This window comes from Arthrobacter sp. 35W (assembly GCF_000482545.1).
Taxonomy (GTDB): Bacteria; Actinomycetota; Actinomycetes; order Actinomycetales; family Micrococcaceae; genus Specibacter.
This window is the reverse complement of the sequence record NZ_KI519454.1, coordinates 2,223,063-2,280,733: the sequence shown is the minus strand read 5'-3', so window position 1 is coordinate 2,280,733 and position 57,671 is coordinate 2,223,063. Positions and strand designations below refer to the sequence as shown.

Here is a 57,671-nt window from a genome sequence, read left to right as displayed (position 1 = left end):
GAGAACAGCACGCTGAAACTCTTGGAGGAGGCCTTTGCCGGGACCGCGAGGTCCAGCTCGGACTTGTCGGCCAGCACGGCATCGATGTTGTGCTTGGTGCGCAGGATGTCCACGGCGCCCACCAGATCGCCCTGGTTGGCCAGCCACTGGGGCGACTCGGCCAGGTAGCGGCGGCGGACGATCAGGACCACAAGGGCGGGCACGGCGCCGAAGCCCACCACATAGCGCCACAGGTGGTCGTACTGCTCGGCGGGCAGCGAGAGGAAGAGGATCAGCACAATCACGTAGCCAACGCCCGTGGCGCCGTACCAGGCGGGGGACCAGGAGTTGACGCGCTGGGAGCGGTTGCCCTTGCCGCGCAGGCGGGAGAACTCGGCCAGGAATGCCATGGCCACCGGCAGGTCAAGGCCGACGCCGATGCCCATGACCACGCGGAAGAAGATCAGCCACCACTCGTTGGGTGACAGCGCGCAGCCCAGGGCCGCGACCACGAAGAAGACCATGTCGGCCATGAACAGGCGGTAGCGGCCAAACCTGTCCACGAGGTAGCCGCCGCCGAGGGCGCCAATGACGGCCCCGACAAAGATGGAGGCGTTGACAAGACCGGTGGTGAAACCGTCCAGCCCAAACTGGGTCTTGATCTGCGTGATGCCGAAGGCCAGCGAGGAGAAGTCGTAGGCATCCATGAAGATGCCGCCCAAGGCCAGCACGACGACGGCGAACGCGCCCTTCTGCGGTCCCTGCTGGTAGGCGAGGGCGTTGGCAACGTCCTTCGCCGAACGAATGACCACCGCGGCGGCAGTTTGGGGAGGTGTGGTGAGTGTTTTGTTTTGTGACAAGGGCATTCGGAGAACTTACCGTTCGGTTTGTCCTTGGCCCAAGTTGGCCGGTTCACACGGTGTCGCGGACGTGAGAAACCCCACAACGGCATCCGCGACGCACCTCCCCGCCAAGGACATGACTACTACTGCGTCCTGAACGGGGAACCGTGTCGGCGCCGGGGCGGTCAGCGGCGGTAGTGGGCCGCAAGGCGTTCCAGGCCCTGCTCGATGGAGACCTCGGGGCGCCAGTCGAGCACCTCGTGGGTGGTGCGCTGGTCGAACCAGTGCGCCGTCGAGAGCTGCTCGGCGAGGAAGCGCGTCATCGGCGGTTCATCGTGCACCCAGCCGCGGCGTCCTGCAGCAGTCCAGACGTTCTCGATCACGGCACCGCCGCCGCGGGCCAGCCAGCCGGGAACGGAGAACGACGGCGGAGCCACGCCGGCCGCGGTGCAGATGCCCGCCAGCAGCTCGCCCACCGGGCGGGGCTGGCCGTTGGTGACCACCAGGGCCAAGCCGTGGGCCTGGTCCATGCGTTCGAGGCCGCGCACGATGGCCGCCGCCGCATTGTCCACGTAGGTGGTGTCGATCAGTGCCGAGCCGCGGTTGAGCAGCGGAAGCCGCCCCGCCCGCGCCCGTTCGACCACGCGCTCCACCAGCTGGGTGTCGTCCGGCCCCCAGACCACGTGGGGGCGGATGGCCGCCACCCGGAACGTGGGGGAGTCGGCGGCCAGCGCCAGCAGTTCCGCCGCCGCCTTGGAACGGGCATAGTGCCCGTGCGCGCGCTCCGGGTCTGCCGCTCCGGCCCCTTCGCCCACGATCGATGTGCCAAAGTGTGCCACCGACGGGGAGGAGACGAAGACAAAGTCCGTGGCCCCGGCGTCGCGCGCGGCCGCCAGCAGGGTGGCCGTGCCGGTGATGTTGGTGGCCTCGAAATCGGCCCAGTCCCCGGTGGTGGAGACCTTGGCGGCCAGGTGGATGACGGCGTCCATGCCCTGCACAGCCCGTGCCACGGCGCCGGGATCGGCCACGGAGCCTTGGACCAGCTCAACGGCAGCGGCGCCGGCCCGCAGCGGTCCGCGCTGGAAGGCCCGGACCAGGTGGCCCTTGGCCACCAGCGCATCGGCCACGGCGGCCCCGAGCATGCCGCTGGCCCCTGTGACGAGGACCCGCCGGGGCACGGCAGCACTCACGGACGCCCTGCCTTGGCCCCCGACAGCAGCCGGGATGCCCAGGCGGCCAGCGCCGTGCGGTCGATCTTGGAATTGTGCCGGATGTCGGTGGGCAGCTGGGCGATGGCGACGACGGCGGCCAGCTCCATGCCCGTGTCCTGCAATACGGCACTGCGCACGGCCTCGGAGACCTCCAGCGGAGCCGGGCCGGCCTTGACAGCGGGCGGGGTGGTTTCGACGATGGCCACTGGGACCTGGGCGCCAGCCGGTCCGACGCCGACGACGGCGGCCCGCACCACGGCGCCGACGCTGGCTGCGGCGTGCTCGGCGGCCACGGGTGTGCGGATGCCCTCGGCGGTGGAGATGACATGGCCCAGACGGCCCTGCACCCACAAGCGTCCGGCGTCGTCCAGCTGCCCGACGTCGCCGGTGCGGTGCCAGCCGGGGATGGAGGCGCTGTGGGTCTGGGTGATCCAGAGCCTGTCGTAGCGGTCCTTGACATGCGGGGCGCGGACCAGGATCTCACCGGTGGCCCACGGGGTGGTCGAGGGCGCATCGGAGGGAACGCCGCCGCCGTCGAGCACGGCGATGGCCACCTGGGCCCCGGCCACGGCGGTGCCCACACAGACGCCATTGCCAGAGCCCGCGGCGCGGATGCCGGCCAGGTCGATGTCCGTCACCGGCAGCGCCTCCGTCATGCCATAGGGCGTGTGGACGGCCGCGGCGGGCACCAGCTCCTGCACCCGGGCCAGCAGCGGCTCGGGGATCGGGGCGCCGGCGGAGAGCATCAATTCGACGGCGTCCAGCGCGCGGCGCTGCTCTGGACGCAGTGCATCGGCCGTGGCCAGGACGTTGGCCAGCGCCGCGGGGGAGGCGAAGACGGTGGTGGCGGAGACGGCGGCCGCGGCATCTGCCAGGGCCGAGGCCGTCAGCGTGCGCGGAGCCGTCACGTCCATATCGGGGGTCACGGAGGTGGCACCCAGCGCCGGTCCCAGCAGCGCGAAGGGCGCAAAACCGGCCACCAGCGCCGTACCAGCCCTGAGGTTGTAGGTGGCGGCCAGGGTGTCCCGCATGGCGGCCAGCTGGCGGTGCGTATAGACCACTCCCTTGGCCGGTCCGGTGGAGCCTGAGGTGAACAGCACTGCCGCATCGGCGTCGGGTGCCGGCTCGGGGAACGGCGCGGCCTGCCCGGCCGCCCGCAGGGCCCGGCCCGAGGCCAGCAGCCCCGGCACGGAGGCTGCCGCGCCGAGCAGGCGCCGCTTCGCCGCCGCCGCGGCCGACGCACCAGCTCCGGAGGAGGCACCGCCGCCAGCGGCGATCCGGATTCCGGGCCATGAATAGAGGCGTGCACCCACGAGGGCCCTGTCGATGCCCACCAGGTAGTCCGGACCGGCGCCGCGGATGGCCCGGCTGAGCCCAGAGGTGCCCAGACCGGCGTCGGCCACGACAATCACGGCGCCCAGGCGCAGGCAGGCGTAGATCAACGTGGTCAGCTCGATGCCCGGCGGCACCAGCAGGTTCACGCGGTGTCCGGCGGAGACGCCCAGCTGGGCCAGTCCGGCCGCCAGATCGTCGACGCGTTCGGCCAGCTCGGCCCAGGACAACGACGACGGCGCGCCGGCCGGCGGGGCCATGTCCACGACGGCGGGGCTGCGGTCGCCACGGCGGGAGTCGAGCTCGGCCAGCATCGGACGGAACGTTGCGGGGTTCGACACGGGCACAGCGGGCGCCGTCGCGCGGGCGGGACCGCCGTCGCCGGCCATTCCCGACCCGGCGGTTCCCGATCCGGCGGGCAAGGTCCGCACCAGCCCCTTCCCGGCCAGCCAGGCAAAGGCAGGGGTGGCAATGTCCCGGTCCTCCTGGACCAGGTGGCTGGCACCTTCGAAGCGGTGGACATCGGCGTGCGGCAGGCGGCCCAGCAGATCGCGGAGGTACCTGTCGGAGAACACCGGATCCTTGGGCCCCCACAGCAGCAGGGCGGGCACGGACAGCGTGCGCAGGCCCTCGGCGATGGCATCCAGGGCCTGGCGGCTGGGGTGGTCCTCGGCTGCGGGAATGTCCGCCACGAAGTTGCCCACGCCCGCGCGCCGGGCGGTGGAGAGGTATGGCGCCATGAACGCCGCACGCACGGTGGGGGCGAGCACGGGCTGTGCGAGCGAGTGGGTCACGCGCAGGAAGGTGGCGCTCGTCGTCGTGCCCCAGCGGTGGACGGCCGGGTGCAGGGCCAGCGTCAGGGCGGGCGGCAGCGAGTAGCCGGCCGGGTGGACGGCCGTGTTGGTGAGGACGACGGCGGCCAGCTGGTCCTGGTGGGCCAGCGCCCATCCCAGCGAGATGAGGCCGCCCCAGTCGTGACCGACCGTGACGACGGGGCCCTGCAGGTCAAGCGCGGTGGTCAGATCGCCGAGGTCGCCCACGCGGTCCGCCAACCGGCGAAAGACGCCGGTGCGCGCGGAGAAACCCATGTCCAACTGGTCAACGGCCACCACGCGCCAGGGGCCGCCGGGTGCTTCGGCCGCGGCGGCCAGCAGCGACCGCCACAGATAGGACCACGTCGGATTGCCGTGGACGCACAGCAGCGTGCCCACGGGTTCAAGGCCGGCGGCCGCCAGATCCGCGGCGTTGTCCAGCACATGCCACTTGTGCACGGTGCCGGCCGGATCGACGGCGGCCGTTGACGGGACATGGAGATAGCGGGACCAGGACGCCTCGACGCCGGGCCAGGGCTGAGCTACCACGCAATTTCCAGCATGGCCGTGTTCAAACCAGAGCCCACGCCCATGCAAAGCACGCGGTCTCCCGGGTTGAGCGACTGGGCCTCCTGCGCCAGGGTCATGGGCAGCGACGCGGGGCCCACATTGCCCCATTTGGGGAAGGTGATGGGCACCCTGGCCTTGACCAGATTCACGGCCTTGATGATGGCATTGGTGTAGGAATTGGAGACCTGGTGGGTGACGTACCTGTCCATGGCCGTCCAGTTCCAGCCATCGCCGTGGGCCTCGTGCCAGGCGCTGACCACAAGGTCCAATCCGTTGTCCAGCAGACCCTTGGTGTCGGTGAACATGCCCTCGGGCCCGCCCACGCACAATTCGTGGTGCTCGGTGCCGGCGCGCGAGACGCCGCCGAGGATGCGGTGGCCCCCCGGGTGCAGATCGGCCGGGCCGATGACGGCGGCAGCGGCACCTGAGCCCAGGGTCAGGGTGGCGAATTCACGCAGATAGTCATCGCGGGTGGACGATTCGGCGTTCAACCGGCGGAACGTGGCCTCCTGGGTGGCCTGGGCATCCTCGCCCGCCACAATCAGCGCGTATTTGATCTGGCCGGAATCGATCATGTTCGCTGCCAGCGTGATGCCGTTGACGAAGCCCAGGCAGGCGTTGGCCAGATCGAAGTTCATGGCCGAGGACGGCAGCCCCAGTCCGTTGTGGATCTTTACGGCGACGGACGGCTCCAGGTTGCGGCGCGTCACGGAGGTGTTGATCAGCAGGCCGATCTGGCCAGGTTCGATGCCTGCCTCGGCGAGGGCCTTGGCCCCGGCGTCGATGGCGGCGTCGTCGAAGCTGGTTCCGGGCGCCCACCAGCGGCGCTCGCTCACCCCGGCCACGCGTTCCAGCATGCGTTTGGAGAGTCGAAGCCGCTTCAGGCTGGGGGCCAACTGCTCGTCAAAATCGGCGGAGCTCACCACCACGGGTGCCTCCACACTGGCGACAGCCAGCAGGGCGGTGTTGTGGTGCCTGAACGTTGCGTTGCCGGTCAATAGGGTGCCTGATTCCGTCTGTGGTGGGTGCCGGCACGCATGGCATGCCGGCGGCGAACACTGCGTCCGGTCCGAAATCTTAACTATGCACCCCCGGCCGGGGTTCCTGCACATGCGCCCAAAGGCATACTTTCGGCCACATCCGGGCCCATATCCACAGTTTGGGCCGACGGACACAGTAGATTTAACTGACCACCTTTCCAGCCAGGAGCCGATCCACCGTGCATTTGAAGAGTCTCACCGTCCGTGGATTCAAGTCATTTGCCTCCGCCACCACCTTTGATTTCGAACCCGGGGTGACGGCCGTGGTGGGTCCCAACGGCTCCGGCAAGTCCAATGTGGTGGACGCGCTCGCCTGGGTGATGGGGGAGCAGGGGGCCAAAACCCTCCGCGGCGGCAAGATGGAGGACGTCATCTTTGCCGGCACCGCCGGACGCCCGCCGCTGGGCCGCGCCCAGGTCTCGCTGACCATCGACAATGCCGACGGCGCCCTGCCCATCGACTACAGCGAGGTCACCATCTCGCGCACGCTCTTCCGCACGGGCGGCTCGGAATACGCCATCAACGGCAGCCCGGCCCGCCTGCTCGACATCCAGGAACTCCTCTCGGATTCCGGTCTGGGCAAGGAAATGCACGTGATTGTCGGCCAAGGGCAGCTGGACAAGGTGCTCCATGCGACGGCCGAGGACAGGCGCGGCTTCATTGAAGAGGCCGCCGGCATCCTCAAGCACCGCCGGCGCAAGGAAAAGACCCTGCGCAAGCTGGAGGCGATGCAGGGCAACCTGACCCGGCTGGGCGATCTGAGCAGCGAGATCCGCCGGCAGCTCACGCCCCTGGGCAAGCAGGCCGAGGTGGCCCGCCGGGCGCAAACCGTACAGTTCGACGTCCGCGACGCCCGCTCGCGCCTGATGGCCGATGACCTGGTGCAGCTCCGCGGCGCCCTGGCGCAGGACGATGCCCAGGAGGCCGCGGTGAAGGCGCGCCGCACGGAGGTTGAGGCCCTGCTGGCTGCAGCCCGCACCCAGCAGGTGGATCTCGAACAGGCCGCCGCCGAGGCGGCCCCGGTGCTGGCCGCCGCCCGGGATGCCTGGTACCAGCTTTCCGCCGCCAAGGAGCGGCTGGCATCCCTGGGAGTGCTGGCCGCAGAACGACGGCGCCTGCTCGGTGCCGCCGAGGCCGCACCGGACCCCAGCCGTGATCCGGACCGGATGGCGCAGCAGGCGGTGCGCATCCGCGGCGAACAGGCTGCCCTTGAGTCAGACATCGCCGCCCGCCGGTCGGCGCTGGCCCAGGCCGTTTCGGCCAAGACCGCAGCCGAAGAGGCCGTCCGTGCGGAGGAGCAGCGTGTAGCCGCCCTGGCCCGCGCCGCCGCCGACCATCGGGAGGGCCTGGCCCGGCTCAACGGTGTGGTGGGTGCGGCCCGCTCCCGCGTGGAGTCCAGCCAGGCGGAAATCGGCCGCCTGGAACAGGCACGGGCCGCCAGTGGGGAGCGGCGCCAGGGCGCTGCCGCACAATTCAGCGAGCTGGAAGCAAAGGCAGCCGGAGCCGGTGAGGGCCAGGAATCGCTGGACGAGGCCGCCGAGGCCGCCTTGGCGGCGCTCACAGCGGTGCTGGCGCACATCGCAGAGCTGTCGCAGGAGAAACAGGCCGTGGAACAGCAGCGTGCCGCACTGTCGGCCCGCCGCGACGCCCTGGCCGCGGGACTGCGGCGCAAGGATGGCTCGGCCCAGCTTTTGGAGTCCGGCCTTGCCGGTGTTCTGCGCCCGATTTCGGACCTGCTGGAGATTGCCGCCGGGCACGAGGGCGCCATTGCCGCGGCCCTGGGCAGTCTCTCGGACGGCGTCGCCGTGGCGGATGCCGCCGCCGCCGTCGAGGCCCTCGCCCTGATGAAGTCCTCCGACGGCGGACGGTTGTCCCTGCTGGTGGCCGGAACGCCGGCACCAGAGCTCGACGCCGGGGCGCTGGTGGAACTCCCTGCCGCCGAAGCCTTGCTGCGTGCGGTGGCCGGGTTCGCGGGGGAGTCCGCCGGCGTGGGTGTTTTGACCGCCGTCGTTCCAGCCGCCTCGGTGGTCCGCTGCCCACCCGCGCTCGCCGCCCCGCTGGCCGCACTGCTGTCCCATGTGGTGATCGTGGCGGATCTGGCACACGCCGCACGGCTGGTGGACAGCCATCCCGCACTGACGGCCGTCACCGCCGACGGCGATGTCCTGGACCGCTCCACCGCCCGTGGTGGTTCGGCGGGGGCGCCGTCGCTGCTGGAACTGGCAGCGAGCGTCGAGGAGGCCGTGGCATCCCTGGCAGCCGTGGAGACGGAGGCGGAGCGTATCGCTGCGGCCCTGGCCGGTGCCGCCATCCGGCGCGCCGAGGCACAGGCTGGCGCGGACGCCGCCGTCGAGCGGCAGCGCGAATCCCAGGCCCAGCACTCCGCCCGTGCCCAGCGGGCGGCGCAGCTGGAGGCCACGCTGCGCTCCGCCGTGGGGGAGGACGAGCGGGCTGCGGTGGCGCTGGCCACCGCGCAGCTGAATCTTCTGACCCACCAGGAGGCGTTCGCCGAGGCCGAGGCCCGCCGCAGCGCTGCCGAATCCGCCCCGGCGGAGGCCGAGCCGTCCACCGAGGCACGTGATGCCCTGGCGCTCGCCGCCGCCACGGCACGGGCCGCCGAAATGGACGCCCGCCTCGCGCTGCGCTCCGCCGAGGAACAGCACACGGCCATCTCCGGCCGGGCGGCGTCGCTGGAACGTGCCGTGGCAGCCGAACGCCTGGCCCGCGAGGCAGCAGCCGACCGCAGCCGCCGCAGGCTCTTCCAGGCCCGCAAGGCCGCCGCCGTTGGAGCGGCGGTGGAGCATCTGCGCCGATGCATGGATGTCTCGCTCGTGCTGGCCGGCCGGGAACGCAACGCCGGCGAGGAAGCCTGGACCTCACGTGAAGCGGCGCTGTCCCAGGTGCGCGGCGAATCGGACTCCCTTGCGGCAGAGCTGGCCGTGCTCACCGACTCGGTGCACCGCGACGAGCTGGCCCGGGCCGCCCAGCACCTGCGGATTGAAGCGCTGGAAGCAAAGGCCCTGGAGGAATTGGGACTCACGGCCGAGAACCTGGTGGCCGAGTACGGTCCCCAAGCGCTGGTGCCGCCCGCTGCGGCGCCGTCGGGCGACAAATGGGCAGCCCTGCACGCCGAAGTGGACGACGACGGCCGCGAGATTCAGCACGGCACCCCGTACGTCCGCGCCGAGCAGGAGGCCCGGCTCAAGCGCGCGCAGAAGGATCTGTCCGCCCTGGGCAAGGTCAATCCGCTGGCGCTGGAGGAATTTGCCGCCCTGGAGGAGCGCCACCAATTCCTCGTGTCCCAGCTGGAGGATCTGCGCTCCAGCCGCAGGGACCTGATGGACATCATCAAGGAGGTGGATGCCCGCGTGGAGCAGGTCTTCACCGCCGCCTACACCGACACGGCCCTGCAATTTGAACGCGTCTTCGCCACCCTCTTCCCGGGCGGCGAGGGCCGTCTGGTGCTCACCGACCCGGAGAATATGCTCACCACGGGCATTGAGATCGAGGCCCGGCCGGCGGGGAAGCGGATCAAGCGCTTGTCGCTGCTGTCCGGCGGAGAGCGCTCGCTGACGGCCGTGGCGCTGCTGGTGGCCATCTTCAAGGCCCGCCCGTCGCCGTTCTATGTCATGGACGAGGTGGAGGCCGCGCTGGATGACACCAACCTGGGCCGGTTGATCACCATCTTCGAGGAACTGCGTGAGTCCAGCCAGCTGATCATCATCACGCACCAGAAGCGCACCATGGAGGTGGCCGATGCCCTGTACGGCGTCACCATGCGCGGCGACGGCGTTTCCACGGTGATCAGCCAGCGCCTCGCCGCCCGCTGACTACACCTTCGTTAGAGGGGTTGGCGGGTGTCCTTGGTGCCGAGCCAGGTGAGGACGGCTACGGCGGAGACCGCCGCGGCGATCGCAAAGGCTGCCTCGTAGGAGAGCGCGTCCACCAGCACGCCGGCGGCGATGGGGCCGATGATGGACCCCAGATCGCCGGACATTTGGAATACCGCCAGCGGACGCCCGCCGGAGCGGCCATTGCCGATGACGTCGGCCATTGTCGCCTGCAGCGCCGGCCCCATGAGCCCCGAGCCGAATCCGGCAATGGCGGAGATGGCAAAGAAGATGAATTCGTTGCCACTCAACCCGAGCACGGCCATGGCGGCGGCATTGACCACCAGACCCAGCACCACCATCGGTTTGCGGCCCCAGGTGTCGGCCAACCGGCCGGAGAAGGCCAGCGCGGCGGCGGTGCCGATGGCGAAGACGGCCAGCGAGATGCCTGCAACCTCGGGTCCTGCACCGAGGGCGGCTGTAGCGAAGAGCGGCACGAGGGCCATGCGGATGCCCATCGCGGACCAGCCGTTGGCGAAGGCCGAGGCCAGGGCGGCACGGAACGCCGACTGCCCCAATGCCTCGCGCAGGGGCAGGGCCTCCTGCAGCGCTGCCATCGTCACGGTCCGCGCCCCGGCGGATGGTGCACCCGCGGCGCCGGACGTGCCGCCGGAACCCGAAACGGAAGCCGCGCCGACGGCGGTGGCCAGCGCTCCGCCGTCGTGCGCAGGCTCACGCAACTGCCAGGCCACCAGGGCCGCCACCAGCACCAGCGCGCCGGCGTAGACCAGGAACGGCAGGGCCAGCCCGAAGCCGGCCAGCAGCCCACCGACCACCGGGCCGGCGATGCTGCCCAGCAGGAAGGAGCCGGAGTAGACGCTGGAAACGCGTCCGCGCGCCTGCGGGGGAGCGAGCCGGATCAGCAGGCCCATGGCGGCCACGGTGAACATGGTCGAGCCGATGCCGCCCAGCCCGCGGTAGATCAGCAGCTGCCAATAGTCGTGGGCAAAGGCGCAGGCCGCCGAGGAGGCGCCGACAATCAGGATGCCGGCAATGTAGGTGCGGCGCTCGCCCATCCGCTCCACCAGCACACCGCTGAGCGGGGCGAAGAGCAGCCGGGTCAGGGCGAAGACGCTGACGACGACGGCGGCCGCGCTGACCGAGACGTCAAAGCTGCGGGCAAACTGCGGCAGCACGGGGGCGACGATTCCGAAACCTATCGCAATGAGAAAAGCACCCGCGACCAGGACTTTGATTTCCCGGGGCAGGTGCACGGCTGGGGTGGGGCTGTTGTTGGACATCCCTTGAGAGTTTGCCACACGCCGGCGGGCACCGCTGCCGACAGCGGGGCGGGGCCCGCCGCGTGAGAAGCTAGAACAATGGATCAGACCCTTGCCACCATTGTGTACATCGTCGTTGGGCTTGCCATCATTGGCGCCCTCATCCCCGTTTTCATCAAGGCACGCAAGAGCAGCCAGAACTATACCGGCCCGCGCGACGCCAATGACCCGGCCCCCGGTTCCACAGGCGGCACCGGAACCCTGCTCGAGGACCGCCCGGCCGCCGCCGAGGCACCCACCGCACCCGCTGCCCCCATTGAAGAGTCCGCCGTCAAGGAGATCGTCGAGGTGGTGCCCGAGGCGCCCGCCTTGGACATCCCCCAGCCGGTGGAGGGCCGCCTGGTCCGCCTGCGCGCCCGCCTGGCCAAGAGCAACAACGCCCTGGGCAAGGGTCTGCTGGCCCTGCTGTCCCGCGACACCATTGACGAATCCGTATGGGAAGAGGTCGAGGAGACCCTGCTGCTGGCGGACATCGGCACCGATTCCACCATGGAGCTGGTGGATTCCCTGCGTGAGCGCGTGCGCATCCTCGGCACCCGCGATCCCGAGCACGTCCAGGCCCTGCTGCGCGAAGAGCTCATCAAGCTGGTCGACCCGACCATGGACCGTTCCCTGAACATCTCCCGCCACGAGGACCGGCCGGCCATCCTGATGGTGGTCGGCGTGAACGGTGTGGGCAAGACCACCACCGTCGGCAAGCTGGCCCGCGTGCTGGTGGCTGAGGACAAGGACGTGCTGCTGGGCGCGGCCGACACCTTCCGCGCCGCTGCCGCCGAGCAGCTGGCCACCTGGGGTGCCCGCGTGGGCGTGCCCACGGTGAAGTCCGACGTCGACGGCGCGGACCCGGCGTCCGTCGCCTTCGAGGCCGTCAAGGCCGGCATCGAGCAGGAAGTCGATGTGGTCATGATCGACACCGCCGGCCGTCTGCAGAACAAGGTGGGCCTGATGGACGAACTCGGCAAGGTCAAGCGCGTCATCGAGAAGCAGGGCACCGTGGACGAGGTCCTGCTGGTCCTGGACGCGACCACCGGACAGAACGGCCTCACCCAGGCCAAGGTGTTCTCCGAGGTCGTCAACATCACCGGCATCGTGCTGACGAAGCTGGATGGCACGGCCAAGGGTGGCATTGTGGTGGCCATCCAGAAGACCCTCGGCGTGCCGGTCAAGCTGGTGGGTCTGGGCGAGGGCCCCGATGACCTGGCACCCTTCGACGCAGAGAACTTCGTGGACGCACTGCTGAGCTAGCCGCTCCGCCACACACAACGCCGGCGGCCCGGCACCCCCCCTCGGGAGGTGCCGGGCCGCCGGCGTTAAGGGGGCGCGGATGCACCGGCGAAATGTGCCGGAAACACAGTGGCCACACGCTATTTACGCTGGGCCCAAATCTGTAACCGGACGGCAATGATCCCCCTCTCCAGTAGAAACATCGCGCGGCCAATCTAGTAGAGAACCCAAAGCAGCCAACCCTCCAGGGCAGGCAGCACACCCTCTCCTCACAGAAAGGTCCTGAACACCATGAACACTGGCGACACAGCGTGGGTCCTGGCCTCCGCAGCTCTGGTCCTCCTCATGACCCCAGGGCTTGCATTCTTTTACGGCGGTATGACCCGGGCCAAGGGCGTACTGAACATGATGATGATGAGCTTCGGAGCCATCGCCCTGGTGGGCGTGCTCTGGGTGCTCTTCGGCTACTCCGCAACCTTCGGCACCGACCTCGGCGGCGGCCTGCTGGGCAACCCGTTCGAGAAGTTCGGCCTTGAAGGCGTCCTGGCCACGGGGGAGAGCGCTCCACTGGTTGGAACCATCCCCGAAATTGCCTTTGTCGGCTTCCAGGCAGTCTTCGCCATCATCACGGTGGCTCTGATCTCCGGCTCCATTGCGGACCGCGCCAAGTTCGGCGCCTGGATGGTCTTCGCCGGCGTATGGGTGGCTTTGGTCTACTTCCCGGTGGCGCACTGGGTCTTTGACTTCAACAAGGATGCCGACGGCAACCCGATCGGCGGCTGGATTGGCCAGGGTCTGGGTGTCATTGACTTCGCCGGTGGCACCGCCGTCCACATCAACGCTGGTGCAGCCGCTCTGGCCCTGGCCCTGGTCCTGGGCAGGCGCAAGGGCTTCGGCAAGGATCCGAGCCACCGCCCGCACAACCTCCCGTTCGTGATGCTCGGTGCCGGTCTGCTCTGGTTCGGCTGGTTCGGCTTCAACGCCGGTTCCGCCCTGGGCGCCAACTCCGTTGCCGGCTACGCCTGGATCAACACGCTGGCCGCACCCGCCGCAGCAACACTGGGCTGGCTCCTGGTGGAGAAGCTCCGCGACGGCCACGCCACCTCCCTGGGTGCCGCTTCGGGCGCCGTCGCCGGCCTGGTGGCCATCACCCCGGCCTGCTCGGCCCTGACGCCCATGTGGTCGATGGCCCTGGGCCTGCTGGCCGGCGCCGTCTGCGCCATGGCCGTGGGTCTGAAGTACAAGCTGGGCTACGACGATTCGCTCGACGTCGTCGGCGTCCACCTGGTGGGCGGCCTCATCGGCACCCTCTTCATCGGCCTCGCGGCAGACCCGAACTCGCCGGCAGCCGGCACGGGCCTCTTCTACGGCGGCGGTCTGGAACTGCTGGGCAAGCAGGCCATCGGCTCGGTCGCGGTGCTGCTCTACTCCTTCGTCCTTGCCTTCATCATCGGTTGGGTCATCAACAAGACCATGGGCTTTAGGGTCTCCGAGGAGCACGAGCTTGACGGTGTCGACGTCAGCGTCCACGCCGAGAGCGCCTACGACTTCGGCGGCCGCATCGGTGGCAGCTTCCAGCCCATCCCCGAACTGGTGGGTGCCGGCAGCAGCGAGAATGAAAGCAGCGCAGCCGATTCCAAGAAGAAGGTGGAAGCATGAAACTCATCACCGCAATCATTCGCCCGGACAAGCTCGACGACGTCCGCGGGGGCCTGGAGAGCTACGGGGTCCAGGGACTGACAGTCAGCGGAGCGCACGGCTACGGCCGCCAGCGCGGCCACACCGAGGTCTACCGCGGGGCGGAGTACACGGTGGATCTGCACCCGAAGATCCGCATCGAAGTGTTGGCCACGGATGACCAGGCGGACGACATCCTCGATGTCATCATCTCCACCTCCAATACGGGCCGCGCCGGCGACGGCAAGGTCTGGACGGTGGATGTCTACGAGGCAGTGCGGGTCCGCACCGGCGAACGCGGAGCGGCAGCCGTCTAACTACTGAGGGTGAGAGTACAAAGAACGCGGGTCCCGGGCATCGGGACCCGCGTTCTTTGTGCACCCAGTTCCCGCCGGGACGGCATTCGGGGAGATCGACGACGGCGGGGCGCGGCTAGCGTGCCGAGGTGTCCCAGTCCGCGGGGCCGGGGGAGCCGGCGGGGTACTCCTGCAGCGGCACCGCGTCCGCCGCCCAGGCGGAGAGCGCCGGCTCGATGATCCGCCAGCACTCCTCCGCCGTATCGTCGCGGACCGAGAGCAGGGGATCGCCGTTGAGGACGCCGTCGAGCACTTCGCCGTAGGGGAGCAGGGGGTCGGAGGCCAGCTGGGTCTGCAGACGCACCCTGTTCAACGTGAAAAGGTCGCCCGGGCCGTTGACGTCCAGATCCAGCGTGAGGTCGTCCGGCCCAAAACCGATGTGCAGCCGGGTGGGGTTGTCCACGCCGCGGAAGCCCACCGGCAGATGCGGGACCGCCTTGTAGGTGATGACAGCCTCCTTGCGGGAGGTGCCCAGGGCCTTGCCCGAGCGCAGGACAAACGGGACGTTGGCCCAGCGCCAATTGCCGATCCGCACCTCCACCTCGGCCAGGGTCTCCGTGCCCAGCGAGGCGTCCACGCCCTCCTCGGCGGTGTAGTCCGGCACGCTGCGCTCGCCGATGGACCCGGCCGTGTAGCGGGCGCGGCGGGTGCTGGCGGCGAAATCCTCCGGGATGGCGCTCGCCCGCAGCACCGTGGCAATGCCATCGCGCACATCCCGCTCACCCAGCGTCGCCGGCGCCTCCATGGCAATGATCGCCATGATCTGCAGCAGGTGGCTCTGGATCATGTCCCGCGCGGCGCCGGCCCTGTCGTAGTACCGGGCCCGGTTCTCCAGCGCCAGATCCTCGTCGAAGACGATCTCCACCTTTTCGATGTGGTCGCTGTTCCACAGCGGCTCCAACAGCCGGTTGGCAAAACGCAGCCCCAGGATGTTGAAGACGGTCGACTTGCCCAGGAAGTGGTCCACCCGGTGGATGTGGTCCTCCGGGACCAGCGTGGCCAGGGTCTGGTTCAGGGCATGCGCGCTCGCGGCCGAGGAGCCGAAGGGCTTCTCCATCACCAGCCGGCTGCCCGGCGGCAGGTCCTGGGCCGAGAGGACCTCGCAGGCCTTCTGGCTGACGGCCGGCGGCAGGGCAAAGTAGACGGCCACCGGACCCTCCAAGGTGGCCAGCAGTGCGGCGAGGGCCCCGGGGGCCGTGACATCGCAGCGGTGGTAGCTGCTGGCGGCCTGCACGGCATCAAGGGCCGCGGCACCGCCTTCACGGGCGGCCGCCCTGGCCTTGGCGAACGATGCGGTGAGCCGCTCGTCCCACTGCTGCGCCGTCCAATCGTCGCTGCCGGCGCCCACCACGGCCACGCCCGGCGCGCGGCCCTGGGCAATCAGCCCGGCCACGCCGGGCAGCAGCAGCCGCCCGGTCAGGTCGCCGGAGGCGCCAAGGATCAGCAGTGTCCTGATCCGGCCGGCCGGAGACCCGGCCCAGCCCGCGGCACTGCCGCCGTCAACGGCGTCGTCGTTCGTGTGGACAGGGGCAGCGGAGCGCTTTGTGGTGTCGGTCACCTACGTAGCATCGCACGGCAAAGCGCCGGGCGCATGGGAGGCGCCCCGCAACTTGGTATCCTTGTGTGTTGAGTCCCAAAGGCCACGCGCGCACAGCGCGCCGTGCCCCACGAACCCTTCCTTGTGCAGAGAACTGGCTCGGGAGAACCTGACGAAAGAAGTAGACGGCGCGTGTTCAACTCCCTATCTGACCGGTTGACAGCAACCTTCAAGAATCTCCGCGGCAAGGGCCGGCTTTCCGAGGCCGACGTCGACGCCACAGTCCGGGAGATCCGCCGCGCCCTGCTCGATGCAGACGTGGCAGTGCCCGTGGTGCGCGAATTCACCGCCAAGGTGCGCGAGCGTGCGCTCGGTGCCGAGGTCAACGCCGCCCTGAACCCGGCGCAGCAGATCGTCAAGATCGTCAACGAGGAGCTCGTCACCATCCTCGGTGGGGAGACCCGCCGGATCCGTCTGGCCAAGAACCCGCCGACGGTCATCATGCTGGCCGGTCTGCAGGGTGCCGGTAAGACGACGCTGGCCGGAAAGCTGTCCAAGTGGCTCAAGAGCCAGGGCCACAGCCCCCTGCTGGTCGCCGCCGACCTCCAGCGCCCCAACGCCGTCAAGCAGCTCCAGGTCAATGGTGAGCGCGCCGGCGTCCCCGTCTACGCCCCGCACCCCGGCGTCAGCAGCGAGTTCGAGGCTGCCACCGGCGATCCCGTGGCCGTGGCCCGCGACGGTGTGGCCGAGGCCCGCGCCAAGCTGCACGACGTCGTCATCGTCGACACCGCCGGCCGGCTGGGCATCGACACCGAGATGATGGCGCAGGCCGCGAACATCCGCGCCGCCATCAACCCGGACGAGGTCCTCTTCGTCATCGACGCCATGATCGGCCAGGACGCCGTCAACACGGCCCAGGCCTTCAACGAGGGCGTGGACTTCACCGGCGTCGTGCTGACCAAGCTCGACGGCGATGCCCGCGGTGGTGCGGCACTGTCCGTGGCCTCCGTGACCGGCAAGCCCGTCATGTTCGCCTCCACCGGCGAGGGCCTGGAGGACTTCGAGCTCTTCCACCCGGACCGCATGGCCAGCCGCATCCTGGACATGGGTGACATCCTCACGCTCATCGAGCAGGCGGAGAAGAGCTGGGACAAGGACGAAGCCGCCCGGATGGCGAAGAAGTTCGCCGACCAGGAAGACTTCACGCTGGACGACTTCCTGTCCCAGATGCAGCAGATCCGCAACATGGGCTCCATGAAGAAGATGCTCATGATGATGCCGGGTGCCCAAAACATCCGCCAGCAGCTGGAGAACTTCGACGAGCGCGAGATCGACCGCGTGGAGGCCATCGTGCGCTCCATGACGCCGCACGAGCGCGTGGCCCCGAAGATCATCAACGGCTCCCGCCGCGCCCGCATCGCCAAGGGTTCCGGTGTCACCGTCTCCGAGGTCAACGGCCTGCTGGAGCGCTTTGGCCAGGCCCAGAAGATGATGAAGAAGATGGCCCAGGGCGGCGGCATCCCCGGAATGCCGGGCATGCCCGGCATGGGCGGGGCCCGCAAGGGCAAGGCCGCGCCGAAGAAGAAGGCCCGCTCGGGCAACCCGGCCAAGGCGGCCCAGGAGCTGCGCGAGGCCGAGGAGCGCAAGGCCAACGCCGCCAAGGCGCTGCCCACCGGCGCTGCCTTCGGCGGGAACGACATGGAGGGCTTTGATCCCTCGGCCCTGAACCTGCCCAAGGGCTTCGACAAGTTCCTGGGCAAGTAACACCCGTTGTGCCAGAATCGCGCCCCTTTATTGTTTTCGCGCCGGACCACCCGGCGCGGAAATGACGAATGGGCGCGATTTTCGTCTGTTGGTTCTTTGAGAGGTGCATTGTGAGCGGCGAACGGATTGTCTTCATCCACGGCGCTGGTGCGTTCGGCGCCGCGGCCTGGCCCGCCCAGCATTCCCTTGCCCGGGATTACGATGCCCTGTTCATCAAGCGGCACGGCTTTGATGTGTCGGCGGAGCCTCTGGCCTCTGATTTCGCCGCCGACGCCGAGATCGTGCTGGGCCATTTGGACGGCGGCGCGCATCTGGTGGCGCATGCCCAGGGTGCCATTGCGGCGATGATGGCGGCCGTGGAGCAGCACTCCCTGGTCCGTTCACTGACCCTGGTGGAGCCGGCGTGCATGTCGCTGACGGCGGAACTGCCCGCCACCCATGCCTACCGTGAGCTGTTGGAACCGCTCTACGCCCGGCGCGCCGAGATGGCCGACGTCGAGTTCGCCGTCGCCTACGCCCGGATGGCTTCGGCCAGCGGCGAGGTCCAGAGCGGCCCGGGCACGACGGCGCCGGGCGCGCTGAACAACGAATCGGCGGCCCGCGCCGCCCGCCGTCTGCGCCTGCAGGCCCCGCCCTGGGAGGCGCCGCTGCACATCGTGCCGGGAGTCCCCACGCTGGTGCTCACCGGCGGCTGGGAGCCGCTGTATGAGGAGATTGCGCACTACCTCGCCGGCACCGGCGCCGTGCACCGCACGACGGCGGGCGGCCACCGCCCGCACGACACCGCCGAGGGCGCGGCCCTCATCAAGGATTTCATCACCGCCCACAGCGGTTAACCCTGCATCTGTGCGACAGTAAACGTCCTTCTGTGGCCCCAGAAGGACGTTTACTGTCGCACAGATGAGGCTTCTAGCCCACGGGCATGGCGGGTTCGGGCAGGTAGACCTTGGAGCCCGACGCGCGGAACTCGGCGCTCTTGGCGCTCATGCCCTCCGCGATCAGTTTCTGGTTGGCCGCGGAGCCAAACTCCGCCCTGATGTCCGCGCTGATCCGCATCGAACAGAACTTGGGCCCGCACATGGAGCAGAAGTGCGCCGTCTTGGCCGGTTCCGCCGGGAGCGTTTCATCGTGGAAGGCCTGGGCGGTGGCAGGGTCCAGCGAGAGGGAGAACTGGTCCCGCCAGCGGAACTCGAAGCGCGCCTTGGACAGGGCGTCGTCGCGTTCATGCGCGCCCGGGTGCCCCTTGGCCAGATCGGCGGCGTGCGCTGCGATCTTGTAGGTGATCACGCCGGTCTTCACATCGTCCTTGTTCGGCAGCCCCAGATGTTCCTTGGGCGTCACATAACACAGCATCGCCGTGCCGTAGCGGGCGATCTCGGTGGCTCCGATGGCGCTGGTGATGTGGTCGTAGCCCGGCGCGATGTCCGTCACCAGCGGGCCCAGCGTATAGAACGGCGCGCCGTCGCAGAGCTCCTGCTGGCGCTCGACATTCTCCCGCACCAGGTGGAATGGCACATGCCCCGGCCCCTCCACCATCACCTGGACGTCGTACTGCCAGGCCCGCTTGGTCAGCTCGGCCAGGGTGTCCAGCTCGGCAAACTGGGCGGCGTCGTTGGCGTCCGCCGTCGAGCCCGGGCGCAATCCGTCGCCCAGGGAGAACGCGACATCATAGCGGGCAAAGATCTCGCAGAGCTCGTCAAAGTGCGTGTACAGGAAGTTCTCCTGGTGGTGCGCCAGGCACCAGCCGGCCATGATGGATCCGCCGCGGGAGACGATGCCGGTGACCCGGTCCGCCGTCAACGGCACATAGCGCAGCAGCACGCCGGCGTGGATGGTCATGTAGTCCACGCCCTGCTCGCACTGCTCCAGCACCGTGTCGCGGAAGATCTCCCAGGTCAGCTTGTCCGCCTCGCCGTTGACCTTTTCCAGCGCCTGGTAGATCGGCACCGTGCCAATCGGAACGGGGGAGTTGCGCAGGATCCACTCCCTGGTGGTGTGGATGTCATCCCCGGTGGAGAGGTCCATGACGGTGTCCGCGCCCCACAGGGTGGCCCATTGGAGCTTGTCCACCTCCTCGGCGATGGAGCTGGTGACGGCGGAGTTGCCGATGTTGGCGTTGATCTTCACCAGGAATGCCTTGCCGATGATCATCGGCTCGGACTCGGGGTGGTTGATGTTGGCCGGGATGATCGCCCGCCCGGCCGCCAGTTCGGCGCGCACCAGCTCAACATCGCAGGATTCGCGCAGCGCCACAAAGCGCATTTCCTCGGTGACGACGCCGGCCCGGGCGTAGTGCATCTGGGTCACCGTCCGCCCGGATGTTGACCGCAGCGGCGGCCGCTGGGCGCCGCGCCACTCGGCGGAGGCGGCCCCACGGCGTGCCGCGCTGCGCCCGTCATCGAGCAGATCACGACGGCGCCCGTCATAGGTTTCGGTGTCGCTCCGGCCGGCAATCCACTGCTCCCGGAGCGGCGGCAATCCGTGCACCGGATCGCTGCCGGGGCCCGCCGTCCGGTACACATCGAACGGTGGATTCTCAGCACCGGAGGGCGATGGTTCCAGCTGGATCCTCGTCACCGGCACCCGAAGGCCCGAATCGGCATCCTCGAGAAAGTGCAGAGAATGGGCAGGGCTTTGCTGTGATTTTTCCACGGGTGTTACTCACTTCCTTCGCCGGCATTACCCGGACAGGTTCAACGGTCGCAGACTGCATCAGTCCGATCTCAGCCCCTGCATCAGGGCTCCCGTGTGGTCGTTGTCGAACCTACCACTGAATCGCGTTGTCCGTGGTGCACCGTAGGATCGTGGCATGTTGGAAATCCGTCCCGCCGCGCTCAGTGAGCTCTCCCTGCTGCCGGCCATTGAAGCCGAGTCGGACGCCGTGTTCGACGACGCCGGCACGGGCATCCGCGCTGTGGACCTGCCGCCGCCGGCCACCGTGGCGGAGTTCTCCGAGGCCCTGCACATCATGGTGGCCGGTCGACCGCCGGTCGGCTTTGCCCGCGTGGAGGAAGTGGACGGCCAGGCCCATCTGGAGCAGTTGTCGGTGGTGCCCCAGTGGCAGGGGCGGGGGATCGGCCGGGCCCTGGTGGATGCCGCGCTGGCCTGGGCGCGGGAATCCGGCTACCACTACGTCACCTTGACCACGTACGCGGACATTGCCTTCAACGGGCCCTTCTACGCCAGCTGTGGATTCCGCCCCCTGGCTGGGGATCTGGGGCCGGAGCTGGCCCGCATCCGAGACGAGGAAAAGCTCCTGGGGCTGGACGCCCTGGGCACCCGCGCGGCGATGGTGCACGACCTTCAGGGGGCTTGAACACGGCGGTGCGGCAAACATGGGAAAATCCACAGTATGGCTAACGTAATCGCATACCAGGGTGAACCCGGTTCCAACTCCCATCTCGCCTGCACAGAGAAGTACCCGGACTTTGAGTCCATGCCCTGCGCCAGCTTTGAGGATGCGTTTGCCGAGGTGACCAGCGGCCGTGCCCAGCTGGCCATGATTCCTATCGAAAACACCCTGGCCGGCCGTGTCGCGGACATCCACACGCTGCTGCCGGAGACCACGCTGCAGATCATCGGTGAGCACTACCTGCGCATCCGCTTCAATCTGCTGGCCATCCCCGGCGGCACGATTGAACAGGCCACCGAGGTCCACAGCCACGTCCACGCGCTGGGCCAGTGCCGCAAGCTGATCCGCGAATTCGGCCTGAAGCCCGTCATCAACGGCGACACCGCCGGATCGGCCCGTGATGTGGCCAAGTGGAATGATCCCACCAAGGTCTCCCTGGCACCGCCCGGCGCCGCCGAGCTCTATGGCCTGGACACCCTCGCCGTGGATGTCGAGGACGATCCCACCAACACCACACGCTTTGTGATCCTGGCCGACAAGGCCCCGCTGCGCGGCCGCGGCGAACTGGCCGGCGACGCCGTCACCAGCTTCGTCTTCCGCGTCCGCAACGTGCCCTCTGCGCTGTACAAGGCGCTGGGCGGTTTCGCGACCAATGGCATCAACATGACCCGGCTGGAGAGCTACATGGTGGGCGGGGAGTTTGCCGCCACCATGTTCATGGTCGACGTCGAGGGCCACCCGGAGGACGCGCCGATGGTGCACGCCTTCGAGGAGCTGCGCTTCTTCACCTCCGAGATGCGCGTCATGGGCGTCTACCCGGCGGATCCGTTCCGCCGCCGCTGAGGCGCCGGCCCGCCCAAGGGGCCGTGGCGCAGGTCTCGCCGGGAATATATTGAAGCTTCAAGTAATTTAGATCTATGATGGGTGCAAGCCCACCTTTGGATCCACCTACTTTGGAGCATCATGCAAGCCCTTTCCAGCCAGGACCTTCTCTCCGCCGATCTCACCATGGGCACAGTGATGCTCAAGGTGGGCGACATGGCAACCATGAGCCACTACTACCAGCACGCGCTCGGCCTGGACATCATCACCGAGGCCGACGGCGGGCTGTACCTGGGCCGCGGCGCCACGCCGCTGGTCCACCTTGCCCCGGCCCCGGGGCTGCACGTCCCGGGCCGCGGCGAGGCCGGGCTCTTCCATACGGCGCTGCTCTTTGAGGACCAGGCATCTTTGGCGGCAACGGTGGCCAGCGCGGCCCAGTACGAGCCGAAGGCCTTCGCCGGCAGCGCCGACCACCTGGTCAGCGAGGCCTTCTACTTCACCGACCCCGAGGGCAACGGCATCGAGCTCTACTGGGACCGCCCCCGTTCCGCCTGGGATTGGAACGGTGGCAATGTGGTGATGGATTCGCTGTCCCTGCCGCCCCAGGCCTACCTCGGCAGCCACCTCACCGAGGCGTCCGTCTCGGGCCAGCGCGAGGCAGCAGCGGCCATCGGCCACGTCCACCTGCAGGTGGGCGATGTTGACACGGCCCAGTCCTTCTACGTGGACACCCTCGGCTTCGAGCGCACGGCCGGCTGGCACGGCCAGGCCCTCTTTGTCTCCGCCGGCGGCTACCACCACCACATGGCAATGAATGTCTGGAACAGCCGCGGCGCCGGCCCCCGCAAGGACACTCTGGGCCTGGGCGAGGTGCTCATCCAGCTTCCCGGCAAAGACGACGTCGGCGCCCTGGCCGAGCGTCTGGCCCACCACAAGATCGCCGTCGCCAACACCGGGGCCGAATTGGTCTTCCAGGATCCGTGGCTGAACCGCATCCGCGTTAGTGTTGGTAGCGCACCGGTGGTTTCCCCTTCCGCCTCCTGACGGGGGGTGGGGAGGTCCGGTGGCAGCCATTTTTCCCACAACACTGGAGGCTACGGTCTTGACCGCTTTCTCGGAATTCTTTGTCACCGACCACCACGGCGCCGTGGCTCGCGCCAAGTCCCTGGATGCGGGGAAGGCCCCCGCGGCCAATCTGCCCGTGCTGCCGACCCCCGGATTGTCCGATTTTGAGATCGAAGTGCTGGGGGAGCTGGCCGCCAAGACGGTGCACGCCACCGGCATCACCGTCGAGCTGGGCATGGTCGACGTCGAACTGGACTCCCTCTTTGTGGTGCCCGAGGCTCTGGCCGAGGTCTTCGCCGAGCTGGTGGACCTGGAGGATCCCGAGGAACTGCCCGAGCTCGCCGCAGCCTGGGCCGCCGCCGAGGAAATGGAATCCACCCCCGAGATCACCGAGCCGCTGGTCCGTGCGCTGGCCGCACTGGCCGGCACCGTGGACGAGAACGCCCGCACCCACCTGTACTTCTACTCCGCAGCCTAGGCCTGCGCTGCGGCGCCAAGCGCTGCACCGCGGCGGCGGCCACCCCACCCGGGGGCGGCCGCCGTCGTCGTTTCCGTCATGCGGCGCGCCCCGGTCACATGGATGCGGGATGATCTGGCATAATGGACAGGTACTCGATCCGCGTGGCCCCTCTCTCCGTGTGATGATCGTGTCTGTAGAGTCCTGAGGATCGGCCCGCCCCACGGGAGCGTGAAACAGGATTCGCCCTCGTATAAAACAAGGAGTGACCACTAAAGTGGCCGTTAAGATTCGCCTGAAGCGCTTCGGCAAGATGCGCGCCCCGTACTACCGCATCGTCGTCATGGACTCCCGCGCAAAGCGCGATGGCCGTGCGATCGAAGAGATCGGCAAGTACCACCCGACGGAAGAGCCCTCGTTCATCGAGGTCGACACCGACCGCGCGCAGCACTGGCTCTCCGTTGGCGCACAGCCGACAGAGCAGGTTGCCGCAATCCTGAAGATCACCGGTGACTGGCAGAAGTTCAAGGGTCTCCCGGGCGCCGAGGGCACCCTGAAGACCAAGGCCCCGAAGGTGGCATTCGTTGCCCCCGAGGCCGCTTCGGTCATCACCAAGGAAGCCATCACGCCGAAGGCCAAGAAGGCTGACGCTGAAGCTGCCGAGTCTGCAGAGACCACCGAGGCTGAGTAGGTTGCTGGCTGAGGCGCTGGAGCACCTGGTCCGCGGGATTGTTGACTCTCCCGAGGACGTCAAGGTCAGTGTGAAGAACAACCGCCGAGGGGAATCCCTCGAGGTGCGCGTTCATCAGGATGATCTTGGCCGCGTCATTGGCCGCCAGGGCCGTACTGCCCGCGCGCTGCGCACCGTTGTTGCCGCTTTGGCCAACGGTGAGCCTGTCCGCGTGGATGTAGTGGATACGGACCGCCGCCGCTAGGACCTTCTCCTTCGGGAAAAGGTGTGAACGGCACAGCATTTCAGCACCAGAAGCTATAGATATTGGCCCCGGCACCATAATGGTGCCGGGGCCAATTTCATGTCCAGCCCTATTTACAGTCCAGCCGCATCGGCGCTGGCACACATTGCTGCCTGGCAGCAGGAGGAGTTTTCATGCAGGTTCAGGTTGCCCGGATTGGCAAGCCGCACGGCATCCGCGGTGAAGTGACGGTACAGGTCCTCACCGACGCCCCCGAAGACCGGTTCGTCCCCGGCGTCGACCTGGTGGTGAAGCCTGCCACGCTGGGTCCGCTGACGGTGCGCAGCGCCCGCTGGAACAAGGACATCCTGCTGCTCGGCTTCGAGCGCATCACCACCCGCAACGAGGCCGAGACCCTCCGCGGTGCCGAGCTGTTCATCGACTCCGACGATGTCGAAGATGACGACGACGATGCCTGGTACGAGCACGAGCTCGTCGGCCTCGAAGCCCGCGTGGGCACAGAGGTGGTGGGCAGGGTGACTGCCCTGCGCACTCTGACCGCGCAGGATCTGCTCATCATCGAAAACGCCGCGGGCGAGGAAATCCTGGTGCCCTTCGTCGAGGAAATCGTCCCCGAGGTCAACGTCGAGGCCGGCTTCGTGCTGTTGACTCCGCCGCCGGGCCTGTTTGAGCTGAACAGTGCCGACGCTGGATCCGCTCCTGAAGACGCGGACGACGACGCCGACAGCGCCGATGGCGGAGATGCCTAAATGCGGTTCGATGTTGTCAGCATCTTCCCGGAATACCTGGCCGCACTGGATCTGAGCCTGATCGGCAAGGCCCGCCAGGACGGCGTGCTGCAGGTGGGCGTCCACGATCTGCGGGAGTTCACGACCGACCGCCACCGCACGGTGGATGACACGCCCTATGGCGGCGGCGCCGGCATGGTGATGAAGCCCGAGCCCTGGGCCACAGCCCTGGCGTCCCTGTTGGAGAACCCGACGCCGGATCCGCTGGCGGCCCCCGCCTCGGATGCCCCGGCCGGCGGTGCCTTTGATGCGGACGGCGGTGCCTTTGATGCGGAGGGCAGCGAAGCTGCTGCCCCGCGGCGCCCCGTCCTGATCGTCCCATCCCCGGCGGGAGAGGTCTTCAACCAGACGCTGGCCTACGAGCTGGCCGAGGAGGAGCACCTGGTGTTCGCCTGCGGGCGCTACGAGGGCATCGATGAGCGTGTGCTCGAATGGGCTGCGGAGCACTACACGGTGCGTCCGGTCAGCCTGGGCGACTACGTCCTCAACGGCGGCGAGGTGGCCGTGCTGGCCATGGTCGAGGCCATCGGCCGGCTGGTGCCCGGCGTCGTCGGCAACCCCGAATCCCTCATTGAGGAATCGCACTCCGACGGGCTGCTCGAGTACCCCGTCTACACCAAGCCCTCCAGCTGGCGCGGCCGGGACATCCCCGAGGTGCTGCTGAGCGGCAACCACGCCAAGATCGCGAAGTTCCGCCGGGACGAGCAGCTGCGCCGCACGGTGGACCGCCGCCCGGACCTGATCGCCGCCCTGGATGCGGCAACCCTGTCCAAGGCGGAGCGCAACACGCTCTGGGAGCTGGGCTACGCCGTCGTCGACGGCCACCTCGTCCAGCGCGGGCCCGCCACCCCAACTGAGTGACACTTATGACACGTTCCGAGGCCCGGAACGTGTCATAACTGTCACCTACTTGGGGTGGGGGATTAACCCCGCCGGGGAGGAATGTGGCAGAATTGGTTCTTGTGTCTACTGGGCCCGCCCCTGCCACAGGGGGAGCGGAGTCAACAGCTCGACACGCCGGCCTGCCACCAGCGGCAGGTCCGGTCACCACACTTCAGCAGCCTAGCCCGCCAACCCTTCACCGGGTGGGAGCAGGACTGCCGTTACTGAACGTAAATGACCTGTGGCGTTTACCAGGAGTGAGAATATGCATATCCTCGATTCCGTCGACGCAGCCAACCTGCGCACCGACATCCCCGCGTTCCGCGCCGGCGATACCCTCAACGTTCACGTGAACATCATTGAAGGTTCCCGCTCCCGTGTCCAGGTGTTCAAGGGCTTCGTCCTTGGCCGCCAGGGCGATGGCATCCGCGAGACGTTCACGGTCCGCAAGGTCTCCTTCGGTGTTGGCGTGGAGCGTACCTTCCCGGTGCACTCCCCGGTCATCGAGAAGATCGAGGTCGTCACCAAGGGTGACGTTCGCCGCGCCAAGCTGTACTACATGCGCGATCTGCGCGGCAAGGCTGCCAAGATCAAGGAAAAGCGCGACAACCTGCCCACCAAGTAAGGGTTCCGCACTTTGCTTCACTCAAAACGCCGGCCCGGGAAACTGGGCTGGCGTTTTGTTGTCCTGGCAGTGGTGGTGATGATCGCCGTTTCCGCGGTGGTCCGCAGCTGCTGGCTGGACGTTTTCTACATCCCCTCCGCGTCCATGGAACCGTATCTGGTCACTGGCGACAGGGTGCTCGTCTCGCGGACGGACTTTGCCTCAACCCCCATCAAGCGTGGCGACGTCGTCGTCTTTGACGGACGTGGCTCCTTTGCTCCGCTGCACAGCGGCAAGGGTGCCCTGGCCGACGCCGCCCAGACCGCCGGGGAATGGCTGGGCATCGCGGGCTCCGACACCGTCTACGTCAAGCGCGTGCTGGGCGTGGCCGGGGACAGGGTCCGCTGCTGCAACACCAACGGCCAACTGGAGATCAACGGCGTTCCCGTCACCGAGAGCTACCTCCATCCCGGGGATCTTCCCAGCGAGTTGGCATTTGATGCCGTCGTTCCGCAGGGTAGGTTGTGGCTCATGGGTGACCACCGTTCCGTATCAGCGGATTCGCGGCACCTCATCGGTGCCCCGGGAGGTGGAATGGTGTCAACGGAGAAGGTCATTGGCCGCCCGCTCATGGTGCTGTGGCCGTTCGACAGAATTGGTCTGCTCTCCACGGTGGTTCCCACCGAAACCCCTATCTTGAAGGACGCACAGTAGATGCCGCACAACACGCCGGGCGATGCCGAGCCGCTGGAGAAGGGCGAACGCCTGCGCAGCGGCGTCATGTCCTGGCTGAAGGAAGTCGGTACGATCATCGCCGTCGCGCTGGTGCTTTCGTTCCTGATCAAGACCTTCCTCTTCCGGGCCTACTACATTCCGTCCGGTTCCATGGAGAACACCCTGGAACTCGATGACAGGATCTTCATCAACCTGCTGGTGCCCAAGCCCTTTGCACTCGAGCGTGGGGACATCGTTGTCTTCAGGGACACCCAGGGCTGGCTCGCGCCCGTCCCAGAGGCCCCTGCGGGTCCCTTCGGCTGGGCCAAGGACGCCATGATCTTCATCGGGCTGGTGCCCGATGAATCACAGCAGCATCTGGTCAAACGCGTCATCGGCCTGCCGGGCGACCACGTCTCGTGCTGCGATGCGCAGGGCCGGCTCACTGTCAACGGCGCGCCCTTGGATGAGCCCTATCTGTTCCCCGGAGCCCGCCCCTCCGACACCACCTTCGATGTGGTGGTCCCGGAAGGGAAGATCTGGGTCATGGGCGACCACCGCAACAACTCCTCGGACTCTCGCGAGCACATGAAGATGGAGGGCGGGGGCTTCATTTCCATCGACGACGTCGAGGGCCGCGCCACGGTGATCGCCTGGCCGCTGAACCGCTTTACGATCCTGGGCAACTACCCGGATGTCTTCCGCGAGGTTCCGGACCCGTCGCCGTCGTCCGCGCCGTCCGAGACCTCCACCACCAGCCCGGCCGGACAGTAGTGGCTGCGGGCACGGCCCCCACCCTGGAGTTTGAGCGCGCCCTTGCGGCCAAGGGCCGCGTGCTGGTGGCCGGCTGCGATGAGGTGGGCCGGGGATCCCTGGCCGGTCCCGTCAGCGTCGGCGTCGTCGTCATCGATCCGTCGTCCGTGCCACTGCTCGACGGCGTCCGCGACAGCAAGCTCCTCAGTGCGCCGGTGCGCGATGCCCTGGTCCCGCAGATCAGCGCCTGGGCGCTGGCCAGCGGCGTCGGCCACGCCTCGGCGGCCGAAATCGACGCCATCGGCCTGATGGACGCGCTCCGTTTGGCCGGCTCGCGCGCGCTGGACGCCATTGCCGCCACCGGCGTCGTGCCCTCCATCGTGCTGTTGGACGGCAACCATGACTGGCTCTCGATTCCCGCCCAGCCGGCGCTGCTGTTCGACGGCTTCGGTTCCCTTGACGGAACGGACGACGACGGTGGGCCCGCCTTTGGCGCCGCGATGCCCGTGGTCACCAAGATCAAGGCGGACATGACCTGCCTGAGCGTGGCTGCCGCGTCCGTGCTGGCCAAGGTGGAACGCGACGGCATCATGGCGGCCCTGGACGAGGAGAACCCCCAGTTCGGCTGGGGCGTGAACAAGGGCTATGCGACGGCAGCGCACCGCGCAGCCATCACTGAGCATGGACCCACCGACCACCACCGCAAGAGCTGGCGGCTCACGGCGTAAGCACGCCGGGGCTGCGTAGGGGATGATGGACTTATGAGTGCCGAGGATCTTGAAAACTACGAGACCGACATGGAGCTGCAGCTCTACCGCGAGTACCGCGACGTGGTCAATCTGTTCAGCTATGTCGTGGAAACGGAGCGGCGCTTCTATCTGGCCAACCACGTTGACCTGCAGGCCCGCTCGGCCGACGGCGAGGTCTACTTCGACCTGACGCTGCAGGATGCCTGGGTCTGGGACGTCTACCGCTCGGCCCGCTTCGTGAAGAACGTCCGGGTCATCACGTTCAAGGACGTCAACGTCGAGGAACTGGTCAAGAGCGACGATCTGCAGATCCCCAAGGACGGCTCGCTGGGCTAGTCACCCCTCCACAGCACCACGTGCTGCGGCTGTCGTCCACGTTCGTCTCCGCCACTCTGCCGCCGGCCTCCTGGCACCTGGATGCTGGTGGTGGAGGTAGCGATGAAGGCGAAAGACGCATTGGGCCGCCGGGGTGAAATCCTGGCGGCCGACTACTTGGAGGATCTGGGCATCCGGGTCATCGACCACAATTGGCGCTGCCGCAATGGCGAGATCGATCTGGTGGCCGTGGACGGCAGCACGCTGGTCATTGCCGAGGTCAAGACCCGCCGCTCCCTGCGCTACGGCCACCCCTTTGAGTCCATCACCGCGGCCAAGCTGGCCCGGCTGCGGACGCTTGCTGTGTTGTGGTCCCGCGAGCACGCGGTGCACCTGCCCGCCCTTCGCATCGATGCCGTGGCCGTGATCGACCCCGGTGGGGGCAGGCCGCCCGTGGTGGAGCACCTCAAGGGTGTGGGCTGAGTGGGCATGGGCCGGGCGCTGGCCGTGGCGATGGTGGGTCTGAACGGCCACATCGTGGAGGTCGAGGCGGACATCGGGCAGACGCTGCCCAACTTCATCCTGCTGGGCCTGCCGGATGCCTCCCTGAAGGAGTCCATCGACCGCATCAAGGCCGCGGCGCAGAACTCCGGCATCCCGCTGAGCCGGCGGAAGATCACCGTGAACCTGGTGCCCGCCTCCCTGCCCAAAAGGGGATCCGCCTTCGATCTGGCCATCGTCATGGCAGCGCTGGAGGCGGCCGGCGATGTGCGGCGGACGGGGCGGACGGTGTTCCTGGCGGAGCTGGGGCTCGACGGACGTCTGCGTCCCGTCCGCGGCGTGCTGCCGGCGGTGATGGCGGCAGTTCGTGCCGGCCATGAGGAGTTCGTGGTGGCCGAGGACAACGTCCGCGAGGCGGAGCTGGTGCCCGGCGCCAGGGTGCGCGGCTACCTTTCCTTGGCCCAGGTCGCGGTGGACTTTGATGCAGACACCCAGGATCTGGTGCTGGACCTGCCGGAGCCCGGCGTGGCGGCACCCGCCGCCGAGACGGGGGAGGTTCGGGGGCCCGCCCCCGATATGGCCGACGTTGCCGGTCAGGGTGAGGCCCGGCTGGCGCTGGAGATTGCCGCCGCCGGCGGACACCACCTGATGATGGTCGGCCCACCCGGGGCAGGGAAGACCATGCTGGCCGAGCGGCTTCCCGGGCTGCTGCCGGATCTGCAGGATGCCGAGGCCATGGAGGTCACAGCCATCCATTCCCTCGACGGATCCGGCCCCGCCGTCGGACAGCTGATCCGCCGGCCACCGTACGAACACCCCCACCACTCCGCCAGCGCCGTGGCGATCGTTGGCGGCGGCACGGGCATTCCCCGTCCCGGAGCCGCCTCGCGGGCCCACCGCGGCGTGTTGTTCCTTGACGAGGCCCCGGAATACGACAGGCGTGTATTGGACGCCCTGCGGCAGCCGTTGGAGAGCGGGGAGCTGGTGCTGCACCGCTCCGCGGGCACGGCCTCCTACCCCGCCCGGTTCCAGCTGGTCCTGGCCGCCAACCCCTGCCCCTGTGGCAAGGCCACGGGCAAGGGGGCCGAGTGCACGTGCACCGCCATGGCCAGGCGCCGGTACTTCGACAGGCTCTCCGGGCCCTTGCTGGACAGGGTGGACATCCAACTGCATGTCAACAGGGTGTCGCTGGCCGAGCTGTCTGGAGCGGAGCCGCGGGAATCCACCCACCAGGTGGCTGCCCGGGTGCTGGCTGCCAAGGAGCGGCAGCGCGAGCGGCTGGGCCGTTTTGGCCTGGCGGGCAATGCGGAGGCATCCGGGCGGCTGCTGCGCGGCGTCTTCCGCCTTCCGGGCGCCGATACAGCGCTGCTGGACCGAGCATTGGACACCGGCCAGCTGACGGCCCGCGGCTATGACCGCGTCCTGCGGCTGGCCTGGACCATTGCCGACCTGGGCGGCCACGACCGCCCGGACCGCGACGACGTGGGGCTGGCCTTGACCATGCGGCAGAGAGGAATGGGAACGTGAGCACCGAAGAACCACCTGCGGGAGCAGAATCAGGAGCCGGCGCAGGAGCAGAGGCCACAGGCGCGGACGACGGCGGGCAGGCACGTATCAGGGTGGCCCGCGCCGCGCTCACCCGCCTGATGGAGCCCTCCGACCTGGCCGGGCTGGCCCTTGTCCGGGCCGTGGGCCCCGTGGATGCTCTGGCCATCATCGAGGGCACTCTGGAGGCGCCCAGGGGGCTGGAACGCTCCATGACGTCGATCCTGGTTGACTCGGGCGCTGCCGGCAGCGGGTGGCCCGGACTGGCCGATGCACTGGGGCGCTGGCGGCCCCGGGTGAAGGACGCGGCACCCGAACGGGATCTGGCGGTCATCGCGGCGCTGGGTGGAGGCCTGCTCTATCCGGAGCATCCACTGTGGCCGCCGGCGCTGGCCGACCTTGATCTGGCGGAACCCATCGCCCTGTGGGTCCGCAGCGCCACGGCCGCCCTCCCGCCGCTGGGCAGCTGTGTGGCCATCGTCGGGTCCCGGGACTCCACCAGCTATGGTGCCTCGGTCACCTCCGAGATGGCCTACGCACTGGCGCAGCGTGGCCTCACGATAGTCAGCGGCGGCGCCTTCGGCATCGACGCCCAGGCACACCGGGCCGCCCTGACGGGGGCCGGGCCAGGATGCCTGCCCACGATTGCTGTCATGGCCGGCGGCCTGGACCGCTACTACCCGGCCGGAAACGAAGATCTGCTTCGTGCCATCGCCCACCAGGGTGCACTCGTGGCCGAGGTGCCGCCGGGCGCCAGTTCCACGCGCTACAGATTCCTCCAGCGCAACCGCATCATTGCCGCACTCTCCGTGGCGACCGTGGTGGTGGAGGCACGCTGGCGCTCCGGTGCGCTGAACACCGCACACCACGCAGAGGGACTGGGACGGGTGGTGGCCGCCGTGCCGGGGTCTGTGTACTCCGCCAACTCCGCAGGATGCCACCGGCTGCTGCGTGAGGGGGCTGCCGTGTGCGTCACCGATGCCGCCGAAGTGGCCGAGCTGGCCGGGGCCAGCGGTGAAGCGCTGGTGCCGGAACCCCTCCAGCAGGCCGCCATCCACGATGGACTCAGTGTGGAGGATCTGCTGCTTTTTGATGCCCTGCCGTTGACCACGGGAACCACCGTGGACAAACTCAGTGTGGTGGCGGGGCTGCCACCGGCAGCCGTGCTCGCTGGGCTGGGCAGGCTGGAACTGATGGCCCTGGCGCAGCGGGGCAATGGGCTGTGGAAGCGGCGGCGCTAGACTTTGACCACCGTTCCACCTGCGCACCACGCCAGCATCGAAAAGGACAGGCCATGGACATCACAGTCCTCCGCGGCGACATCACCACACTCTCGGTGGATGCCATCGTCAACGCTGCCAACTCCTCCCTCCTTGGCGGCGGGGGAGTGGACGGTGCCATCCATGCGGCAGCCGGACCCACGCTGCTGGCCCAATGCCGTGAACTCCGCCGCCTCGCCTACCCCTTCGGGCTGCCGGTGGGGGATGCCGCGGCCACCGGGGCGGGCCGGCTGGACGCCCAATGGGTCGTCCACACCGTGGGACCCAACCGCCATGCCGGAGAGAATGACGCGGCGCTGCTGCGATCCTGCTTCCTGCGCAGCTGCGAAGTGGCCAGCGGCCTGGGGGCCACCTCGATAGCCTTCCCGGCCATCGGCGCCGGCGTCTATGGCTGGTCTGCGGCCGATGTGGCGCAGGCGGCGGCGGAGGCCCTGGCGGAGTTCGCGGCGGCCCAGGACGCCGATCAGAGTGGCGGTGGCATTGAAACGGTCCTCCTGGTCGCCTTCAGCCCGGAGCTGGAACAGGCCTTCCGCGGCGCCCTCAGCAAACAGTTCGGCGGGGGTCCCAGCGAGGACCGCGGCGAGGCTTCCGGCCAGGGCTTCTGAGAGGGCCTCCGGGGCCCATCGAGAGCACCGGAGCATGCGGTTGCCCTCTGCCCGGCGGGGCAGCTTGTCCGGGCCCGGGCCAGGGCGCAGAGTGTAGGGGTGGACCACAGCGAACGAGCGCAATTGCCCCCGGACCTCGCCCAGGCGGCGGCCGCCTTTGAGCGGTACCTCGTGGCCGAGCGGGCGCGCTCCGTGCACACAGTCCGCGCCTATCTGGGGGATCTGGACTCTTTGCTGATCTTCGCCGTGGCCGAGGGGGCCGCGGCTCTGGACGCCTTGGAGCTGGGAACCCTGCGCCGCTGGCTGGGCGAGCAGAGCGCGATGGGCCTGGCTCGTTCGACATTGTCCCGCCGGGCAGCCACGGCGCGCAGCTTCACCGCCTGGGCCACCCGGGAGGGCCTGCTGGCCGTGGATCCGGCCCTGCGGCTCAAGGCGCCCAAGAAGGACAAACCGCTGCCCGGTGTCCTGGCGCAGAGCCAGGTCAACCGCGTATTGGACGCCGTGGCCGACACCGCCGCCGAGGCCGATCCGGTGGCCCTGCGGAATGTGGCCATGGTGGAACTGCTCTACGCCACGGGGATCCGCGTGGGCGAGCTCGCGGCACTGGACATTGACGATCTGTTTCCGGAGCGGCGCACGCTGCGGGTGCTGGGCAAGGGCAACAAGGAGCGCACCGTGCCCTACGGAGTCCCGGCCGATCGGGCCGTCGAGGCCTGGCTGCGGACCGGCCGCCCGGCGCTGCGCCAGGTGGGCAGCGGCGCGGCACTGTTTCTGGGCAAGCGCGGCAACCGGGTGGACCAGCGCCAGGTCCGCAGCGTCGTCGAGGGCCTATTGCACGATCTGGGGGACACGGCCGCCACCAGCCCCCACGCGCTGCGGCACAGTGCCGCCACGCACCTTCTGGACGGCGGCGCGGACCTGCGCGCGGTCCAGGAAATCCTGGGCCACAGTTCGCTGGCCACCACCCAGATCTACACCCACGTTTCGGTCGAGCGGCTGCGGAAAAGCTACATCCAGGCCCATCCGCGCGCGTGAATTGCGCCTGAATCCGGCCGTCCGGGCCGCAGCATGGCCGGCACTGGCATTTCCCCTGCGGCTACGGCACAATGTGAGGGGACCGGCCGCCACAACGAAAGGAAGGGCAGCCGAACCCCTGAGCCGGGACTGCTGCCAGCGGAACCTGCGCCACAGCTCAGACATCCACGCATTGCCTGAAGGTCGTTGGGGAAGACGCACCTACAGCTATGGAGGATGGAATGGACGTTGTGATGACGCGCGGTGTTTTGTTTGTGCACTCAGCCCCTACTGCGTTGTGCCCTCATATCGAGTGGGCCATTGGGTCCGTCGTGGATAAACGCACGGATCTGCAGTGGATAGAGCAGCCCGCGGCGCCCTCCATGGTGCGCGCCGAGCTGGCCTGGACAGGTAAACAGGGTACGGGTGCCGCATTGGCGTCCGCTCTGCGCGGCTGGGTCCATCTGCGCTATGAGGTCACCGAGGAGCCGAGCCCCGGCGTCGACGGCGGCCGCTGGTCCCACACCCCTGATCTGGGCATCTTCCATGCCATGACGGATGCCCACGGCAACATCGTTGTTTCCGAGGACCGCATCCGCTACGCCTACGAGTCCGGTGCCGGGGACCCCTCCGCCGTCTACCATGAGCTGTCGCTGGCCCTGGGCGAGGCCTGGGACGAGGAGCTTGAACCGTTCCGCCACGCGGCCGAGGGCGCTCCGGTGCGCTGGCTCAACCGCGTCGGCTGACACCCCACTTCCCGCAGCGCGGGTTCACCCGCCACCACGAAAACGGCCGGTCCCCGAGAGGGGGCCGGCCGTTGTGTCGTTGGGGTGCAGCTAGTGGTTGCGCACCACGACGACGGCGTTGTGGCCGCCGAAGCCGAAGGAGTTGCTCAGCGCCACGATGTCGCCGGCGGGCAGGATGCGCGGCTTGCCGGTGACGACGTCGAGCGGGATCTCCGGATCCTGGTTTTCCAGGTTGATGGTCACCGGGGCCTGGCGCTCGTAGATGGCCAGGACCGTCATAACGGCCTCGACGGCGCCGGAGGCGCCGAGCAGGTGGCCGGTCTGGGACTTAGTGGCCGAGACGGCCAGGTTGTCCACGTGGTCGCCGAAGGTTGCGCGCAGGGCGGTGTACTCCGGGCGGTCGCCCACCGGGGTGGAGGTGGCGTGGGCGTTGACGTGCACCACATCTTCCAGCTGGGCCCGTGCATCGAACAGGGCGGCCTTCAGGGCGCGCGTGGCACCCAGGCCCTCGGGGTCCGGAGCGGTGATGTGGTACGCATCGGCGGTGACGGAGGTTCCGGCAAGCTCGCCGTAGATGCGGGCGCCGCGGGCCAGAGCGTGCTCCTCGGCCTCCAGCACCAGTGCACCGGCACCCTCACCCATGACAAAGCCGTCACGGCTGATGTCGTAGGGGCGCGATGCGTGCTCCGGATCGTCGTTGCGGCGCGAGAGCGCCTGCATCGAGGAGAAGGCGGCGATCGGCAGCGGGTGGATGGCAGCCTCGGCGCCACCGGCCATGACGACGTCGGCCTTGCCCGAGCGGATCAGCTCCAGACCCTGGTGCAGGGCCTCGGTGCCGGAGGCGCAGGCGGAGACGGGGGTGTGGGCCCCGGCGCGGGCGCCCAGGTCCAGGCTGACGGCCGCGGCGGCGCCGTTGGGCATCAGCATCGGCACCGTCATCGGCAGAACGCGGCGGGGTCCCTTTTCGCGCAGGGTGTCCCAGGCGTCCAGCAGGGTCCAGACGCCGCCGATGCCGGTGGCGAAGGCCACGGCGAAGCGGTCGTTGTCGATGTCCTCGAGGCCGGAATCCTTCCAGGCCTCGCGGGCGGCAATCACAGCGAACTGGCTGGACGGGTCGAGGCGCTTGGCCTCAACGCGGGTCAGCACTTCGCTGGCGGGAGTGGTGACATGGGCGGCAAAGTGGACGGGCAGCTCGTACTTCGCCACCCATTCCTCGGTCAGGGTGTGGGCGCCGGAGACTCCCTTGAGGGCGTTCTTCCACATGGTGGGAACGTCGCCGCCAATAGGCGTGGTCGCTCCGAGTCCAGTGATGACAACTTTGCGGGCCATGGTTTCAACTCTCTAAAAATGAAGGAGGGGTCAGGACGGTGGTGCGGAGCGGATGGCCGGCGGTGCCGCCGGCCATCCGCGGTGCCCTGTGCCGCACTGGCGTTAAGGGCTGGCTGGAGCCTAGGCCTGGGCGCCGGCGATGAAGGAAACGGCGTCGCCAACGGTCTTGAGGTTCTTGACCTCTTCGTCCGGGATGCGCACGCCGAACTTCTCCTCCGCGTTGACCACGATGGTCATCATGGAGATGGAGTCGATGTCCAGATCGTCCGTGAAGGACTTGTCCAGCTCTACAGCCTCGGGGGCCAGGCCGGTTTCTTCGTTGACGATTTCTGCCAGGCCGGCCAGGATTTCTTCGTTGCTCGCCATGGGTGGCTCCTTTTCTTGATGTTCTGCTTCGCTCGGGGGAGAGGGTGAGGCAGTGATTGATCAAACCACGGTTGTAGTTTGAGTCGCTATGGAATCTTAGGGCAGTCGGACAACCTGTGCACCGAAGACAAGGCCTGCGCCGAAGCCGATCTGCAGCGAGTACTTGCCGCTGAGCTCCGGATTTTCCTGCAGCAGACGGTGCGTGGCCAGCGGAATCGAGGCGGCGGAGGTGTTGCCCGCCTCCGCGATGTCGCGGCCCACGATGACGGATTCGGGAAGCTTGAGCTGCTTGACCATCTCATCGATGATGCGCATATTGGCCTGGTGCGGCACAAAGGCGCCCAGGTCCTCGGCGGTGATGCCTGCGGCCTCGAGGGCCTGCTTGGCCACCTTGGCCATTTCCCATACGGCCCAGCGGAAGACGGTCTGGCCGTCCTGGCGCAGGGTCGGCCACAGGGAGGACTGCATCTCGCCGGCGGCTGCGGCATCCAGTACGGATTCGCTCTTCATGGCGCTCTGGCTGAAGTCCTTCACGTCCAGCATGGAGTGTGTCATGCCGATGGCATCCCACTTGCTGCCGTCCGAGCCCCAGACGGAGGGGCCAACGCCGGGCTCGTCGGCGGGGCCGATCACGACGGCGCCGGCGCCGTCGCCGAGCAGGAAGGAAATGGTGCGCTCGTGGTTGTTGATGACGTCCGAGAGCTTCTCGGCGCCGATCACCAGCACGTAGTCGGCGGCACCGGAACGGACCAGGGCGTCGCCCTGGGCCACGCCATAGCAGTAGCCGGCGCAGGCGGCGGAGACATCGTAGGCCGGTGCCGGGGTGGCGCCGAGCTTCTCGGTGATCAGGGCAGCGGCCGACGGCGTGGCGTACGGATGCGTGACGGTGGAGACGATGACGGCGCCCAGCTGGGAGGCCTCGATGCCGGCGTTCGCCAGGGCTTCCGCTCCAGCGGCCACGGCCATCTCGATGACGCTGACATCCTTCGGGGCCCGGTGCCGGGTCACGATGCCGGTGCGCTGGCGGATCCACTCATCGGAGGAATCGATCCACTGGCAGACATCGTCATTGGTGACGATGATTTCCGGACGGTAGGCGCCGATGCCCAGGATCCGGGAAAATTCATTGACGGGGCGCTGCTTCAGCGTGGGAGTGCTCACTCGGTTCCTTCTTCCCGCATGGCGGCCTGTGCCGCCAGCAGTTCCTTGGCTGACGCAAGATCGTCAGGAGTCTTCACAGCAACGGTAGCAACACCGCTCATGCCGCGCTTGGCCAGACCCGTCAGCGTGCCGGCCGGAGCCAGCTCGATCAGGGAGGTGACGCCCATGGCGGACATCGTGTCCATGCACAGATCCCAGCGCACCGGGCGGGAGACCTGGGCGATGAGGCTGGAGAGCGCATCCTCGCCGGAGCCGACGACGGCGCCGTCGTAGTTGGACAGCAGCGGCACCGAGGGGTTGTGCGCCGTGATCGACGGGCGCAGGGCCGTCAGGGCGGCCACGGCCGGTGCCATGTGCGAGGTGTGGAAGGCGCCGGCGACGGCGAGGGGGATCACGCGGGCCTTGGCCGGGGGATTGGCGGCCAGCACTGCCAGCTGCTCCAGCGTACCGGCGGCAACGGTCTGGCCCTTGCTGTTCATATTGGCCGGCGTCAGTCCCGCGGCCGCAATGGCGGCCAGCACGTCCTCCGGGTCCCCGCCGACGACGGCGCTCATGCCGGTGGGGGTGGCGGCGGCTGCGGCAGCCATGGTGTTGGCGCGTTCGCGGACAAAGCGCATGGCGTCATCGTCGCTGAGGGTGCCGGTCAGGGCGGCGGCGGTGATCTCACCGACGGAGTGTCCTGCCACCACCACGGGAAGCTCGGCGAGGGGGGCGTCCAGCAGGGCGCTGGCGGCCACGAGGCCTGCCGCAACAATCAGCGGCTGCGCGACGGCGGTGTCCTTGATGGTCTCGGCGTCGGAGGTGGTGCCGTGGGCGATGAGGTCGATGCCTGCAACCTCACTCAGGGCGGCCAGCTGGCCGGCGACTGCGGGCAGCTCCAACCAGGGCGAGAGGAATCCGGGGGTCTGGGAGCCCTGACCTGGGCAGACTATTGCAAGCACGCTATCCAGCTTTCCAAAGGGGACCGTGTTTTGCCGGTGTTTGCGCACACCAAGCTCACGGAGTCGATTTGTAGGAAGTCTACAATATTGCCGAACGGGCGGACACTACGCCGGGCGGGCGGGGGAGCGTTCCACAGTGGGTTTGGCCGGTGTTGCCAACCGGCCCACCACCAGCGCCGTCTGGAGGACAAAGGCTTCGCGGGGGATCAGGGGATCCCAGCCGGTCACGTCGCAGACCCGGCGCAGGCGGTACCGCACGGTGTTGGCATGGACAAAAAGCTCGCGGGCCGTTGCCTCCAGGGAGTGGCCCAGCTGCAGGTAGCTGCCCAGTGTTTCGGCCAGCCCGTTGGAGGCGGCCACCAGCGGACGGTAGATGTTCTTCAACAAGGCGCGGCGGGCGGTGTCGTCGCCGGAAATGACGCGTTCGGGCCACAGATCATCGGCGGCCACGGGGCGCGGGGCGCCCGGCCAGGCCTTGGCCACCGCCATCGCGGAGAAGGCAGCCTGCGCGGACAGGGAGGTGTCGGCCAGGGTGTTCGCCAGTGGTCCGTAGACCACGGGCCCCGGGGCAAAGAGCTCGCTGAGGCGCAGGTACGCCATTTCCTTTTCGGCCACGCCGCCAAGCACCAGAATGAGCCTGTCGCCCTGGATGCCCACCAGCGCATCCTCGGCAAAGCGGCCGGCTGCGCGGCGCAGATCAGAGACGAAGACGGCGTTGGTTTCGGAGGGTGACTTGCCCACCATGACGGTGAAACGGCTCTGGGATTTCCAGCCCAGGGCTGCGATGCGCGACTGCAGGGCGTCCGAATTTTCACCGCGGAGGATGCCGTCCACCACCAGCGCTTCGAGGCGCGTATCCCATGATCCGCGGGATTCGGCGGCCCGGGCATAGACGTCGGCGGCGGCGAAGGCCACCTCGCGTGAGTAGCGCAGCACAGCCTCACGCAGCGCGGATTGCTCTGCCTTGGGGGCGAGGTCCGGCACCTGGTCCTCCACCACCTGGACCACAATGCGGATCAATTGCAGTGCCCGCTGCAGGCTGATGGAGCGGGTCAGCTCGGCCGGGGCCGTGCCGAAGACATCCGAGAGCACCCACTGTGGGGACGACGGCCGCTGGTACCACTGGACAAAGGCGGCGATGCCGTTCTGGGCCACCATGCCCAGTGCCGAGCGTTCATCGGCGCTCAGGCGCCGGTACCAGGGCAGGGAGCTGTCCAGCTCCTTGAGCATGGTGGTGGACAGCTTGCCCACATTGGCACGGAGGCGCTCAAGGGTGAGGGCCTGGGCCTTCGCGGAGGCGGAGTCGGACGCACTCGCCCGCTGAGGGGCCGGTGTGGCGTCGCTGGCCCCGAGCGAGGATGGTCCTGGGTCGGTGGAGGAAAGAGCCATAGACCGACAATACCCCTTGCCGGAGCAGCCCCATTTGTTGGGTCGCTACAAACGCAGCTTAAAAAGCAGTGGCGCAGCGGCCGCCCCGGTGGAACCCGTCAAAGGGTCCGCAGGGGCGGCCGATGCGCCACAGGCGGTGTTGTTAGCTGTCGCCGCCGGCCTGGCCGGTGGTGCCGGCGTTGACGTCCAGGAGCCGGTATTTCTCGATGGCCTGGGCGGGGGCCTGCCAGTCGACCTCGCCGCGGCGGGCGAGCATTTCCAGGGCGCGGACGACGATGGAGTGGGAGTCGATCTTGAAGAACCGGCGGGCGGCCTGGCGGGTGTCGGAGAATCCGAACCCGTCCGCGCCCAGGGTCGCGAATTCGTTGGGCACGAATTGGCGGACCATGTCCGGGACGGCCTTCATGTAGTCCGACACGGCCACGACGGGTCCGGTCGCCCCGGCGAGCTTTTCGGTGATGTAGGGGGTGCGGGCCTGGCCTCCCGGGTTCAGGAACGCGTCCTCTTCGGCGGCGAGCCCGTCGCGGCGCAGTTCCGTCCAGGACGTCACGGACCACACATCGGCCGACACGCCCCAGTCCTGGGCGAGGATCCGCTGGGCCTCGATGGCCCACGGCACGGCCACGCCGGAGGCCAGCAGCTGGGTGCGGGGCCCGTCGGTGGTCGCCGGGGCGGCCAGGTAGATCCCCTTTGTGATGCCCTCGACGTCGATCTCGGCCGGGGCGGCCGGCTGGGTGATCGGCTCGTTGTACACGGTGATGTAGTACATCACGTTGGGGTCGGTGGAATCCTTGCCGTACATGCGTTCCAGGCCGGCCTTGATGATCACCCCGATCTCGTACCCGTAGGCCGGGTCGTAGGAGATCACGGCCGGGTTGGTGGAGGCCAGGATCGGGGAGTGCCCGTCCGCATGCTGCAGGCCCTCACCGGTCAGGGTGGTGCGCCCGGCGGTCGCGCCGATGATGAAGCCGCGGGTCATCTGGTCCGCGGCGGCCCAGAAGGAGTCCCCGGTGCGTTGGAAGCCGAACATGGAGTAGAACACGTAGATCGGCACGAGCGGCTGCCCGTGGGTGGCGTAGGCGGTGCCGGCGGCGGTGAACGCGGCCACGGAGCCGGCCTCGTTGATGCCGGCGTGCACGATCTGCCCGGAGATGGATTCCTTGTAGGCCAGGACGAGGTCGCGGTCCACGGAGAGGTAGTTCTGCCCGTTGGGGTTGTAGATCTTCGCGGTCGGGAAGAACGCGTCGATGCCGAAGGTGCGGGCCTCGTCCGGGATGATCGGCACGATCCGGTTGCCGAAGTCCTTGTCGCGCATCAGGTCCTTGAGCAGGCGCACGAACGCCATGGTCGTGGCGGCCTGCTGCTTGCCCGAGCCGCGGTTGGCCATCTCGTAGGACTTCTCCGCCGGCAGGACGACCTCGGCGTGCTTGCTGCGGCGTTCGGGGACGAAGCCGCCCAGGGCGGCCCGGCGTTCCATCAAATACTGGATTTCCGGGGCGTCCATGCCGGGGTGGTAGTACGGGGGACGGTACGGGTCCGCCTCCAGCACCTCATCCGAAATGGGCAGGCGCAGCAGGTCGCGGAAGTCCTTCAGGTCCTGCAGGGTGAGCTTTTTCATCTGGTGCGTGGCGTTGCGCGCCTCGAAGTGGGTGCCCAGGCCGTAGCCCTTGACGGTGTGGGCCAGGATCACGGTGGGCTTGCCCTTGAAGTCGGTGGCGGCCTTGTAGGCGGCGTAGACCTTCTTGTAGTCGTGCCCGCCGCGCTTCAAATTCCAAATCTCATCGTCGGACAGGTCCGCGACAAGGTCCTTGGTTTGGGGGGTTTGGCCGAAGAAGTGGTCGCGGATGAATCCGCCGGATTCGGCCTTGTAGGTCTGGTAGTCGCCGTCGACGGTGGTGTTCATGACCTTCACCAGGGAGCCGTCCGTATCCTTGGCGAGCAGCCCGTCCCATTCCCGGCCCCAGAGGACCTTGATGACGTTCCAGCCGGCGCCGCGGAAGAAGGCCTCCAGTTCCTGGACGATCTTGCCGTTGCCGCGCACCGGCCCGTCCAGGCGTTGGAGGTTGCAGTTGATGACGAAGTTCAGGTTGTCGAGCTTGTCGTTCGCGGCGAGTTGGAGCAGGCCGCGGGATTCGGGCTCGTCCATCTCCCCGTCGCCCAGGAACGCCCAGACCTGCTGGTCGGAGGTGTCCTTGATGCCGCGGTGGTGCAGGTACCGGTTGGACTGGGCCTGGTAGATCGCGTTCATCGGGCCGATGCCCATGGACACGGTGGGGAATTCCCAGAAGGCCGGCATCAGGCGCGGGTGCGGGTAGGAGGAGAGGGCGTGGCCCTCCTTGGACTTTTCCTGCCGGAACCCGTCCAGGTCCTCCTCGGACAGGCGGCCCTCCATGAACGCGCGGGCGTACATGCCCGGGGACGCGTGGCCCTGGAAGAAGACCTGGTCGCCGCCGCCGGGGTGGTCCTTGCCGCGGAAGAAGTGGTTGAAGCCGACCTCGTACAAGGTCGCGGCGCCGGCGTAGGTGGAGATGTGGCCGCCGACGCCGATGCCGGGGGCCTGGGCGCGGTGGACCATGACGGCGGCGTTCCAGCGCAGCCAGGCCCGGTATTTGCGTTCGATTTCCTCGTTGCCGGGGAATTGGGGTTCCTGGTCGGCCGGGATCGTGTTCACGTAGTCCGTGGTGGTGACCATCGGCACGCCCACGGACTGGGCGCCGGCGCGTTGGAGCAGGGAGCGCATGATGAATTGGGCACGTTCGGTGCCACGTTCCTGAATCAAGGAATCCAGGGACTCAAGCCATTCGGCGGTCTCGTCGGGATCCCTGTCAGGCAGCTGGTTTGTTAACCCGCTCAGGATATGGGAAGTATCGTCTCCTGCGGCCACGTCCAACCTCTCTAAAAGCAGTGTCTTGGCCCACAGCTGTGGCTCTGGGCGCATACACAACACTGTAGACCGCGGCGGCGGAGTGTGTGTAGCTGGATGTCCTGCGTTAAGCCCAGCCGGCGGGGGCCCAGCTGCCTCCGGCTTGAAGCAAAGGCCGTTAGGGTGTTGGCTTGTAGTGAGGGAAATCACCTTCGGTTCTGGCTCACATGACCAGTTTCGCAGCGTTGGGAAGGCAATTCCGTGGTCATCCGCCGTCCCTTCGGGGTGCGGTAGTAGACCGGGAGCCGCGCAACTGGCAATGTTGGTCAGGACAGAATGCTGGTTTCGAAGGTGAAGCCAGCGAGCATGCACTTGCATGTGGACCATTTCAACAACGCGAAAGCGTTGAACGCAGGAGGAACAACGTGAGCGAGGCCGACGCCGGCACGGTAGTTAATGTGGCAGGCAAATTGGGTTTCAAGGATGGCGATCTAATCCAGGAACTCGGGTACGACGACGACGTTGATTTCGATCTGCGGGACAGTATTGAGACTCTGGTGGGTTCGGACCTTCTGGACGAGGACGACCACGAGGTGGCGGATTCCGTCATCCTCTGGTGGCGTGCAGATGACGGGGATCTGGTCGATGCCCTCGTGGATGCACTGACCACCCTCGATGAGGGCGGCGTCGTGTGGATCCTGACCCCCAAGTCCGGCCGTGACGGCTACGTTCCCCCCGCCGAGATCCAGGAGGCGGCACCCACTGCGGGGCTGCACCCGACCACCACTGCCGGAGTTTCGGCCGATTGGGCCGCAACCCGGCTGGTGCCGCGCAAGAAGCAATGAGCGTCGACTCCACCGCCGGGGCGGGGGTGCCGGCCATCGGCGCCCCCGCCCCGGGGTTTGAGCTTTCCAACCAGTTTGGCGAACCCGTCTCGCTGCACGCGCTGAGGGGCAGCGCCGTCGTTCTGGTCTTTTACCCCTTCGCCTTCTCCGGCGTCTGCACGGGGGAGCTGTGCGAGCTGCGCGACAATCTGGCGGACTTTGCCGATGTCGATGCGAAGGTGCTCGCCATCTCGGTCGACAGCAAGTATTCACTGCGGGCCTACGCGGCCGCCGAAGGCCTGGATTTTGATCTGTTGGCCGACTTTTGGCCGCACGGCGGAGTGGCCCGGAGCTATGGCGTCTTTGACGAGATGCGCGGCCGCGCCGGCAGGGACACCTTTGTGATTGACGCCGGGGGAATTCTGCGGTCCCACTTTTCCAGCCCGTCAGGCCAGGCGCGGCCGATCTCCGCGTACCGTCAAGCGCTGGCCGCACTGTAGGGGAGTGCGCCATGGCTGATGCGGCTCCCGTGGGGATTGGTTTTACCGGCTTCGCCCGGGGGCCGGCCGCCGGCCATGTGCCGGAGCCAACCGGCGCCGAGCTGGAAACTCTGGCAGAAATCACTGCGTTGTTGGCCGGCCGCCGCATCGCCCTGCTCACCGGCGCCGGCCTCAGCACGGATTCCGGCATCCCCGACTACCGCGGGCCGGATTCCGCCCCGCGCAATCCCATGACCTACCAGGAGTTTGTGGGCAGCGCCGCGCTGCGCCAACGCTATTGGGCCCGGAACCATCTGGGCTGGCGGACCGTGCGCCAGGCGTCCCCCAATGCCGGGCACTTTGCCGTGGCCCGATTGGAACGGGCCGGGCTTGCCTCCGGCATCATCACCCAGAACGTTGACAGGCTCCACCAGGGTGCCGGTGCCGAGAATGTTGTCGATCTGCATGGGCGCTTTGACCAGGTCATCTGCCTGCGCTGCGGCCACCTCGTCAGCCGGGCAGAGCTGGCCGACGTGCTGGATGCACTGAACCCGGGCTTCCTGGCCGCCGTCAACGCCCACGGTGGCGTTGAATCGGCGCCCGACGCCGATGCCACCCTGGAGGCCGGGCATCTGATCGAGTCCTTCCACGTGGCTGACTGCCCGGTGTGCGGCGGGGTGCTCAAGCCCGACGTCGTCTTCTTCGGTGAAAACGTGCCCAAGCCGCGCGTGGAGCGCGCCTATGCCATGGTCGACGACGCCGGTGCACTCCTGGTGGCCGGATCCTCCCTGACGGTGATGAGCGGCCTGCGGTTTGTCCGGCATGCGGCCAAGGCCGGCAAGCCTGTGGTGGTCATCAATCGGGGAACCACCCGTGGGGATGATGTGGCCACGGTGAAGTTCGACGCCGGAACCAGCATGGCCCTCGTGCAGTTGGAGCGGGCTCTGGCCCAGCCGGGGCCGCAGCCCGGATCAGGGCGTCCCGATTGGTAAAAGCGGCACCGCATCGGGTACAGTAGTTTCTCGTTGGTTGGAGCGCGAACCCCATGGGAACGCAGCAAGAACCGGCCGTTTGGGTCTTTAGCTCAGCTGGTAGAGCGCCACGTTTACACCGTGGATGTCATCGGTTCGATCCCGGTAGGACCCACCACGAAGAACCCCGCAGTCGCCAGGCCTGGAGCCTGGCGACTGCGGGGTTTTTGCGTTCCCTGGCCGCATGCGGGCAGCTGCAGGAACCGACAGACTCATCTGTGGACATTTGTGGGGGAACGCTTTCCGGGCGGCGGCCTGCGGCTGCACCGGGCGGAATGGCAGTTAAATGAAAGGCTCCCCGCCGTTGCTATTGGGGGATACAACGGTGGGGAGCCAGTGAAAAAAATATATCGCGTCCGTGTCCGCTGCGCAAACAACCGGCAAACTCGGCGTGTCGTTCCTGCGGAGTGCGGTTGTTAAAGTGGAAGGCCTTCCACCGCGACTATTGGGGGACGCCGCGGTGGAAGGCTTGGAACAAATATACACACACCTGCGCCGGACCACAAGAGTGGACGTTCTACCTCCATGCGTCGCGTCAGATTCCCAGCCTCCACGAGCGCCCGTGGCCACTATGATGGTTTCTGTTCAGTGCATTGGACTCTCATTGAGGATGGTCATGGTCGAAACCCGCACAGTACGAGCCAGCGAAAATCTGGGTGGAACGTCACCGGCGCCGGCGGTCACCCGCGCGGCTGCGGTGCTGGATGTGCTGGCGGCATCCCAAAGCGGGCGCTTGACGCTCAGCGATCTTGCGCGGGAGCTGGGCATTCCGAAATCCTCCACCTCGAACCTCCTGCTGGCCCTTGAGGATGCTGACTTGATCACGCGCCAGGGTGCCGACTTTGCCTTGGGCATCAAACTTGTTGAACTGGGCGCCGCCTATCTGAGCCGCCGCGACGAGGTGCGGGAGTTCTACCGCTTCTGCGAGGAGGCTCCCACCTTGTCCAGGGAAACGGTGCGGATCGCCATGCTGGACGGGACGAATGTCATCTACCTGGCGCGCTATGAGGGCCACCCTGCGGTGCGGCTGACCTCCAACATCGGTGACAAGATGCCGGTTTCCTTGTGCGCCGTGGGCAAGGTCCTGATTGCCCGGCTTCACGACCATGACCTCGCAGAAATGTTCCCGGACGACCTTGAGCTGCCGGTGATGACGCCGAAATCCCTGCGCACGGGCGCCGCGCTGAAGGCGCAATTGCAGAACATCCGCAGCCAGGGCTATGCCATGGAAGACGAGGAGTCCACCACCGGAGTGGTGTGCCTGGCCGTTTCCGTGCCCACCCGCGGCGCCCATGGCCCGAGCCTGGGTGTGTCGGTGACAGCTCTTAAGGCCACCTACTCCCAGGAGCAGGGGGAGCAAATGGTGGCGGAGCTGCAGGAATTGGCCCGCACGCTGGGCAATCCCATGGGGTGACGCTGCCACGTTTGGGCCCCGGGAAGTCCCTGTGGCGCCTGCGAAGACGCAACCCTTGGCGAGTTGTTCATTATGTTGTACGCTGTTCACCATAGTGATCAACATCTCAGGTGTTGCCATCTCGGGCGTTGTCACTGTGCTGCCAGACCAACGGGGGTCTGGGTAGTTCTAAGGGAGAGCACGTGATTTCTCAATCTGTAAGACGCGCCAAGGGAGCGGCCAAGCCTGCTGTTGCAGACGCCGTCGTTGATCCGGACCAGCTCCGGCGCGCAACGCTGGCCAGCTCCGTTGGCTCCGCGCTGGAGTACTACGATTTCTACATCTACGGGCTGGCCTCCGCGCTGATCTTCAGCCCCCTCTTCTTTTCGCCCCTGGGGACCACGGGTGGTCTGATCGCCTCCTTCGCCACCTACGGCGTGGGCTTTGCGGCGCGGCCCTTTGGTGGTCTGGTGTTCGGCTACATCGGCGACAAGTTTGGCCGCAAGACTGTCCTCCTGGCCACCATCAGCATGATGGGTGCGGCGAGCTTCGCCATCGGCCTGCTGCCGACATACTCGCAGGCCGGCATGTTGGGGGCCGTCCTCCTGGTGGTCCTGCGCATCATCCAGGGTCTGGGGGCCGGTGCCGAACAGGCTGGTGCCACCACGCTGATCTCCGAGGTGGCGCCGCCGCGCCGCCGCGGATTCTTCGCAGCACTGCCGTTCGTTGGCATCCAGATTGGCACCCTGCTGGGTGCCGGCACCTTTGCCCTCATCGCCATGGCAAACAAGGACGTTCTCGAGGGCTGGCTGTGGCGCGTCCCGTTCCTGGCCAGCTTCGTGCTGATCGGCGTCGCCATCTTCATCCGTCTGCGCCTGAAGGAGACGCCCGTCTTCCAGGAGCTGGAAAAGCACAAGAACGTCACCAGGAACCCGATCGGGCATCTGTGGAAGACGTCCAAGAAGAACGTGCTCATCGGCATCGGCCTGCGCATGGGTGAGAACGGCAACTCGACCATCTACTCGACCTTGCTGGTGGGTTTTCTGGCCAGCGCCGGTGGAGTCTTTGAGGGGAACAAGTTCATTGGCCCCACGGGACTGCTGATCGCTGCCGGGTTCTCGGCCATCATGGTGGTCGTGTTCGGTGCCCTCTCGGACCGGGTGGGCCGCGTGAAGGTCTACCGCTACGGTGCACTGTTCCAGGCGCTCTTTGCCCTGCCGGCGTTCTACTTGGTCACCCTGGGCAATGTCACGCTGGTGTGGGCGGTGATGTCCATCGGCATCGCCCTGGGCGTGCAGTCGATGCTTGGCCCGCAGTGCGCCCTGCTGCCGGAGCTCTTTGGCTCCAGCCACCGCTTCACCGGTGTGGCCATGAGCCGGGAACTCTCCGCCGTGATGGCGGGTGGCATTGCGCCGTTTGTCGGAGCCTTGCTGCTGGGCATGACCTCAAACTCCTGGCTGGTCCTGGGCATCTACTCGCTGGTGCTGGCCGTCATTTCCTTCATCGCAACCTTCTTTACGCCGGAAACGGCTGGCCGTGACCTGATGACCACCGAAAACGCCTAGCAGCGCAGCAGCACAGTACTATCGCAGAAACCCCTGGAGGGGCATCCGCCACGGATGTCCCTCCAGGGGTTTCTGCGTCTGGGCCTGTGCCGTGCGGATGACCGGCTGGCCGGTGCCGACCAGATTGCGGGCCGCGAGGGCATGCAAAAGGGCCGCGTCCTGCGGCATCCCCGCGGCCAGGCCGGTGGGGGTGCCGCACAACGCGGCCCTCTGGGTGGGACGTTTAGTAGAAGTGCACCGGATCCACCAGGTGCGGCAGCTGCCCACCGGTGAGGAACAGGCCCAGATTGCTGGTGAAGCGCTCGGCGATCAACCGGTTCTCGGCGGCACTGAGTGCGGAGGTGTGGGGCGAGACCATGACCCGCGGGTGCTCCCAGAGCGGGCTGTCGGCCGGAAGCGGCTCGACGGCGAAGACGTCCAGGCAGGCGTAGGAGACCTGGCCGTTGTCCAGGGCCTTCAGCAGTGCGTCCTCATCGACCACAGTGCCGCGGCCAACGTTGACGAAGACCGTGCCCGGCTTCATGGCCTCGAACATCTCGGCGTTGAGCATCTTCTCGGTGTAGCTCGTGCCCGGCAGGGTGTTGACGACCGCGTCGGCGCCGGCCAGCAGGGCGGGCAGCCCGGCGGTGTCGGTGACCTGCTCGATACCCTCCAGCGGTTCAATGGTCCGCTTGGTGCCGCTGACCTTCATGCCCAGGGCGCGTGCCAATCGTGCGGTTTCCATGCCGATCTCGCCCAGCCCCGTCACCACCAGCGTCGAGCCGTTGACCAGCCGGGTGGGGGTGCGCAGCTCGGGCCAGACCTTGTCGGCCTGGTCGGCGGCGAGCTCGGCCGTCCGCTTGAAGCCGTTGAGGATGCCCATGATGGCAAACTCGGCCAGCGGCAGGGCGTGCACCCCGGCCGAAGTCGTCACCTTCACGCGCTCCAGGGTTGCCGTGTCCAGGCCGGAGGCCTTGACGGCTCCACCGGCGCCCGCTGCCATCGCGTGGACCCACTGCAGCTTCGGGTTTTCCCGGGCGATCCGGGCCAAACCGGCCGGGTTCTCGTTCGGAAGGCCGTAGAGGATGTCGGCCGAGTTCAGCATGGACCAGTAGCGTTCCTCCTGCTCCGGCGTCCGGGTGAACGAAGGATCGCCGGTGTGGTCGGCGGGGAAACGCTCCGGGGGCAGCAGTTCGGGCTCATAGAGCACTGTGACAGCTGGATGGGCGGCGCGGATGGACTCCACGTGCTCGGCTTCCAGCGGGACGGCAATCGCAACAATGGGATTCTCAAGGGTCATAGTGTTCATCATACTGAATTGTGGTTAGAATACTGAACAGTTTCCTGAAACGTGACTCGCGGCCGATCCAAAAATGACGCCGCCGTCTGCGGGGAACCACCGCTCTTATCGCCAATGACGCCCTGAGGTGCCCCATGACCGGATTAGAACCAGACGCCACCCACCGCAGCACTGTGCCGCCCGCAGCCCAGGCAGCCGGGCGCCAGGTGGGCTTCGTGGGGCTGGGCCTGATGGGCGCCCCGATGGCGGCCAATCTGCTCAGAGCCGGCTGGCCGGTCACCGCGTGGAACCGCTCCACTGCCGCCCTGGACGCCCTCGAGGCCGACGGCGGCACCCGGACGGACAGCGTTGCCGGCCTGAGGGATGCCTCCACCATCATCTTCATGCTGCCGGACCTCTCCGACATCGAGGCCGCGGCGGCACCCTTGCTCGACTCCTGGGCGGCCAGCCCACCGGCGTCCGGCACCGCCGTCGTCGTAATGAGCTCCGTGTCGCCGGTGCGCGTCCGCGGCTTTGGCGAGGCCGTGTCACTGGCCAGTGCGGGCCGCGCCGCCGTGGTGGACGCCCCGGTCAGTGGTGGGACCATCGGCGCCCAGCAGGGAACCCTGGCCATCATGGTCGGGGCCGACGAAGCAGCTTTCACCCGGCTGCGCCCGCTCTTTGACGCGATGGGCAGCACCGTCCGCCGGCTGGGCCCGCTGGGCTCGGGATCGCTCGCCAAGGCCTGCAACCAGCTCATTGTCGGGACGACGACGGCGGCGCTGGCCGAGGCCGCCGAACTCGCCGAACGCTCCGGGATGGACGCGGGCGCGTTGTTTGAGGTGCTGGCCGGCGGATTGGCCGGCAGCCGCGTGCTGGAGGTTGCCGGTCCGCGGCTGGTGGCCAAGGACTATGCCCCCACCGGTCCGGCGAAGTTCATGAAGAAGGATCTGGCCTTTGTGCTGGATTCAGCGGCCAGCGCCGGCTCGGCCGTGCCCCTGGCAACCGCCGCCTACGGCATCTACGACACCTTGGTTGAGCAGGGCCTTGGCGCACAGGACCTGGCAGTGGTGCGGGAATCCATTTCGCGGCGGAGTGCCGCCACACAGGCATTGCACTAGGACATGGCAACAACGGAAGAAGGAACTATGCACGCGCTCTTTGATTTGACCGGACGAGTGGCCCTGGTGACAGGGTCCAGCCGGGGCATCGGCAATGCGCTGGCCCGCGGGCTGGCCCAGGCCGGCGCCACGGTGGTGCTCAACGGCGTCAATGAGGACAGGCTCGCCGCCGCTGCCGAGGCCATGGCGCAGGAATTCCCCGAGGGGCGCATCCACGCCCGGGCCTTCGACGTCACGAATGCCGAAGCCGCCGCCGAGAGCGTGGCCTGGATCGAGGCCAATGTCGGCCCGCTGGAGATCCTCATCAACAACGCCGGCATCCAGCACCGCGTGCCGATGCTGGATCTGGACGTGAAGGACTGGGACCGGGTGCTCAGCACCGACCTGACCAGTGCCTTCCTAGTGGGGCGCGAGGCCGCCCGTGGCATGATCAGCCGCGGCCGGGGCAAGATCATCAACATCTGCTCCGTCCAGACGGACCTCGCCCGTCCCACCATTGCCCCGTACATTGCGGCCAAGGGCGGGCTGCGGAACCTGACCCGGGCCATGACCGCGGAGTGGGCCGCCAGCGGGCTGCAGATCAACGGCATCGCACCGGGCTACATCCACACGGAACTGACCCAGAACCTGGTGGACGATGAAAAGTTTAATTCCTGGATCCTGGGCCGCACCCCGGCCAACCGCTGGGGCACCGTGGAGGATCTGGTGGGGCCGGCCGTCTGGCTGGCGTCGGATGCGTCCAAGTTCGTCAACGGCCAGACCATCTTCATCGATGGCGGCATGACGGTGGTGGTGTAGCCATGGCGATCCCCACCCACGCCCTGGCCGTCGTGGCCCACGCCGCCAACGACCTGCGCATTGACGAGGTGCCGTTGGCCGCACCCGCGGCCAACGAGGCGGTCATCGAGATTGCCTACGGCGGCATCTGCGGCTCGGATCTGCACTACTGGCTCCATGGGGCTGCGGGGGAGTCCATCCTCAAGGATCCGATGGTGCTGGGCCACGAGGTGGTGGGCACTGTGCTGGCGGCCGCCGCCGATGGCACCGGCCCCGCCGCCGGCACAACAGTGGCCGTGCACCCGGCAACCCCCGCCCCGGGCGCCGTCCGGTACCCGGCGGACCGGCCCAACCTTTCGCCCGGCTGCACCTACCTCGGCAGCGCCGCACGCCACCCGCACACCGACGGCGCCTTCATCCGCTATGCCAATCTGCCAGCCCGGATGCTGCGCGCACTCCCGGCGGAACTGCCGCTGCGCCGCGCCGCCCTGGTGGAACCGGCCAGTGTGGCCTGGCACGCCGTCGCCCGCGCCGGCGAGGTCCGCGGCAAGCGGGCGCTGGTGGTCGGCTGCGGCCCGATCGGTGCCCTGGCCGTCGCCGTGCTCAAACGCGCCGGTGCCGCCCACATCACGGCCGTGGACATGCATGAGCTGCCGCTTCAGATTGCCCGCGCCGTGGGCGCCGACGCCGTGTTGAAGGCCACCGACGCCGAGGCGATTGCCGCCGTCGACGCCGATGTCGTTATCGAGTCCTCGGGGAACCACTTCGGCCTGGCCTCGGCCATCGCCGGGGCCACCCGGGGCGGGCGCGTGGTGATGGTGGGGCTGCTGCCCTCGGGCCCGCAGCCGGTGGCCATTTCGCTGGCCATCACCCGCGAGCTGGAATTGGTGGGCTCGTTCCGGTTCAACGACGAAATCGATGAGGTCATCGCCGCCCTGGCGGATGGCTCGCTGGCCGTCGACCCGGTGGTCACCCACGAATTCCCGCTGTCCCAGGCCTTGGAGGCCTTTGCCGTGGCCCGTGACTCCGCCGTCTCGGGCAAGGTGCTGCTGGACTTTGGCGCCTGACACCGGCCATGGGTCCGCAGGGACGCCCTGTGGACCCATGGTGGGGATTCAGCACTCGATGACGTTGACGGCCAGTCCGCCCTCGGAGGTCTCTTTGTACTTGCTGGACATGTCGCGCCCCGTTTGGCGCATGGTCTCGATGACGGTGTCCAGGGAGACCAGATGCTTGCCGTCGCCGTAGAGGGCCATCCGGGCGGAGGCCACAGCCTTGCCGGCGGCAATCGCGTTGCGCTCGATGCAGGGGAGCTGGACCAGCCCGGCCACGGGATCGCAGGTCAGGCCGAGGTTGTGCTCCATGGCAATCTCCGCCGCGTTCTCCACCTGCTCGGGGGTGCCGCCGAGGATCTCGCAGACCGCGCCGGCGGCCATGGAACAGGCGGAGCCGACCTCGCCCTGGCAGCCGGCCTCCGCGCCGGAGATGGAGGCGTTGCCCTTGTAGAGCGAGCCGATGGCCGCCGCCACCAGCAGGTATCGGCGGATGATCGAGGGCTCCTGGGCGGCATCGTGGGGGATGAAGCGCAGGAAGTACTCCAGCACGGCCGGAATGATGCCCGCGGCGCCATTGGTCGGCGCTGTGACCACCCGTCCACCGGCGGCGTTCTCCTCATTCACCGCAATCGCGAAAGCCTGCATCCACTCGTGCGAGGTCTCGCGCTCGGCGCTGTCCAACGCGAGCCGGGCGGCAATGGCGCCCGCCCGCCGTCGTGCATGCAGAATGCCCGGCAGGATCCCGCCGGCGTCCAGCCCGGCCTCAATGGACGCGTGCATGGCCGCCCAAATGGCGTCCAGCTTCGCCTCAACCTCGGCGGCGGGGCGCACGGCGCACTCATTGGCCCAGGCGACGTCGGAGATGGACAGCTGCTCGGCGGCGCAGATCTGCATCAATTCCACGGAGAACTGGTACGGGTGGGGGAGTGCCGCTGCCGGGGCCGACGGCGTGACATCCTCGCCGGCCGCGGCGGCCATAGCCGACTCGGTCTCCACAAACCCGCCGCCAATGGAGTAGTACGTTTCCCGGTGCAGCTGGGAGCCGTCCGCGGCGGTGGCAGTGATGGTCATGCCGTTGGTGTGCCGCGGCAGGACGACGCGCGGGGTGAGAATGATGCTCGCCGGCGTCATGGCCACACGGTGCCCGCCCAGCAGCGCCAGTACGCCGTCGTCGGCCACCGTGGTGGCCAGCAGGCCCGGCACGGCGGGGTCCACAGTTTCCGGCTCATAGCCGGCCAACCCGGCGAGGATGGCCGACGGCGTTCCATGCCCGATGCCGGTGGCGCCAAGGGAGCCGTACAACTGTACGGTGATGGCCTCCGTCGCCGCCATCAGCTCCCGGGTGGAAAGGTCATGGACGAATTCCAACGCGGCCCGCATGGGTCCGACGGTGTGCGAGCTGGAGGGCCCGATTCCTATGCTGAACAGCTCCGTTGCTGATGTGTAACAGCTCATAACAAGACCCATCATAGGTCGATCGTCCGACATTCTGAACGGCCGGTCGGCCCCAATCACAGCCTTTGTGCCCGGACGCAAGTTACGGGTGCATGTTACGTCACTTGATCCCAGAGGATGGACTCCGATGGGGGAAGTGACCGCGCCGCCGATAAACTGGTGGCAACCGATTGAATCAACTATGGAGGTAGTATGTCTGCGCAAATCGGCGTAACCGGTCTGGCCGTAATGGGTGCAAACCTGGCCCGGAACCTGGCCCGCAACGGCTTCACCGTTGCCCTGCACAACCGTTCGGCCGCGAAGACCGATTCCCTGTTGGAGAACTACGGCCACGAGGGCAGCTTCGTGCGCACCGAGACCCTGCAGGAACTCGTTGACTCGCTGGAGAAGCCCCGCCGTGTGCTGATCATGGTCAAGGCCGGGGCCCCCGTGGACTCCGTCATCGAGCAGCTGGAGCCCCTGCTGGAGCCGGGCGACATCGTCATCGACGCCGGCAACTCGCACTACGAGGACACCCGCCGCCGCGAGGCCGCCCTGGCCGCGAAGGACCTGCACTTCGTGGGCATCGGCGTCTCCGGCGGCGAGGAGGGCGCCCTGCTGGGCCCCTCCATCATGCCCGGCGGGTCCAAGGAGTCCTACGACGCGCTGGGTCCGCTGCTGGAAAAGATCGCCGCCCAGGTCGACGGCAGGCCCTGCTGTGCCTGGATCGGCACCGACGGCGCCGGCCACTTCGTCAAGATGGTCCACAACGGCATCGAGTACGCCGACATGCAGGTCATTGGCGAGGCCTACGACCTGCTGCGCTCCGGCGCCGGCATCGAACCCGCCGCCCAGGCGGAGATCTTCACCGAGTGGAACCGGGGCGAGCTGGCCTCCTTCCTGATTGAAATCACCGCCGAGGTCCTGGGCCACGTGGACGCCAAGACCGGCAGGCCGCTGGTTGATGTGATTGTGGACTCCGCCGGCCAGAAGGGCACCGGCCGCTGGACCGTGCAGTCCGCCCTGGACCTGGGCTCGCCCACCTCCGCGATCGCCGAGTCCGTCTTTGCCCGGGGCCTGTCCAGCCAGCGCGGCCAGCGTGCCATCGCCCAGGACGTCCTGGCCGGCCACGAGGTCGAGCTGACGCTGGATGGGACCTTCGTGGAGGACGTCCGCCAGGCGTTGTTCGCCTCCAAGCTGGTCAGCTACGCCCAGGGCCTGGACATGCTCACCGCCTCCGCCACGGAGTACGGCTGGGACCTGAAGCTGGATGAGATCGCGGGCCTGTGGCGCGGCGGCTGCATCATCCGTGCCGAGCTGCTCAAGGAGATCACCAAGGCCTACGCGGCCGAGGACAAGCCCGCGAACCTGTTGTTCGCCCCGGCCTTCGCCGAGGCCATCGCCGGTGCACTGCCGGCCTGGCGCCGGGTGGTCTCCACCGCCGTGCAGCTGGGCATCCCGGTTCCGGTGTTCTCCTCCTCGCTGGCGTACTACGACGGCCTGCGCCGCACGCGCCTGCCCGCGGCCCTGACGCAGGGTCTGCGCGACCTTTTCGGCGCCCACACGTACAACCGTGTCGATGCCGAGGGCACGTTCCACACGCAGTGGAGCGGTGACAAGTCCGAGGTTGAGGCCGTGGACACGCACTAGGCCCCCACCCAAGGACGCGGCCGGCGGCGGAACTTTGCGTTCCGCCGCCGGCCGCGTCCTTTAACCGGTGTGGCATGCCCGGTGCTGTCCGAGGACGGCTAGTGGGCGAATTCCCGCTCCCAGGCCGAGACGAAGCGGTGCTCTCCGCTTTCCACGGTGAACGGCTCCCGTCCGGGAAGCTCGACGACGGCGTCCACACCGGTGGGCACGGTGATGCCAGTGGTCATGGCTCCGTCCTCGATGCGCCACGATATGGAAATCAAGCCGTAGGGCGAGAGGTGGGAGGCCTCGGCGTGCGTGAGTCCGCCGCCGGGCCGGGGGCTGAACCGCACACGCTGGTAGCCGGGGGCTGCAGGAGACAGCCCGGCCACCACCCGGTGCAGCCAATCGGCGACGGCACCCAGGGCGTAGTGGTTGAACGATGTCATGGTCCCGGGATTGACGGTGCCGTCGGGCCGCTGGCTGTCCCACCGTTCCCAGATGGTGGTCGCCCCCTGGGTCACAGGGTAGAGCCAGGAGGGGCATTCCTCCTCCAGCAGCAGGTTGTAGGCGGTGTCGGTGGCGCCAGCATTGCTTAGGGCGTCTGACACCAGTGGCGTACCGGCGAACCCGGTGGCGATTTTGTTCCCGCCCTCGGCCACCAGATGGCTGAGCCGTTGCCCCGCTGCAGCTCGTTGGAGAGGATCCTGGATGAGGCCGAATTCCAGGGCCAGTGAATACGCCGTCTGCGCGTCGCTGGTCATGGTGCCGTCGGGTCGGACGTAGGTGTCCATGAAGGCGGCCCGGACCTCTTGCGCCAGGCGGTCATAGCGCTCTTCGTCCTCAACCTTGCCCAGGACGCCGGCCATCAGGGCCAGCCGGGACGTGCTCCAGGCGAAGTATGCCGTTGCGACGAGGTACTTGTCGGTGGTGGCATCGGCCGGATCCTGCGGCGGCGCTGCAGGATCGAGCCAGTCGCCGAGTTGGAAGCCTTCATTCCACAGGCGGTCCGGCCCGGCGAGGCGTTCCACCAAGTCGATCCATGCCTTGGCACTCTCGTACTGCGCGGCGAGGACTCCGGGATCGCCGAAGCGCTCGTACAGCACCCATGGTGTCAGCACCGCGGCATCCCCCCACACAGCGCCGGGGCGGATAGGCGTCCACATGTGGTGGGCGGGAATGACAGGGACGTACCAGGGGACCGTTCCATCCGGCAGCTGCTCGGCCGCCACATCACGGAGCCATGAAGAGAGCATGCCCGAGGCATCGAACAGGAAGGACGCGGTGGGTGCGAACACCTGGATGTCACCCGTCCACCCGACCCGCTCGTCGCGCTGCGGGCAGTCGGTGGGAATGTCGACGAAATTGCCGCGCATGCTCCACACCACATTTTCATGCAGGCGATTGACCATCTCGTTGGAGCAGGAGAACCATCCCGTGCGTTCCATGTCGGTGTGGTAGACCCGGGCCACGATGTCTCCTGCGGCAACGGCAGCCTGGACATCGCCGGGCCACCCGGAAATCTCCGCATAGCGGAAACCGTGGATGGTGAAACGCGGCTCCCATTCCTCATGGGCCCGTCCGGCCAGGGTGTAGGTGTCTGTTGACTTGGCGCCCCGCAGCGGGCGGGTGTAGAGCTCGCCCTCCTGGAGCACCTCGGCGGTGCGGATGGCCACGGTCGCCCCCGCCGGCCCGCTGACCCGGATCCGGAGCCGGCCCACAAGGTTCTGCCCCAGATCCAAAAGGGTCTTTCCGGAGGGGGACGTCAGAACGGCCACCGGGGCGACCTCCTCGGTGCAGCGCACCGGCGGGCCCTGCGGGGCGACAAGCGTTTCGGGGGCGCGCACCCCCACTGCCACAGGCTGCCAGAGCACAGCGTTGAACCCCGGCGCCGACCAGCCGGCCAGCTCGGCGCGGGCGTCGTAGCTTTCGCCGTCGTACAGCCCGGAATGAATGATCGGCCCCAGGGCGGCCCGCCAATTGTCGTCCGTAGCGATGGTTTCCGTGCTGCCATCGGCGTAGGTGATTTCCAGCTGCGCCAGAAGGGACAGGTCTGTGCCATAGAGATTGCGGAAGCCGCCCCGCCACCCCAGCCGGCCACGGTACCAGCCGTCGCCGAGCCAGGCCCCGATGACATTCTCCCCATGTTCCAAGGCCTCGGTGACGTCGTGCGTGTAGTAGCGCAGCCGCTGGCCGTAGACGGTCCACCCGGGGGACAGGGCCTGGTTCCCCACACGCTGGCCGTTGATTTCGACCTCGTAGAGTCCGTGGGCGCTGACGTACAGGCGGGCCGCGGCCACCGGGCCCCTGGCATCGAAGGACCGGCGGAGCAGCGCGGGCCTGCGCTGGTCGGAGTCTGCATCCTCCGCCCAGCTGCAGCCCACGGGTTGGGCTGACCAATCCGCGGGGGAGAGC

50 protein-coding genes, 1 tRNA gene and 1 riboswitch (2 of these 52 cut by a window edge) are annotated in these 57,671 nt (G+C 67.9%); of the genes, 35 read left to right on the top strand and 16 right to left on the bottom strand.

Annotation, left to right across the window (positions count from 1 at the left end):
• The 4 genes from K254_RS0110130 to K254_RS0110115 form a co-directional block, all read right to left on the bottom strand.
• Nucleotides 1-845, bottom strand: partial view of an MFS transporter gene (locus tag K254_RS0110130; protein WP_051389043.1) — the 5' portion only. It extends 616 nt beyond the left edge of the window; 845 of the gene's 1,461 nt are visible here — the first part of the coding sequence; its start codon is at nucleotides 843-845; its stop codon lies off the left edge, out of view.
• Between the two features lie 161 nt (nucleotides 846-1,006).
• Entirely contained in the window at nucleotides 1,007-2,011 is a 1,005-nt protein-coding gene (locus tag K254_RS0110125) for an NAD-dependent epimerase/dehydratase family protein (protein WP_026555265.1), read from the bottom strand.
• Nucleotides 2,008-4,725, bottom strand: a complete 2,718-nt coding sequence (locus K254_RS0110120) for an alpha/beta fold hydrolase (protein ID WP_026555264.1) — start codon at nucleotides 4,723-4,725, stop codon at nucleotides 2,008-2,010. Before K254_RS0110120 ends, K254_RS0110125 begins: the two co-directional genes overlap by 4 nt.
• Nucleotides 4,719-5,744, bottom strand: a complete 1,026-nt coding sequence (locus K254_RS0110115) for a 3-oxoacyl-ACP synthase III (protein WP_026555263.1) — start codon at nucleotides 5,742-5,744, stop codon at nucleotides 4,719-4,721. Before K254_RS0110115 ends, K254_RS0110120 begins: the two co-directional genes overlap by 7 nt.
• Before the next feature lie 221 nt (nucleotides 5,745-5,965).
• On the opposite strand from K254_RS0110115, the gene smc reads away from it, so the two are divergent.
• Nucleotides 5,966-9,616, top strand: a complete 3,651-nt coding sequence (gene smc / locus K254_RS0110110; RefSeq protein ID WP_026555262.1) for a chromosome segregation protein SMC — start codon at nucleotides 5,966-5,968, stop codon at nucleotides 9,614-9,616.
• Nucleotides 9,617-9,627: 11 nt separating this feature from the next.
• Here the strand turns inward: smc and K254_RS0110105 are convergent, their stop codons facing one another.
• Nucleotides 9,628-10,917 (bottom strand): MFS transporter, encoded by a 1,290-nt coding sequence (locus K254_RS0110105; RefSeq protein ID WP_026555261.1) that lies wholly within the window; start codon nucleotides 10,915-10,917, stop codon nucleotides 9,628-9,630.
• A 78-nt stretch (nucleotides 10,918-10,995) separates the two neighbouring features.
• Here K254_RS0110105 and ftsY point away from each other — a divergent pair, with 78 nt between their 5' ends.
• The 3 genes from ftsY to K254_RS0110090 all read left to right on the top strand — a co-directional run bounded on the left by ftsY (nucleotide 10,996) and on the right by K254_RS0110090 (nucleotide 14,174).
• Nucleotides 10,996-12,201, top strand: coding sequence for a signal recognition particle-docking protein FtsY (gene ftsY / locus K254_RS0110100; RefSeq protein ID WP_026555260.1), 1,206 nt, complete (start codon nucleotides 10,996-10,998; stop codon nucleotides 12,199-12,201).
• Nucleotides 12,202-12,471: 270 nt separating this feature from the next.
• Nucleotides 12,472-13,839 carry an ammonium transporter gene (locus K254_RS0110095; RefSeq protein ID WP_026555259.1) on the top strand — a complete coding sequence of 456 codons (1,368 nt, stop codon included), beginning with the start codon at nucleotides 12,472-12,474 and terminating at the stop codon, nucleotides 13,837-13,839.
• Nucleotides 13,836-14,174, top strand: coding sequence for a P-II family nitrogen regulator (locus K254_RS0110090; RefSeq protein ID WP_026555258.1), 339 nt, complete (start codon nucleotides 13,836-13,838; stop codon nucleotides 14,172-14,174). Before K254_RS0110095 ends, K254_RS0110090 begins: the two co-directional genes overlap by 4 nt.
• A gap of 115 nt (nucleotides 14,175-14,289) precedes the next feature.
• Here the strand turns inward: K254_RS0110090 and K254_RS0110085 are convergent, their stop codons facing one another.
• Nucleotides 14,290-15,669, bottom strand: coding sequence for a glucose-6-phosphate dehydrogenase (locus K254_RS0110085; protein ID WP_026555257.1), 1,380 nt, complete (start codon nucleotides 15,667-15,669; stop codon nucleotides 14,290-14,292).
• 273 nt (nucleotides 15,670-15,942) lie between these two features.
• Here K254_RS0110085 and ffh point away from each other — a divergent pair, with 273 nt between their 5' ends.
• Entirely contained in the window at nucleotides 15,943-17,514 is a 1,572-nt protein-coding gene (gene ffh, locus K254_RS0110080) for a signal recognition particle protein (protein WP_026555256.1), read from the top strand.
• Nucleotides 17,515-17,624: 110 nt separating this feature from the next.
• Nucleotides 17,625-18,350 (top strand): alpha/beta fold hydrolase, encoded by a 726-nt coding sequence (locus tag K254_RS0110075; protein WP_026555255.1) that lies wholly within the window; start codon nucleotides 17,625-17,627, stop codon nucleotides 18,348-18,350.
• 73 nt (nucleotides 18,351-18,423) lie between these two features.
• Here K254_RS0110075 and thiC read toward each other — a convergent pair whose 3' ends face one another.
• Nucleotides 18,424-20,166: a phosphomethylpyrimidine synthase ThiC gene (gene thiC / locus K254_RS22740; protein WP_051389041.1), complete on the bottom strand. Its 1,743-nt coding sequence runs from the start codon at nucleotides 20,164-20,166 to the stop codon at nucleotides 18,424-18,426.
• Nucleotides 20,163-20,272, bottom strand: a riboswitch (TPP riboswitch). Its footprint overlaps the gene before it by 4 nt.
• Nucleotides 20,273-20,323: 51 nt before the next feature.
• Here thiC and K254_RS0110065 point away from each other — a divergent pair.
• The 19 genes from K254_RS0110065 to K254_RS0109975 all read left to right on the top strand — a co-directional run bounded on the left by K254_RS0110065 (nucleotide 20,324) and on the right by K254_RS0109975 (nucleotide 34,641).
• A complete protein-coding gene (locus K254_RS0110065; RefSeq protein ID WP_035749187.1) occupies nucleotides 20,324-20,830 on the top strand; it encodes a GNAT family N-acetyltransferase in 507 nt (168 codons plus the stop codon).
• 36 nt (nucleotides 20,831-20,866) lie between these two features.
• Nucleotides 20,867-21,709: a prephenate dehydratase gene (locus tag K254_RS0110060; protein ID WP_026555253.1), complete on the top strand. Its 843-nt coding sequence runs from the start codon at nucleotides 20,867-20,869 to the stop codon at nucleotides 21,707-21,709.
• 120 nt (nucleotides 21,710-21,829) lie between these two features.
• Entirely contained in the window at nucleotides 21,830-22,732 is a 903-nt protein-coding gene (locus K254_RS0110055; RefSeq protein WP_026555252.1) for a VOC family protein, read from the top strand.
• A 58-nt stretch (nucleotides 22,733-22,790) separates the two neighbouring features.
• On the top strand, nucleotides 22,791-23,231 hold the full coding sequence (locus tag K254_RS0110050; RefSeq protein WP_051389040.1) for a hypothetical protein: 441 nt from the start codon (nucleotides 22,791-22,793) through the stop codon (nucleotides 23,229-23,231).
• A gap of 256 nt (nucleotides 23,232-23,487) precedes the next feature.
• Entirely contained in the window at nucleotides 23,488-23,901 is a 414-nt protein-coding gene (gene rpsP, locus K254_RS0110045; RefSeq protein WP_026555250.1) for a 30S ribosomal protein S16, read from the top strand.
• A 1-nt stretch (nucleotide 23,902) separates the two neighbouring features.
• Nucleotides 23,903-24,145 carry an RNA-binding protein gene (locus tag K254_RS0110040; RefSeq protein ID WP_026555249.1) on the top strand — a complete coding sequence of 81 codons (243 nt, stop codon included), beginning with the start codon at nucleotides 23,903-23,905 and terminating at the stop codon, nucleotides 24,143-24,145.
• Nucleotides 24,146-24,318: 173 nt separating this feature from the next.
• The gene (gene rimM, locus K254_RS0110035; protein ID WP_026555248.1) at nucleotides 24,319-24,894 is read left to right on the top strand and encodes a ribosome maturation factor RimM; all 576 of its coding nucleotides are present in this window, start codon (nucleotides 24,319-24,321) and stop codon (nucleotides 24,892-24,894) included.
• Entirely contained in the window at nucleotides 24,895-25,794 is a 900-nt protein-coding gene (trmD, locus tag K254_RS0110030) for a tRNA (guanosine(37)-N1)-methyltransferase TrmD (RefSeq protein WP_026555247.1), read from the top strand.
• 286 nt (nucleotides 25,795-26,080) lie between these two features.
• Entirely contained in the window at nucleotides 26,081-26,440 is a 360-nt protein-coding gene (rplS, locus tag K254_RS0110025; RefSeq protein WP_026555246.1) for a 50S ribosomal protein L19, read from the top strand.
• Between the two features lie 12 nt (nucleotides 26,441-26,452).
• Nucleotides 26,453-27,133 (top strand): signal peptidase I, encoded by a 681-nt coding sequence (gene lepB, locus K254_RS0110020; protein WP_035749186.1) that lies wholly within the window; start codon nucleotides 26,453-26,455, stop codon nucleotides 27,131-27,133.
• A complete protein-coding gene (gene lepB, locus K254_RS22735; protein WP_081710003.1) occupies nucleotides 27,134-27,907 on the top strand; it encodes a signal peptidase I in 774 nt (257 codons plus the stop codon).
• Nucleotides 27,907-28,614, top strand: a complete 708-nt coding sequence (locus tag K254_RS0110010; protein WP_026555244.1) for a ribonuclease HII — start codon at nucleotides 27,907-27,909, stop codon at nucleotides 28,612-28,614. Before lepB (K254_RS22735) ends, K254_RS0110010 begins: the two co-directional genes overlap by 1 nt.
• 33 nt (nucleotides 28,615-28,647) lie before the next feature.
• Nucleotides 28,648-28,971, top strand: coding sequence for a DUF2469 domain-containing protein (locus tag K254_RS0110005; RefSeq protein ID WP_026555243.1), 324 nt, complete (start codon nucleotides 28,648-28,650; stop codon nucleotides 28,969-28,971).
• A 102-nt stretch (nucleotides 28,972-29,073) separates the two neighbouring features.
• Complete coding sequence (locus tag K254_RS0110000; protein WP_026555242.1) at nucleotides 29,074-29,433, top strand: YraN family protein; 360 nt, start codon at nucleotides 29,074-29,076, stop codon at nucleotides 29,431-29,433.
• Nucleotides 29,434-30,978: a YifB family Mg chelatase-like AAA ATPase gene (locus tag K254_RS0109995; protein ID WP_026555241.1), complete on the top strand. Its 1,545-nt coding sequence runs from the start codon at nucleotides 29,434-29,436 to the stop codon at nucleotides 30,976-30,978.
• Between the two features lie 119 nt (nucleotides 30,979-31,097).
• Nucleotides 31,098-32,237 (top strand): DNA-processing protein DprA, encoded by a 1,140-nt coding sequence (gene dprA, locus K254_RS0109990; RefSeq protein WP_081710102.1) that lies wholly within the window; start codon nucleotides 31,098-31,100, stop codon nucleotides 32,235-32,237.
• A gap of 53 nt (nucleotides 32,238-32,290) precedes the next feature.
• Nucleotides 32,291-32,881, top strand: a complete 591-nt coding sequence (locus K254_RS22730) for an O-acetyl-ADP-ribose deacetylase (protein ID WP_051389039.1) — start codon at nucleotides 32,291-32,293, stop codon at nucleotides 32,879-32,881.
• Nucleotides 32,882-32,980: 99 nt separating this feature from the next.
• The gene (locus tag K254_RS0109980) at nucleotides 32,981-33,916 is read left to right on the top strand and encodes a tyrosine recombinase XerC (RefSeq protein ID WP_035749184.1); all 936 of its coding nucleotides are present in this window, start codon (nucleotides 32,981-32,983) and stop codon (nucleotides 33,914-33,916) included.
• Nucleotides 33,917-34,137: 221 nt separating this feature from the next.
• Complete coding sequence (locus K254_RS0109975; RefSeq protein WP_026555238.1) at nucleotides 34,138-34,641, top strand: DUF3145 domain-containing protein; 504 nt, start codon at nucleotides 34,138-34,140, stop codon at nucleotides 34,639-34,641.
• A gap of 90 nt (nucleotides 34,642-34,731) precedes the next feature.
• Here K254_RS0109975 and fabF read toward each other — a convergent pair whose 3' ends face one another.
• The 6 genes from fabF to aceE form a co-directional block, all read right to left on the bottom strand.
• Entirely contained in the window at nucleotides 34,732-35,970 is a 1,239-nt protein-coding gene (gene fabF, locus K254_RS0109970; protein WP_026555237.1) for a beta-ketoacyl-ACP synthase II, read from the bottom strand.
• A 120-nt stretch (nucleotides 35,971-36,090) separates the two neighbouring features.
• The gene (locus K254_RS0109965) at nucleotides 36,091-36,336 is read right to left on the bottom strand and encodes an acyl carrier protein (protein WP_026555236.1); all 246 of its coding nucleotides are present in this window, start codon (nucleotides 36,334-36,336) and stop codon (nucleotides 36,091-36,093) included.
• A 96-nt stretch (nucleotides 36,337-36,432) separates the two neighbouring features.
• The gene (locus tag K254_RS0109960; protein ID WP_026555235.1) at nucleotides 36,433-37,497 is read right to left on the bottom strand and encodes a beta-ketoacyl-ACP synthase III; all 1,065 of its coding nucleotides are present in this window, start codon (nucleotides 37,495-37,497) and stop codon (nucleotides 36,433-36,435) included.
• On the bottom strand, nucleotides 37,494-38,438 hold the full coding sequence (locus tag K254_RS22725) for an ACP S-malonyltransferase (RefSeq protein ID WP_051389038.1): 945 nt from the start codon (nucleotides 38,436-38,438) through the stop codon (nucleotides 37,494-37,496). Before K254_RS22725 ends, K254_RS0109960 begins: the two co-directional genes overlap by 4 nt.
• Before the next feature lie 105 nt (nucleotides 38,439-38,543).
• A complete protein-coding gene (locus K254_RS22720; RefSeq protein ID WP_051389037.1) occupies nucleotides 38,544-39,827 on the bottom strand; it encodes a PucR family transcriptional regulator in 1,284 nt (427 codons plus the stop codon).
• Between the two features lie 142 nt (nucleotides 39,828-39,969).
• Nucleotides 39,970-42,765, bottom strand: a complete 2,796-nt coding sequence (gene aceE, locus K254_RS0109945) for a pyruvate dehydrogenase (acetyl-transferring), homodimeric type (RefSeq protein ID WP_196810906.1) — start codon at nucleotides 42,763-42,765, stop codon at nucleotides 39,970-39,972.
• A 350-nt stretch (nucleotides 42,766-43,115) separates the two neighbouring features.
• Here aceE and K254_RS0109940 point away from each other — a divergent pair, with 350 nt between their 5' ends.
• The 6 genes from K254_RS0109940 to K254_RS0109915 all read left to right on the top strand — a co-directional run bounded on the left by K254_RS0109940 (nucleotide 43,116) and on the right by K254_RS0109915 (nucleotide 47,982).
• A complete protein-coding gene (locus K254_RS0109940) occupies nucleotides 43,116-43,535 on the top strand; it encodes a DUF3052 domain-containing protein (RefSeq protein ID WP_026555233.1) in 420 nt (139 codons plus the stop codon).
• Complete coding sequence (locus K254_RS0109935; RefSeq protein WP_026555232.1) at nucleotides 43,532-44,014, top strand: peroxiredoxin; 483 nt, start codon at nucleotides 43,532-43,534, stop codon at nucleotides 44,012-44,014. The genes K254_RS0109940 and K254_RS0109935 overlap by 4 nt, the downstream gene beginning before the upstream one ends.
• A gap of 11 nt (nucleotides 44,015-44,025) precedes the next feature.
• Nucleotides 44,026-44,985, top strand: coding sequence for an NAD-dependent protein deacetylase (locus tag K254_RS22715; protein WP_051389036.1), 960 nt, complete (start codon nucleotides 44,026-44,028; stop codon nucleotides 44,983-44,985).
• 81 nt (nucleotides 44,986-45,066) lie between these two features.
• Nucleotides 45,067-45,142, top strand: a tRNA-Val gene (locus K254_RS0109925).
• Between the two features lie 498 nt (nucleotides 45,143-45,640).
• On the top strand, nucleotides 45,641-46,438 hold the full coding sequence (locus tag K254_RS0109920) for an IclR family transcriptional regulator (RefSeq protein ID WP_026555231.1): 798 nt from the start codon (nucleotides 45,641-45,643) through the stop codon (nucleotides 46,436-46,438).
• Nucleotides 46,439-46,623: 185 nt separating this feature from the next.
• Complete coding sequence (locus K254_RS0109915) at nucleotides 46,624-47,982, top strand: MFS transporter (protein WP_051389175.1); 1,359 nt, start codon at nucleotides 46,624-46,626, stop codon at nucleotides 47,980-47,982.
• Nucleotides 47,983-48,205: 223 nt separating this feature from the next.
• Here K254_RS0109915 and K254_RS0109905 read toward each other — a convergent pair whose 3' ends face one another.
• Nucleotides 48,206-49,273: a D-2-hydroxyacid dehydrogenase gene (locus K254_RS0109905; RefSeq protein ID WP_026555228.1), complete on the bottom strand. Its 1,068-nt coding sequence runs from the start codon at nucleotides 49,271-49,273 to the stop codon at nucleotides 48,206-48,208.
• Between the two features lie 122 nt (nucleotides 49,274-49,395).
• Between K254_RS0109905 and K254_RS0109900 the strand changes: the two genes are divergently transcribed.
• The 3 genes from K254_RS0109900 to K254_RS0109890 are packed head-to-tail and all read left to right on the top strand — an operon-like array spanning nucleotide 49,396 to nucleotide 52,205.
• Complete coding sequence (locus K254_RS0109900; RefSeq protein WP_081710002.1) at nucleotides 49,396-50,361, top strand: NAD(P)-dependent oxidoreductase; 966 nt, start codon at nucleotides 49,396-49,398, stop codon at nucleotides 50,359-50,361.
• A gap of 27 nt (nucleotides 50,362-50,388) precedes the next feature.
• A complete protein-coding gene (locus K254_RS0109895) occupies nucleotides 50,389-51,159 on the top strand; it encodes an SDR family oxidoreductase (RefSeq protein WP_026555226.1) in 771 nt (256 codons plus the stop codon).
• 2 nt (nucleotides 51,160-51,161) lie between these two features.
• Nucleotides 51,162-52,205: an L-idonate 5-dehydrogenase gene (locus tag K254_RS0109890; RefSeq protein ID WP_026555225.1), complete on the top strand. Its 1,044-nt coding sequence runs from the start codon at nucleotides 51,162-51,164 to the stop codon at nucleotides 52,203-52,205.
• A gap of 48 nt (nucleotides 52,206-52,253) precedes the next feature.
• Here the strand turns inward: K254_RS0109890 and K254_RS0109885 are convergent, their stop codons facing one another.
• Entirely contained in the window at nucleotides 52,254-53,648 is a 1,395-nt protein-coding gene (locus tag K254_RS0109885) for an L-serine ammonia-lyase (protein ID WP_026555224.1), read from the bottom strand.
• A 192-nt stretch (nucleotides 53,649-53,840) separates the two neighbouring features.
• On the opposite strand from K254_RS0109885, the gene gndA reads away from it, so the two are divergent.
• The gene (gndA, locus tag K254_RS0109880) at nucleotides 53,841-55,277 is read left to right on the top strand and encodes an NADP-dependent phosphogluconate dehydrogenase (RefSeq protein WP_026555223.1); all 1,437 of its coding nucleotides are present in this window, start codon (nucleotides 53,841-53,843) and stop codon (nucleotides 55,275-55,277) included.
• A 98-nt stretch (nucleotides 55,278-55,375) separates the two neighbouring features.
• Here the strand turns inward: gndA and K254_RS22710 are convergent, their stop codons facing one another.
• Nucleotides 55,376-57,671, bottom strand: the 3' portion of a protein-coding gene (locus tag K254_RS22710; protein ID WP_035749182.1) for a glycoside hydrolase family 78 protein. It continues 311 nt past the right edge of the window; the window shows 2,296 of its 2,607 coding nt (coding positions 312-2,607); the start codon falls outside the window, past its right edge — the gene reads right to left on this strand; it ends in the stop codon at nucleotides 55,376-55,378.

Coding starts and splice junctions, on each gene's coding strand:
- K254_RS0110105 (WP_026555261.1), bottom strand. CDS start 10,917: ATGTCCAACAACAGCCCCACCCCAGCCGTGCACCTGCCCCGGGAAATC.
- K254_RS0109885 (WP_026555224.1), bottom strand. CDS start 53,648: ATGAGCTGTTACACATCAGCAACGGAGCTGTTCAGCATAGGAATCGGG.
- K254_RS0110090 (WP_026555258.1), top strand. CDS start 13,836: ATGAAACTCATCACCGCAATCATTCGCCCGGACAAGCTCGACGACGTC.
- K254_RS0110005 (WP_026555243.1), top strand. CDS start 28,648: ATGAGTGCCGAGGATCTTGAAAACTACGAGACCGACATGGAGCTGCAG.
- K254_RS0109895 (WP_026555226.1), top strand. CDS start 50,389: ATGCACGCGCTCTTTGATTTGACCGGACGAGTGGCCCTGGTGACAGGG.
- K254_RS0110000 (WP_026555242.1), top strand. CDS start 29,074: ATGAAGGCGAAAGACGCATTGGGCCGCCGGGGTGAAATCCTGGCGGCC.
- trmD (WP_026555247.1), top strand. CDS start 24,895: ATGCGGTTCGATGTTGTCAGCATCTTCCCGGAATACCTGGCCGCACTG.
- lepB (WP_081710003.1), top strand. CDS start 27,134: ATGCCGCACAACACGCCGGGCGATGCCGAGCCGCTGGAGAAGGGCGAA.
- K254_RS22720 (WP_051389037.1), bottom strand. CDS start 39,827: ATGGCTCTTTCCTCCACCGACCCAGGACCATCCTCGCTCGGGGCCAGC.
- ftsY (WP_026555260.1), top strand. CDS start 10,996: ATGGATCAGACCCTTGCCACCATTGTGTACATCGTCGTTGGGCTTGCC.
- K254_RS0109900 (WP_081710002.1), top strand. CDS start 49,396: ATGACCGGATTAGAACCAGACGCCACCCACCGCAGCACTGTGCCGCCC.
- K254_RS0110055 (WP_026555252.1), top strand. CDS start 21,830: ATGCAAGCCCTTTCCAGCCAGGACCTTCTCTCCGCCGATCTCACCATG.
- K254_RS22715 (WP_051389036.1), top strand. CDS start 44,026: ATGGCTGATGCGGCTCCCGTGGGGATTGGTTTTACCGGCTTCGCCCGG.
- K254_RS0109975 (WP_026555238.1), top strand. CDS start 34,138: ATGGACGTTGTGATGACGCGCGGTGTTTTGTTTGTGCACTCAGCCCCT.
- K254_RS0110095 (WP_026555259.1), top strand. CDS start 12,472: ATGAACACTGGCGACACAGCGTGGGTCCTGGCCTCCGCAGCTCTGGTC.
- aceE (WP_196810906.1), bottom strand. CDS start 42,765: ATGCGCCCAGAGCCACAGCTGTGGGCCAAGACACTGCTTTTAGAGAGG.
- rimM (WP_026555248.1), top strand. CDS start 24,319: ATGCAGGTTCAGGTTGCCCGGATTGGCAAGCCGCACGGCATCCGCGGT.
- K254_RS0110060 (WP_026555253.1), top strand. CDS start 20,867: ATGGCTAACGTAATCGCATACCAGGGTGAACCCGGTTCCAACTCCCAT.
- fabF (WP_026555237.1), bottom strand. CDS start 35,970: ATGGCCCGCAAAGTTGTCATCACTGGACTCGGAGCGACCACGCCTATT.
- gndA (WP_026555223.1), top strand. CDS start 53,841: ATGTCTGCGCAAATCGGCGTAACCGGTCTGGCCGTAATGGGTGCAAAC.
- K254_RS22730 (WP_051389039.1), top strand. CDS start 32,291: ATGGACATCACAGTCCTCCGCGGCGACATCACCACACTCTCGGTGGAT.
- dprA (WP_081710102.1), top strand. CDS start 31,098: ATGGAGCCCTCCGACCTGGCCGGGCTGGCCCTTGTCCGGGCCGTGGGC.
- rplS (WP_026555246.1), top strand. CDS start 26,081: ATGCATATCCTCGATTCCGTCGACGCAGCCAACCTGCGCACCGACATC.
- K254_RS0109920 (WP_026555231.1), top strand. CDS start 45,641: ATGGTCGAAACCCGCACAGTACGAGCCAGCGAAAATCTGGGTGGAACG.
- K254_RS0110065 (WP_035749187.1), top strand. CDS start 20,324: ATGTTGGAAATCCGTCCCGCCGCGCTCAGTGAGCTCTCCCTGCTGCCG.
- K254_RS0109905 (WP_026555228.1), bottom strand. CDS start 49,273: ATGATGAACACTATGACCCTTGAGAATCCCATTGTTGCGATTGCCGTC.
- K254_RS0109890 (WP_026555225.1), top strand. CDS start 51,162: ATGGCGATCCCCACCCACGCCCTGGCCGTCGTGGCCCACGCCGCCAAC.
- K254_RS0109965 (WP_026555236.1), bottom strand. CDS start 36,336: ATGGCGAGCAACGAAGAAATCCTGGCCGGCCTGGCAGAAATCGTCAAC.
- K254_RS0109935 (WP_026555232.1), top strand. CDS start 43,532: ATGAGCGTCGACTCCACCGCCGGGGCGGGGGTGCCGGCCATCGGCGCC.